Below are 54634 nucleotides of genomic sequence, written 5' to 3'. Positions count from 1 at the left end.
CCAGTACCGAGCAGAACCGCATCGAATTGCCGCAGATGACCGAAGCGGTGAAGAACATCTTCATAGACCCGCGTCAGCAGTGGTTGTACGTGATCAACGGTCGCGCCACCGCCGATGTCTTCAGCCTGCGCGACAAGAGCCTCAATGGCCGCTACAAACTGACTGAAAGCGCCGACACTGAAGTCACCGCTACCGCCCAGCTGGTTGGCGGCATTTCGCTGATCATCGGTGACTCCAAGGGCGGTCTGGCCCAGTGGTTCATGGCCCGTGACCCGGATGGCGAACAGCGCTTCCAGCAGATCCGCACCTTCCAGCTGGGCAAGGCACCGATCGTCCAGATCGACGCCGAAGAGCGCCGCAAGGGCTTCATCGCCCTGGACACCGACGGCAAGCTCGGCGTGTTCCACAGCACCGCGCACCGCACCCTGCTGGTCGAGCAGGCTGCCGAAGGCGCAGGCATCCTGGCCCTGTCGCCGCGTGCCAACCGCATCATCATCGAAGAAGGCGGCAAGCTGCTGCCGCTGAGCCTGCGCAACCCGCACCCGGAAATCTCCTTCAGCGCGCTGTGGGGCAAGGTCTGGTACGAAAACTATGACGAGCCTAAATACGTCTGGCAGTCGACCGCTTCGAACACTGACTTCGAACCCAAGCTGAGCCTGTCGCCGCTGACCTTCGGTACCCTCAAGGCCGCGTTCTACGCGATGATCCTGGCGGCCCCGCTGGCCATTGCCGCCGCCATCTACACCGCCTACTTCATGGCCCCGGGCATGCGCCGCAAGGTCAAGCCGGTGATCGAACTGATGGAAGCGATGCCGACGGTGATCCTTGGCTTCTTCGCCGGCCTGTTCCTTGCGCCGTACCTGGAAGGCCACTTGCCAGGCGTGTTCAGCCTGTTCCTGATCATGCCGCTGGGCATTCTGCTGACGGGCTTCGCCTGGAGCCGCCTGCCGGAGTCGATCCGCCTGCGCATCCCGGATGGCTGGGAAGCGGCGATCCTGATCCCGGTGATCCTGGCGATCGGCTGGATGGCCCTGGCTGTCAGCCCGTACCTGGAAAGCTGGTTCTTCGGCGGTGACATGCGTTTGTGGATCGAGCACACCCTCGGCCTGCGCTATGACCAGCGCAACGCCATGGTGGTGGGTATCGCCATGGGCTTCGCGGTCATCCCGAACATCTACTCGATCGCCGAAGACGCCGTGTTCAGCGTGCCGCGCAGCCTGACCCTGGGCTCCCTGGCCCTGGGTGCGACGCCGTGGCAGACCCTGACCCGCGTGGTCATCCTCACCGCCAGCCCGGGCATCTTCTCGGCGCTGATGATCGGCATGGGCCGTGCGGTGGGCGAGACCATGATCGTGCTGATGGCCACTGGCAACACCCCGGTGATGGAACTGAACCTGTTCGAAGGCATGCGCACCTTGGCCGCCAACGTGGCGGTGGAAATGCCTGAGTCGGAAGTCGGCGGCAGCCATTATCGCGTGCTGTTCCTCGCCGCTCTCGTGCTGCTGATGTTCACCTTCGTCATGAACACCTTGGCCGAGCTGATTCGCCAGCGTCTGCGCAAGAAATACTCGTCGCTTTGATAGAAAGGTAGCGATCCGTGAAAAAGGATTCCCTCAAAGGCTGGTTCAAGAGCGGCGCCCCAGGCGTCTGGATCAGCGGTGGCGCGGTGGCCATGGCGGTGATCATGACCGTCGGCCTGCTGGCGGTGATCGCCGTGCGCGGCCTGGGCCACTTCTGGCCGGCCGACTTGATCCAGGCCACCTACAAGGTGCCGGGCCAGGCCGACCACATTGTCATCGGCGAAGTGGTACAGAAGGAAGAAGTACCGCGTGCCCGGCTCAAGGGCGCCGGCTTGCCGGTGCCGGACGACGGCCCGGAGTTCATGACCCGCGAGCTGGTCAAGGTGGGTAACCGCGACCTCAACGGCAACGACTTCACCTGGGTGGTCGGCGACTGGCTGGTCGACGAGCAGCGCCCGGCCGACCTGATCGCCCTCGAGCGCCGCGAGTGGGGCAACTTCTACGGCTACCTGGTCAGCGTCAAGGAAGAGGGCCGCGTGGTTGCCCAAGGCCCGGCGGCCTGGGGCGAGCTGCAAGCCCGCCTCAAGCGCGCCAACCAGCTCAACAGCGAACTGCAAACCCTCGAAAAGAAAGACATCGGTGCCATCAACCATGGCCTCGAGCGCCTGCGCCTGCACGGTCGCAAGCTGGAGCTGGACGGCAAGCTGGACGCCGCCGCCCAGGCCGACATGGACGCCGAGCGCGCCGAACTGAATAGCCGCTACAAGGCCATCGAGGACCGCTTGCTGGGCTTGCACCAGGCCTTCGCCCGCGACAGCCTGGTGGCCCGCGACGGCAATGGCCGTGAAGTGGAAATCAACCTGAGCAAGGTGGTGCACGCCATCCAGCCGAACGGCATGTCCGGCTTCAGCAAGATGGGCACCTACTTCGCCAAGGTCTGGGAATTCCTCAGCGACGACCCACGTGAAGCCAACACCGAGGGTGGTATCTTCCCGGCCATCTTCGGCACCGTGATGATGACCCTGATCATGGCCATGATCGTCACGCCATTTGGCGTGCTGGCTGCGGTCTATCTTCGCGAATACGCCAGGCAAGGCCCGGTGACCCGCCTCATTCGCATCGCGGTGAACAACCTGGCCGGCGTACCGGCGATCGTCTACGGCGTATTCGGCCTGGGCTTCTTCGTCTACGTGCTGGGCGGCTCGATCGACCGCCTGTTCTTCCCCGAAGCGCTGCCGGCGCCGACCCTGGGTACGCCGGGCTTGCTGTGGGCGTCGCTGACCTTGGCGCTGCTGGCCGTGCCGGTGGTGATCGTGGCCACCGAGGAGGGCCTGGCGCGGATTCCGCGGACCGTGCGTGAAGGCTCCCTGGCCCTGGGTGCGACCAAGGCCGAAACCCTGTGGAAGATCGTCCTGCCAATGGCCAGCCCGGCCATGATGACCGGCATGATCCTCGCCGTGGCCCGCGCCGCCGGTGAAGTGGCGCCGCTGATGCTGGTGGGTGTGGTGAAGCTGGCGCCATCGCTGCCGCTGGACGGTAACTACCCGTATCTGCACCTGGACCAGAAGATCATGCACCTGGGCTTCCACATTTACGACGTCGGCTTCCAGAGCCCGAACGTCGAAGCGGCGCGACCGCTGGTATACGCCACCGCGCTGCTGCTGGTGCTGGTGATCGCCACCCTCAACCTGTCGGCAGTGTGGATCCGTAACTACCTGCGCGAGAAGTACAAGGCGCTCGACAGCTGAGCCTGAATTGCAAGCGTGCCGCCTGCCAGTCGGGCGGCCCTTTGAAACGAATTGAAAGCGTATGGAGTTGACCATGCAGAACGAATCCCACACCCACGGCATCGACATGTCTGCCCTGGGTCGCGACAAGCAGGGCCTGCGCCTCGCCGAAGAAACCGTGGCCATCGAAGTGCCGGGCCTGAGCCTGTTCTACGGCGACAAGCAAGCCCTGTTCGACGTGCAGATGAACATCCCCAAGCAGCGTGTGACCGCCTTCATCGGCCCGTCTGGCTGCGGCAAGTCGACCCTGCTGCGCACCTTCAACCGCATGAACGACCTGGTCGACGGCTGCCGCGTGGAAGGCGCCATCAACCTGTACGGCAACAACATCTACCGCAAGGGCGAAGACGTGGCCGAGCTGCGTCGCCGGGTGGGCATGGTGTTCCAGAAGCCCAACCCGTTCCCCAAGACCATTTACGAGAACGTGGTCTACGGCCTGCGTATCCAGGGCATCAACAAGAAGCGTGTGCTCGATGAAGCCGTGGAGTGGGCACTGAAGGGCGCCGCCCTGTGGGATGAGGTCAAGGACCGCTTGCACGAGTCCGCCCTGGGTCTGTCCGGCGGCCAGCAGCAGCGTCTGGTGATCGCCCGTACCATCGCCGTCGAGCCGGAAGTACTGCTCCTCGACGAGCCGTGCTCGGCGCTGGACCCGATCTCGACGTTGAAGGTCGAAGAGCTGATCTACGAACTGAAATCCAAGTACACCATCGTCATCGTGACCCACAACATGCAACAGGCGGCCCGTGTTTCGGACTACACCGCATTCATGTACATGGGCAAACTGGTCGAATTCGGTGATACCGACACCCTGTTCACCAACCCGGCGAAGAAGCAGACCGAAGACTACATTACCGGTCGTTACGGCTAAGGCCGCTTTGCCCTGGGAACGATACGAACTACTTGAAGCTTGCAGCTGCTTCGCGGAGCGAACACATGATCAACAAAGAAAGCCTGACGCACCATATTTCCCAGCAGTTCAACGCCGAACTTGAAGAGGTGCGCAGCCACTTGCTGGCCATGGGTGGCCTGGTCGAGAAGCAGGTGAACGATGCCGTTACCGCGCTGATCGAGGCCGACTCGGGTCTGGCCCAGCAGGTGCGTGAAGTCGACGAGCAGATCAACCAGATGGAGCGCAACATCGACGAGGAATGCCTGCGCATCCTCGCCCGCCGCCAACCGGCGGCCTCAGACCTGCGCCTGATCATCAGCATCTCCAAGTCGGTGATCGACCTTGAGCGTATCGGTGACGAGTCGACCAAGATCGCCCGCCGCGCCATCCAGCTGTGCGAGGAAGGCGAGTCGCCGCGCGGCTATGTCGAGGTGCGCCACATCGGCGACCAGGTGCGCAACATGGTGCGCGACGCCCTTGATGCCTTTGCCCGCTTCGATGCCGACCTTGCGCTGGCGGTGGCTCAGTACGACAAGACCATCGACCGTGAGTACAAGACCGCCCTGCGCGAACTGGTCACCTACATGATGGAAGATCCGCGCTCGATCTCGCGGGTGCTCAGCGTGATCTGGGTGCTGCGTTCGCTGGAGCGCATCGGCGACCACGCGCGCAACATCTCGGAGCTGGTGATCTACCTGGTGCGCGGTACCGACGTACGTCACATGGGCCTCAAGCGCATGAAGGCAGAAGTCGAAGGCACTGCGGGTGACGCCGAAATCGCTAATGTTCCGGGCAAACCTGACGATAAATAAGATTGCTCCCGAGCATCGACGCCCGGCCTGTGCCGGGCGTTTTCGTGTGTGGCAGAGCAATCAGCAGGCACCCGCGAACGATGCGAAGAAGTCCCGGCGTGACCCTAGAGTTGGCAAGTGGCCACCATTGCGCGGTAGGCTAGTCGGGTTCAAGAGGAGTATCGATGAGTAAAGTCAATGTGCTGGTCGTGGATGACGCGCCGTTCATTCGTGACCTGGTGAGGAAGTGCCTGCGCAATGCCTTCCCGGGCATGGTCATCGAAGACGCGGTCAACGGTCGCAAGGCCATGGCCATGCTGGGCAAGGAAGCGTTCGACCTGGTGCTGTGCGACTGGGAGATGCCGGAGATGTCTGGCCTGGAACTGCTCACCTGGTGCCGTCAGCAGCCCGAGATGAAGGACCTGCAGTTCATCATGGTGACCAGCCGTGGTGACAAGGAGAACGTGATCCAGGCCATTCAGGCCGGCGTCTCCGACTTCGTCGGCAAGCCGTTCACCAACGAACAGCTGTTGACCAAGGTGAAGAAAGCCCTGAGCAAGATCGGCAAGCTGGAGAGCCTGATCTCCGGTGCGCCTGCGCGAGTGAATTCGGCGTTCGCCAATGACTCCCTGACTGCACTGACCGGTGGTAAGCCTGAAGCGACCAAGGCGACGACGCCTGTTACCGCGCCGACCAAGCCTTTGCTCAACGCGCCAAAGCCGCAGACTGCCGCAGCTGCGGCCCAGGCCGGGCGGGGGCAGGGCCAGTTGCGCCTGTCCAGCGGCACCCAGCCCTGCGTGATCAAGGCGCTGAGCCTCAAGGAAGCGCTGCTGGTGGTACGTCGCAGTGCAGCGCTGCCACAGGTGCTGGAGGGCGCAGTGCTCGACCTGGAGCAGGGTGAGAACGCCGAAGTGGCGCGCCTGAACGGCTATCTGCACGCCATCGCGGCGCTGGAGCCCAAGCCCGAAAGTGACTGGCTGCAGCTGACCTTCAAGTTTGTCGACCAGGATGCGCAGAAGCTCGACTACCTTTCGCGCCTGATTGCCCGTGGTACCCAGCAGAAGCACTTCACCCCCGGCGCTTGACGCTGCGATCGCTTTCTGTGGGAGCGGCCTTGTGTCGCGAAAGGGCCGCAGAGCGGCCCCGGAAATTACAGCATCAAAGCAAAAATTGAGGGGCTGCTGCGCAGCCCTTTCGCGACGCAAGGCCGCTCCCACATTGATCGAGTCAGCCACCCGACCAACTGCAATACCGCCCGCCAATCCCGCTGCTAGTCTTCGACAGACCATACCTGTCAAAAAGCCACCATCATGCCAGCCACCGCCCGCTTGCTGCTTTTCTGTGCCTTGCTTTCAGCCTCGGCGTCGAGCATCGGCATGACGATCTACAAGACCGTCGACAACTCTGGCGTGGTCTCGTACTCCGATCGCTACAGCCCGGGGGCGAAAACCTTCGAGCTCAGCGAGCCGATACTCGACCGCATCGACGGCAAGGTACGCCTGCAGGCCGAAACCTTCCCAGGCGGTGTGCGCTTCATGGTGCGCAACGATCTGTACGTGCCGATGCAGGTCGAGCTGCAGATCAACAAGCTGACCAACGCCTTCGGTGGCAACCAGCCGCGCAACATACGCGCCGTGGTAGGGCCACGTTCGAGCAAGGTGCTGAGTTCGGTGCTGGCTGCGCCCGGCGGCCAGCTGCAATACGCCACCCGCTTCCAGTACGCCATGGGCGACCCTGGCCAGCGTTCCTTGGCTTACCGCTACCCGTTTCCCTGGAAGGGCGGGCCATTTCGCCTGACCCAGGGGCCCAACGGCCGCTTCAGCCACTTCGGCCCCAGGAGCCGCTATGCGATGGACATCGCCATGCCGGAGGGCACGGCGATCATTGCGGCGCGAGGCGGGATGGTGGTGAAGGTCGAGAATGGCCAGAGTGGCCGGGGCACCAACCCAGGAGGCAATTTCGTGCGGATCCTGCACCCCGACGGCACCATGGGCGTGTACCTGCACCTGATGCGGGGTTCGGTGGTGGTGCGCGAAGGGCAGCAGGTGGTGGTCGGGCAGGCCCTGGCCAAATCGGGCAATACCGGTAACAGCACCGGGCCGCACCTGCATTTCGTGGTGCAGCGCAATGTGGGCTTGGCGCTGGAATCAATACCGTTCCAGTTCGACCGGCCGCTTGGCGGGTTGCCGGACTTTACCGCCGGCAACCCCTAGGGTCAGTCGAGCTTGAGCACCTTGGCCAGGACGATCTTCGGCCCTTTCATCTTCTTGATGATGATGCGCAGCCCTTCGACCTCCAGCACCTCCTCTTCCTCAGGCACGCGCTTGAGGGTCTCGTAGACCAGGCCGGCGAGGGTTTCTGCCTCGATGTGGTCGAGGTCGACACCGAGCAGGCGCTCGACCTTGAACAGCGGCGTGTCGCCCCGCACCAGCAGTTTGCCTGGCTGGTAGGCGAGGATGCCGCGTTCGGTCTTGCGGTGCTCGTCCTGGATGTCACCCACCAGCACTTCCAGCACGTCTTCCATGGTCAGGTAGCCGATCACCTTGCCGTCGGCTTCCTCCACCAGCACGAAGTGCGCGCCGCCTTTGCGGAACTGCTCCAGCAGCTGCGACAGTGGCATGTGCCGCGATACTCGCTCCAGCGGGCGGGCCAGGTCGTCCAGGTCGATGGTTGCGGGCAGGTGCTCAAGTTCGGCCAGCTCCAGCAGCAAGTCCTTGATGTGCAGCAGGCCAGTGAACTCCTCGCGCTCGGCGTCGTACACAGGGTAGCGGCTGAACTTGTGCCGGCGAACCAGGGCAAGGATTTCCTTGAGGGGCGCATGGGCGTCGATGCTGACCATGTCCTCACGCGAGTTGGCCCAGTCCACCACTTCCAGCTCGCCCATTTCCACGGCCGAGGCGAGCACGCGCATGCCTTGGTCGCTCGGGTCCTGGCCACGGCTGGAGTGCAGGATCAGCTTGAGCTCTTCGCGGCTGTAGTGGTGCTCATGGTGCGGGCCGGGCTCACCCTGGCCGGCGATGCGCAGGATGGTGTTGGCACTGGCGTTGAGCAGGTAGATGGCCGGGTACATGGCCCAGTAGAACAGGTACAGCGGTACGGCGGTCCACAGCGACAGCAGCTCGGGCTTGCGGATTGCCCACGACTTGGGTGCCAGCTCACCGACCACGATGTGCAGGTACGAGATGACGAAGAAGGCGACGAAGAACGACACTCCCTTGACCACTTCGGCGCTGTCCACGCCCAGGTAGGCCAGCAGCGGTTCGAGCAGGTGGGCAAAGGCCGGCTCACCGACCCAGCCCAGGCCCAGCGAGGCGAGGGTGATGCCCAGCTGGCAGGCCGACAGGTAGGCGTCGAGCTGGTTGTGCACCTTGCGCAGGATGTTGCCGCGCCAGCCATGCTGTTCGGCGATGGACTCGACGCGGGTGGCGCGCAGCTTGACCATGGCGAACTCGGCGGCAACGAAGAAGCCGTTGAGCAGCACCAGCAGGAAGGCGAAGATGATCATGCCGAAATCGGCGAATAACGAGGCGAGGCTGATACCAGGGGAAGGGTCCATGATGGAGTTTTTACGGGGTCCGTCTTTGAGGTAGATAGAAAAAAAGTGCCAGCTCTTGCTGGCACAGGGGATCCAATGTAGCGGCTGGGGCTGCAAAAGCAAAGGGCTGCAAAGCAGCCCCCGGTACCTCAGGCCTTGCCGTTGGCCAATTGTGTCGGCGCAAAGTGACAGGTGAAGGTACTGCCATGCCCCGGTACGCTGCTGATTTCCAGCTTGCCGCGGTGGCGCATCAGAACGTGCTTGACGATCGCCAGGCCCAGGCCGGTACCGCCGGTATTCGACGCACGGCTGGAGTCGACCCGGTAGAAGCGCTCAGTCAGCCGCGGCAGGTGCTTGGCGTCAATTCCGACCCCGGAATCCTGCACCGACAGGTGCGCGCCGTGCTCGTCGCCCCACCAGCGGATGCGGATACTGCCTTCATCCTGGGTGTATTTCACAGCGTTGAACACCAGGTTGGAGAAGGCGCTGCGCAGTTCCGACTCGCTGCCCTTCAGGCGCAGGCCCGGCGCGGCTTCCAGGGTGATTTTCTGGTTGCGCGGCCCGGACAGTGCCTGGGCATCCTGCTTGATCGCGGTGAGCAGGGCATCGACCGCCACTGGCTGGTTGTCCGACGGGTAGTCGGTGGCTTCCAGCTTGGCCAGCAGCAACAGGTCGTTCAGCAGGGTCTGCATGCGCGAGCCTTGCTGGGTCATTTGCTGCAGCGCCCGGGCCCAGCGCGGGTTCACGTCATCGACGTTGTCCAGCAGGGTTTCCAGGTAGCCGGTGATCACGGTCAGCGGCGTGCGCAGCTCGTGGGAGACGTTGGCGACGAAGTCCTTGCGCATCTGCTCGAGCTGATGGATGCGGGTGACATCGCGCACCAACATCAGGTGTTCGTTGTTGCCGTAGCGAGTGATGTGCAGCTGCACGCGCAGGCGGTCGTTGATCGGGGAGGGGATTTCCAGCGGCTCGACGTAGTTCTCCGCCTCGAAGTACTCCTTGAAGCGCGGGTGGCGCACGAGGTTGGTCACCGGCTGGCCACCGTCCTGCGGGGTCTTGAAGCCCAGCAGCGTCTCTGCGGCGCGGTTCCACCACTCCAGGTTGCCGTCGCTGTCGAGCATGATCACCGCATCGCGCAGCGCCGCAGTGGACTCCTGCACCCGGTCGATCACTGCCTGCAGGCGCCCGCGCACGCGCTGGTCGCGGCGCTGCAGGTGGTAGATGCTGTCGAACACCTCGCCCCACAGGCCGTAGCCATCGGGTGGTGCTTCATCGGGTTGGTGGTTGCGCAGCCAGTCGTGCAGCCGCAGCAGCTGCTTGAGGGTCCAGCCCAGGTACAGCGCCAGGCCGATGGCCAGGCTCCAGCCGTAATAGCCGCTGACCAGGCCGCCGATCAGGCAGACGGTGATCAGCAGCAACAGGTGGCGAATCAGGGTCGCGTGCCAGTTCTGGTTCAATTGACGGTCCTTGTACAACGACTTGCAGCTTGGCGCTTGTAAGCTCGATCAGCTCTTGGTCGAGAAGCGGTAGCCAGTGCCCCGGACGGTTTGTACCAGATTTTCGTAGGCCTCACCCAGTGCCTTGCGCAGGCGACGGATGTGCACGTCGACGGTGCGCTCTTCGACATACACGTTGCCGCCCCACACTTGGTCGAGCAGCTGGCCGCGGGTGTAGGCGCGTTCCTGGTGAGTCATGAAGAACTGCAGCAGGCGGTACTCGGTAGGGCCCATCTCGGCCGGCTTGCCGTCGATGGTCACGCGGTGGCTGATCGGGTCGAGCAGCAGGCCGCCGACTTCGATTGGCGCTTCACTGTCGCTCGGGCCGGTGCGACGCAGCACTGCCTTCAGGCGGGCTACCAGTTCACGAGGCGAGAACGGCTTGGTGATGTAATCGTCGGCGCCGACTTCCAGGCCCTGGATCTTGTTGTCCTCTTCGCCTTTGGCAGTGAGCATGATGATCGGGATGTCGCCGGTCAGCTCGTCGCGCTTCAGGCGGCGTGCCAGCTCGATGCCGGAAGTGCCGGGCAGCATCCAGTCGAGCAGGATCAGGTCTGGCTTGCGGTCGACAATGATCGCGTGGGCCTGTTGCGAGTTCTCCGCTTCCAGGCAGTCATAGCCGGCCATTTCCAATGCAACGGCGATCATCTCGCGAATAGGCGCTTCGTCGTCGACGATCAGAATGTTCCTGCCAACCATGCTCAAAACCTCTCCCAGTAATCGTGTCTTGGCCCGCATTAGATAACGGAATTATTGCAGCTGTGTGACAGGGTGTTGGCCGTTCTGGCGACATTCCATGACTGGGCTAGGCTTCACAGGGCCGCTGTGACGGCAAACAGAATGCAATCCACCCCCGAATTCATGGTGATTCCAATGACACGACATACGCTGAGCTGGATGGCCCTTATTGCTGCACTGGCGCTGCCGGGGGTGGCGTCCGCCCACCATGCCATGGAGAAAGACGGTATGTGGGTCGACCACAACGGCATGACGTTGTACACCTTCGACAAGGACTCCGGCGGCAAGTCGATGTGCAATGGTGATTGTGCGACCAACTGGCCGCCGCTGATGGTTGAAAAAGGCGAGAAAGCCGAAGGAAAGTGGACACAGATCAAGCGTGACGACGGCAAAATGCAGTGGGCCTACGACGGCAAGCCGCTGTACACCTTCGTCAAGGACAAGAAGGCCGGGGATATGACCGGTGACGGAATGAAAGACGTCTGGCACGTCGCCAAGCCTTGACATAGCTGGGGGCCGCTTCGCGGCCCTTTCGCGACACAAGGCCGCTCCTACAGGAGTGCGCAATCCCCTGTAGGAGCGGCCTTGCGTCGCGATAGGGCTGCAAAGCAGCCCAGAATTTTCAGCGCAAAGCGTAATCCAGCACCACCCCGATGAACACCAGCAACCCCGCCCAGTGATTGTGCAGAAACGCCTTGAAGCACGACTCGCGGTCCAGCTTGCGCGTCGACCAGTATTCCCAGGCGAAGCACACCGCCGCACCCAGCAACCCCAGGTGGAACCAGCCGCCCAACTCGAAACGGCTGCCCGCCAGCAGCAGGCAGCCCAGCGACAGCAACTGCAAGGTCAGGATGATCGTCCGGTCCGCCTCACCGAACAGGATCGCGGTCGATTTCACCCCGATCTTGAGGTCGTCATCACGGTCGACCATGGCGTAGTAGGTGTCGTAACCCACCGTCCACAGCAGGTTGGCGATGTACAGCAACCAGGCACTGGCAGGCAACTCGCCCCCGGCCGCGGTAAAGGCCATGGGAATGCCCCAGGAATACGCAGCACCCAGTACCACCTGCGGGTAATAGGTGTAGCGCTTCATGAACGGGTAGCAGAACGCCAGCGCCACAGCGCCGAACGATAGCCACACAGTCCGGCTGTTGGTGCACAGCACCAGCAGGAAGCTCACACCGACCAGGATGGCGAACAAAGCCAGCGCCTCGCGCGATTTGACCCGGCCACTGGCCAGTGGGCGATCGGCGGTACGTTTGACGTGGCCATCGACCTTGCGGTCGGCGAAGTCGTTGATGCAGCAGCCGGCGGCGCGCATCAGCACCACGCCCAGGCCGAAGATCAGCACGTTGGCCAGGGTTGGCGAGCCTTGCCCTGCGATCCATACCGCTGACAGGGTCGGCCAGAGCAGCAGATAGATGCCGATCGGCCGGTCCATGCGGCTGAGCTGGACGAAGTCCCACGCCCGTGGGTGCAGGCGGTTGAGCGACTTGAGCAGTTGCAGGTACATCAGCGGTTCTCCTCCTTGGCCGCTTGCCACAGTGTAGGCAGGAAAACCTCGGCCACCAGCAGGTCGAGGCCATCACGGGCGAAGCGCGAGCGGCGCCCCCACAGGCCCTCTTGCATGGCATTGGCCGGCAGCCAGGCCTGCGGATAACGGCACACTTCAATCGGGTGGCGGATGAACGCCTGGTCGCAGAACAGCAGTTCGCCCAGCGAACGGCTGCCCAGGGTTTCCAGGTCCAGGCCGCCTCGTTCCAAGGCGCTGCGGCTGGCCACGCTGCGGGCGAATACCCAAGGTTCGCCATGCCCGCGCAGGAACACTTCGCGCACCCAACCTTCGGCGCCTGGAGCGATATTCAGCGCCAGGCATTCGTCGTCGCGCAGCGATTGCCAGCCTTCGAACAGGGGGGTAACACTGAAATGGTCCTGGGACAGCTGTGTGAGGCGGCGAGTCAGGGAGCCTTCGTCGAACAGCCAGTCCAGGGTTGGCTGGTCGATTTCAGTGGCCAGCTGTGAATACGGCAGCCACGCGACAGCGGCTGCTTGCGGGGATTCGTACGACACGTCGGTATGCTTGATTACAGCCAGAGAGGCGGCGAGCTTAGCATGATTGCCCTGACTGCTTGCATAATGCCGGGCTACAACAAAGCCTGAGCAACACCGAGGAAAATGACCTGATGAAAAAGTGGCAGTGTATTGTCTGTGGCCTGATCTATGACGAAGCCGAAGGGTGGCCGGACGACGGCATCCCGCCCGGTACCCGCTGGGAAGACGTACCGGCAGACTGGCTGTGCCCTGACTGCGGCGTGGGCAAGAGCGACTTTGAAATGATCTCCATCGGCTGATAGAGGAAAGCACGGCATGACGTCACCCGTAGTCATCATCGGTACCGGCCTGGCCGGCTACAACCTGGCCCGTGAATTTCGCAAGCTCGATGGCGATACGCCGCTGCTGCTGATTACTGCCGACGATGGCCGTTCCTACTCCAAGCCCATGCTGTCCACCGGCTTTGCCAAGCACAAGGACGCCGATGGCCTGTGTATGGCCGAACCTGGGGTGATGGCCGAGCAGCTCAAGGCCGAGATCCGCACCCATACCCGCATCAGCGGTATCGATCCGGGCCACAAGCGCCTGTGGATCGGTGAAGAGGCGATCGAGTATCGCGACCTGGTACTGGCCTGGGGGGCGCAGACCGTGCAGGTGCCTATCGAAGGTGATGGTGCCGGGCGGGTATTCCCGATCAATGATCTTGAAGACTATGCGCGCTTCCGTGCCGTTGCTGCGGGCAAGCAGCGCGTGCTGATTCTCGGTGCCGGCCTGATCGGCTGCGAATTCGCCAACGACATGCGCCTGGGCAGCTTCGAGGTCGATGTGGTGGCGCCATGCGAGCAGGTCATGCCGACCTTGTTGCACCCGGCGGCGGCCGCTGCCGTGCAAGCCGGCCTGGAAGGGCTGGGCGTACGATTCCACTTCGGCCCGGTGCTGACGCGTTTGCAACAGGCGGGTGGAGGGCTCGAGGCGCACCTGTCCGATGGGCAAGTGATCGCCTGCGATCTGGTGGTATCGGCCATTGGCCTGCGCCCGCGTACCGACCTCGCCGCTGCCGCCGGGCTGCAAACCAACCGCGGCGTGGTCGTGGACCGTCAGCTACGTACGTCGCACAGCAACATCTTCGCCCTTGGCGACTGCGCCGAAGTTGACGGTATCAACCTGCTCTATGTGATGCCGTTGATGGCCTGCGCCCGTGCCCTGGCGCAGACCCTGGCCGGCAACCCGACCCCGGTCAGATATGGGCCGATGCCGATCACCGTGAAGACCCCGGCGTGCCCGCTGGTGGTATCTCCGCCGCCAGTGGGCCGTGAAGGCAACTGGCAAGTCGAAGGGCAGGGTAGCGACCTGAAAGTGCTCTGCCATGCTGCCGACGGCCAGTTGCTCGGCTATGCCCTGACCGGCAGCGCCGTCATGGAAAAACTGGCGCTGAATCGGCAGTTACCCGCCCTGATGGCGTGAATAGCGGGCGTTCTGTCGGATTTATCCTGTTGTTGCCAACACAATGGCCGCCCAGATACTGGCGCGGCCTCGGTGGGCGTGCCATTCTCAGTTCCGTCTGCCGCAGATTAGAGCCTGCGGTGCCTTGAACGCTGCTTCAATGGCAGCACGGCATAACAACAAGAAATCCCGTCAAAGAGGCTTCACTATGCGTAAACCAGAACTCGCCGCTGTCATCGCCGAAAAGGCTGACATGACCAAGGAAAAAGCCAACCAGGTGCTGAACGCCATCCTCGACAGCATCACCGGTGCCCTGGACAAGGACACGGTTACCTTGGTCGGTTTCGGTACCTTCGAAAAACGTCATCGTGGTGCCCGCACTGGCAAGAACCCGCAAACCGGTGAGCCGGTGAAGATCAAGGCCAGCAACACCGTTGCCTTCAAACCTGGCAAGAACCTGCGCGACAGTGTCAACGTACCTGCCAAGCCAGCCAAGAAAAAGTGATCGACTGCTGATCCTCGGTGTCATCCAGGCGGGCGCCCCAGGGCGCCCGTTGTGCATTCTGGTGGCTAATTGTTGCGAACTTGCGTAATTGGTTCAGGAAAAGGATAAACTGCGCGCGTCAGTCATTTTTTATTCGAGGCGCGTTGATGAAGTTTCGCTTTCTTCTCTGGGCCATGGGGCTGCTGATGGCCAGGGCCAGCCGCAACAACCCGGCATTCCAGCAGCAACTGAAGGACAAGGACCTGGTATTCCAGATGCAGACGCTGGACGGCAAAGTGGCGCGGCACTTCATCGTCAGCGGCGAGCGCATCAGCAGCAAAGGCGGCAGCCATCCGCAACCGGCCTTCGCTATCGCCTTCAAGGACGCGGCCTACGGCTTTGCGACGATGCAGGCGGGCAACAAGCAGCTGGCGTTCATGCAGGGCATTCAGGACAAGAACATCCAGATCAAGGGCAACCCGGCGCTGGTGATGTGGTTCCAGGGGCTGATGAAATACCTGAAACCCAAAAAGAAAGGCTGAAATTGCGGGGGCTGCGTTGCAGCCCCAATGGTCTCAATGCGGGGCGTTGAGCTGCGACGCCAGGTCCCGCAACAGGGCCTCGGCCTCGAGCACCTTGTTCACCACTTCTTCCGCCTTGTCCCGGGTGATCCCCAGACGCTCCAGCAGTTCATCGGGAATCTGCTCCTGTGGCCCCGAGCCAATGCCCCGCGAGCGCAGCAGACGGGTCGCCAGGCACACCAGGTTGGGGTAGGCCGAGTATTCGCCGTCATACGCCGGGTCATGCTGGAAGCGCAGCGCGGTCGACAACTCTTCGGGCATGTCCCACAGCTTCATCAGCCAGGCGCCGATCTGTTCGCGGCTGATGCCCAGCAGGTGTTGTTCCACGTAGGTGTGGCACAGGTGCGGGTTGACCTCCAGATGGCGGCAGATCAGTGAGAAGTGCGGCGGGAATACATGCGCCAGCAGCAGGTAGCCGAAGTTGTGCAGCAGCCCTGCCAGGTAGGTAAGGCCGGCTTCCGGGCGTTCGGCGCGCGGCATGGCGCGGGTCAGGCCTTCGATGATGGCGGCGGTGTAGATCGACTGCTGCCAGTACGGCGTGGCCTGCTGCGGGTGGTCCTTGGGCAGGCTCAGGGTCTTGCCCAGCGCCAGGCCGAGGGCCAGGTTGATCACCAGGTCGAAGCCCAGAACACGGACGATGGCATCTTCCACCGAGCGGATCTTGCCGGGTGAGGCGTAGTAGGGCGAAGCGGCCCAACTGACCACCTGGGCGGCCAGGGCCGGGTCGGTTTCGACCACCCCGGTGATGTCGTCGATGCTGGCGTTGGGGTCGACCCGCAGCTTGATGATCTTCTGGGCGGTGTCGGCCAGAGGCGGGATCTCGATGGTCTCTTCCAGGCGCTTCTGGATGCGCCGGGCGGTGAAGGCCTGGACTGCCAGGGTGATTTCCTTGGGGTCGTCATCCGGGCGATCAAGGTTGGGGCGAATGTCGCGCACAGGCTGGCCGAAACTGCCGGCACTGGCCTTGGCGAGCATGCGCTTGAAATCATCACGGTGTACTTTCAGCAGCAGGCCGGCCTCACCGGACTGGATGAACAGGTGTTCGTCCTCGAGCAGCTTGCCTTCGTACAGGCAGGGCGAGCTGGTCAGGGCCGGAATGGCCGGCAAGGCCTTGAGCTGGTGCTTGTCGAGCATCTGCTTGAGGCGTGGCAACGGCACGGCCTTGAGCTTGCGACCGGTCAGCTCTTCGAGACGGTTGAGGTCCAGCAGCTTGCTCTGCGGGAACAGCACCAGCAGGGCGCCGATCTCGTCATCGAGCAGGATCGCCTGCACCCGGGACGCGGCTGGCAGCTCCGGATGTTCCGCCACCTCTTCAAAGGCAACGTGCAATTTTTCGAGCAACAGCCGGATGACAGACGGAGCGTGTGGGGTTGCGGTGTCCAGGGCAACTTCAGTCATGGTCTGTATCCACAAATTCTTTTAAACGCAAAGTATAACCAGCCTGTAGGCAAAGCTGGATCCATTCTGGGACAGGCGTCACACCTGGCCATATTGTTGACCGTGGCGTAGCCAGCGGTCGAGCAGCGGGCTGACGTGGTCGGGCCAGCGCGCCAGCAGCGCCTGGGCCGCATCACGCACGGCCGGCAGAAGGTCAGCGTCACGCATCAGGTCGGCGACCTTGAACTGCAGCAGGCCGGTCTGGCGTGTGCCGAGCATTTCGCCGGGCCCGCGCAGTTCGAGGTCTTTCTCGGCGATGATGAAACCATCGTTGGTTTCCCGCATGATCCCCAGGCGTTCGCGGCCGATCTGCGACAGCGGCGGGTGATACAGCAGCACACAGTGGCTGACCGCGCTGCCTCGGCCAACCCGGCCGCGCAGCTGGTGCAGCTGGGCAAGGCCCAGGCGCTCGGGGTTCTCGATGATCATCAGGCTGGCGTTGGGTACGTCCACGCCGACCTCGATCACCGTGGTGGCGACCAGCAGTTGCAGGTTGCCTTGCTTGAACTCGGCCATGACTTCGGCCTTTTCTGCCGGCTTCATGCGGCCGTGGATCAGGCCCACGCGCAGTTCGCCGAGTGCGCTGCCAAGCTCTTCGTAAGTGCTCTCGGCCGCTTGACAGGTCAGTTCTTCGGATTCTTCGATCAGCGTGCACACCCAGTAGGCCTGGCGCCCTTCGGCACAGGCGGCGCGAACCCGCTCGACCACTTCGAAACGGCGGCTGTCGGCGACCAGCACGGTATTCACCGGCGTACGCCCTGGCGGCAGTTCGTCGAGCACCGAGGTGTCGAGGTCGGCATAGGCGCTCATGGCGAGGGTGCGCGGGATCGGCGTGGCAGTCATGATCAGCTGGTGCGGGCACAGCTCGCCGGCCACGCCTTTCTTGCGCAGGGCCAGTCGTTGCTGCACGCCAAAGCGGTGCTGTTCGTCGATAATTGCCAGGGCCAGGTGCTTGAAGCGAACTTCTTCCTGGAACAGCGCGTGGGTACCGACCACCATCGGCGCACCGCCGGCGATCTGCTCCAGCGCGCTGGCGCGGGCCTTGCCCTTGAGCTTCCCGGCTAACCAGGCGACTTCGATGCCCAGTGGCTCCAGCCAGCGCTTGAAGGTGATGTAGTGCTGTTCGGCGAGGATCTCGGTGGGTGCCATCAGCGCCACCTGGTAGCCGGCTTCCAGGGCCTGCAGTGCGGCGAGGGCGGCCACCACGGTCTTGCCGGCGCCGACGTCGCCCTGCACCAGGCGCATCATGGGCTCGTGCTGGCTGAGGTCATAGGCGATTTCGTTGGCCACCCGCTGCTGCGCCCCGGTCGGCTGGAAACCCAGGTTGGCCAGGTAAAGTGCCTGCAGGCGCTTGGCCTTGGGCAGTACCGGCGCCCGCAGGCTGCGCAGGCTCTCACGCAGGCGTTGCTGCGACAGCTGGTGGGTCAGCAGCTCTTCGAAGGCCAGGCGATGCTGGGCCCAGTGCTGGCCTTCGGCGAGCTCGTCGAGGTCGGCATCGGCCGGCGGGTTGTGCAGGTAGCGGATGGCATCGTCCAGCGGCGCCAGGTGGTAGTCGCGGGCCAGTTCATCGGGCAGCCAGTCGGGCAGACTGCGCGGCCCGAGCATCCCCAGGCTCTGCTGGCAGAGCAGGCGCAGGCGCTGTTGGGTAAGGCCTTCGGTGGACGGGTAGATCGGCGTCAGGGTCTGCTCGACCGGTGGTGGCGGCTCGTCGCCATTCAGCGCGCGGTACTCCGGGTGGTAGATCTCCAGGCCCGAGGCGCCGGGGCGGGCTTCGCCGTAGCAGCGCAGGTGGGTGCCACGCTTGAGGCCTTCCTTCTGCGCGTTGCTGAAATGGTAGAAGCGCAGGCTCAACACGCCGGTGCCGTCACCCAGGCGCACCACCAGGCTACGGCGCTTGCCCATGGTCACGTCGGCACCGCTGACCACGCCCTCGATCACTGCATCCTGGCCGGGGCGCAGCTGCCCGATGGGGACTACGCGGGTACGGTCCTGATAGCGCAGGGGCAGGTGGAACAGCACGTCCTGCAGGTTCTCCAAGCCGACCTTGGCGAGCTTTTCCGCCATGGCATCGCCTACGCCCTTGAGCGCCGTGACCGAGACCTTCGACAGCTCAGTCATGGCTCAGGCCGGTTGTTCCACAGGCGGCTTGGCCACCGAGCAGAGGCGGATCGAGTCGGCAAGGATCTCGATCGCCTTCGGCCGCGGGAAGCTGGCACGCCAGGCGATGGCCACGGTACGGAACGGTGCAGGCGGGGTAAGTGGACGCACTTCGATGACGCCAGGCGCATAGTGATGGCTGTGCACGGCGGACAGCGGCAGGATCGACACCCCCAGGCCGGACGCTACCATGTGGCGGATGGTTTCCAGCGAGCTGGACTCGACCGTGGTGTGCTTGGAGCCTTCGCCACTTTTGTTCAGCGTCGGGCAGGCTTCCAGCACTTGGTCGCGGAAGCAGTGGCCCTCGCCGAGCAGCAGCAGGCTCTTGTCGTTGAGCATGGCAGTGTCGATGGTCTTCTTCGCCGTCCACGGGTGGTCGGCCGGCATCAACGCACAGAAGGGCTCGTCGTACAGCGGCAGGGTCAGCACATCGGCTTCGTTGAACGGCAGGGCGATGATCACTGCGTCCAGCTCGCCGTTGCGCAGCTTCTCGCGCAGCACGTGGGTGAAGTTTTCTTCGATGTACAGCGGCATCTGCGGCGCCACCCGGTGCAGCTGTGGAATCAGGTGCGGGAACAGGTACGGGCCGACGGTATAGATGGCGCCGACCTTGAGCGGGGCAGTCAGCTGGTTCTTGCCAGCCTGGGCCAGCTCGCGAATGCCCTGGGCTTGCTCCAGTACCTTCTGCGCCTGAGCCACGATGCTTTCGCCGACCGGGGTCAGGCGCACCGCGCTCTTGCTGCGCTCGAAGATCAGCACGCCAAGCTCGTCCTCAAGCTTCTTCACGCCGACCGACAGGGTCGGCTGGCTGACGTGGCAGCGCTCGGCAGCATGGCCGAAGTGCTGCTCCTGGGCGAGCGTGACGATGTAGCGTAATTCTGTGAGGGTCATAACGTGCGTCCATGAAGTTGCGGGCCCAGCATAGCGGCTGCAATCGATAGACGCACGTTATCAGACTTGCCGATTTGTGACAGAAACAAAAGTATCAGCGACGGTCCAGCGAGTAGACAAACGGTGCCACGACTTCGATCGTGCCATTGGTCAGCAACTCGGCTGGTGGCTTGGGTACCGTGCCAGCGCGGCGGATCATTTCCATGGTCGCCCGATCCAGGGCCGCGCTGCCGGAGCCGCCTGCCATGGAGTAGGACACCACCTTGCCCTCGGCGTCGACCACGAAGCGCAGGCGGTTGATGCCTTGCAGGCCACGACGGCGAGCGTCCTCCGGATAGCGCTTGTACTTCGCCAGGTGGCGCAGCAGGTCGCTCTGCCAGGTGGGCAGTGCCTTGCTGTTGGAGGCGATGCTCGGCGCCGGTGCCGCCGACTTCTGCGGTGGCGTGTTGCTTGGCGGCGTGTCGACCACTTCTTCCTTGGCCGGTGGCTCATCCTTCGGCGGCTCAGGCTTCTTCTCAGGTTTCGGTGGCTGAGGCTTGGGCTTGGGCTTGGGCGGCTTGGCGATGGCGATTTTCGGCTTCGGCGCTTCCGCCACTTTTGGCAGCGGCGGTTCTTCGACGGGAGCCGGAGGCTTGGGTGCGGCTTTCGGTGGCGGCGGTGGCGCAGGCTCTGGCAGCGGTGCCAGTTCGACCATCATGGCTGCCGGGGGCAGCTCGATGGCCTGGGGCACCGACCAGTTGAGCGTCAGCAGCACGGCGACCACGTGCACGCCCAGCACGATCGCCAGGCTGCCACCGTAGCGCGCCATGTTTGAGCGCGTTTTCGTCATTTCTTGGCTGCCGTCTCGAGTCCGACCAAGCCGACTTTCAGGTAGCCGGCCCCGCGCATGTTGTTCATCACTTCCATCAGGTCACCGTAATCCACGCCCTTGTCGGCCTGGAAGAAGATGGTGGTTTCCTTGTCGCCCTTTGTCTTGGCGTCGAGCATCGGGCCAAGCTGTTCTGGGGCAGGTACCTGATCGTCGCCGACATACAGCTTCTGGTCGGCCTTGACGCTGACGAACACCGGTTTCTCGGGCCTCGGTGCCGGCTTGGCAGTCGAGGCGGGCAGGTCAACTTTGATGTCGACCGTGGCCAGCGGGGCTGCGACCATGAAGATGATCAGCAGCACCAGCATCACGTCGATGAACGGCGTAACGTTGATTTCGTGGTTCTCGGCGAGGTCGTCGCCACCTTCGTTGAGATGCAGGCCCATCGTTTACCCCACTTTCACCATGTGCGGGGCGGCGCGGTCGCCACCCTGGTGGTCCAGATCACGGCTGACCAGCAGCAGCACCTGGGCGGAGGCGTCGGACACCTGTGCCTTGTAGCCAGCGATGGAGCGGGCGAAGACGTTGTAGATGACCACGGCCGGGATCGCTGCGACCAGGCCCAGCGCAGTGGCCAGCAAGGCCTCGGCGATACCTGGGGCGACCACGGCCAGGTTGGTGGTCTGGGTCTTGGCGATGCCGATGAAGCTGTTCATGATGCCCCACACGGTACCGAACAGGCCGACGAACGGCGCGGTGGAACCGATCGTGGCGAGCACGCCGGTGCCGTTGCTCATGGCGCGACCGCTAGCAGCTACCAGGCGCTCCAGGCGGAAGCTGACGCGTTCCTTGATGCCTTCTTTCTCGCGGGCATTGGCCGAAAGGCGCATCTCTTCGAGGGCGTCGTGGACCAGGGTGTGGGCCAGGGTGCCTTCTTTATTGGAGACGGAGCTGGCTTCTTTCAGGCTCACCGACTTCTTCAGGGCGGCAATCTCGCCACGCAGGCGGCGCTTGGCGCCCATCAGCTCGAAGCCTTTGGCGATCCAGATGGTCCAAGTGATGATCGAGGCGATGGCCAGGCCGATCATCACGATTTTCACGACGATGTCAGCGTTCTTGTACATGCCCCATGGGGACAGGTCGTGGGCCATGCCCAGCGAGGTGTCTTCAACCAGTTCCTGCACGGCCGGGTCGGCGGCGACAGGTGCTTCTACCGGAGTGACGGCCTGGCCTTCGACAGCAGCCGGTGCTGCAGTGGCAGGGGTGGCCGGAGCGGCAGCAGCAGCCGGGGCGGCGGTGTTGGCGGCAGGCTCATCGGCCATGGCCACCGGGGCCAGCACCAGGCTGAACATCAGCGCGGCGATGGCGCGCCAGGCGCGCGACGGGGTTGGCGAAGCGGAAGGTTGAGTACGTGTCATGCTGGCCGGACCTGATGAAGAAAAAAGTGAGCGTTCTCCAAGGCCTCGAGGTAGGCCGAGAACAGATAGGGGTGCCATTATTGCAAGTAATTCTTGTTAACAAAAGTAATCTTGTTGCTTTTTTCACCTGCGGTCTAGCCGCCTATCGTGTAATACGGCTAGCCTGATCCTTTGGTCTAGGGAGTTTTGTGATGTCAGACCTTTCCGCAATTATCGTGGGATGTGGTGATGTGGGCGGCCGTTTGGCCCGCCAGCTGCAGGCCAAAGGTTGGCAAGTCAGTGGCTTGCGCCGCTCAGTCGGGCAACTGCCCGAGGGCATCGCGCCCATCGCTGCCGACCTGTCCGACCCTGCCATTCCGCAGGCATGGCCACAGCGTCCGCCGGACTACCTGGTGTACTGCGTCGCTGCCAGCCAGCATGACGAGGCGGGCTATCAAGCCGCTTACGTCGACGGTTTGCGCCATGTGCTGGCGTGGCTGGCCGAGCGTAGTCAGCGCCCACGGCGCTTGCTGTTCGTCTCCAGCAGCAGCGTGTTTGCGCAAAAGGAAGGCGAATGGATCGATGAAACTGCGGCCACCGAGCCTGAAGGTTATTCCGGGAAGGTGATGCTGGAGGCCGAAAGGTTGGCGTTGGCCAGCGGCATTCCTGCCAGCGTAGTTCGCCTGACCGGCATCTACGGCCCGGGTCGCGAGTGGTTGCTGAGCCAGGTGCGGCAAGGCTATCGGGTGGCCGAGGAGCCGCCGCTGTATGGCAACCGGATTCATGCCGAGGATGCGGCGAGCCTGATGGCGTTCCTGCTGCAGGCCGATGCCGAAGGTGTGGCGCTGGAGGATTGCTACATCGGGGTCGACGACGACCCGGCGCCGCTGGCCGATGTCGTGGCCTGGCTGCGCGGGTACATGGGGGTTACCGAGTGGTCTGATGAGCAGCGGGTGCGCCGTACTGGCAGCAAGCGTTGCAGCAATGCCCGCGTGCGGGCATTGGGTTGGGCGCCGGAGTATCCGAGCTACAAGGAAGGCTATGCGGCCATTCTGGCGGGCAAACGCTGAAGTTACAGGCTTGGCGCGGCCCTTGTAGGAGCGGCCTTGTGTCGCGAAAGGGCTGCAGAGCAGCCCCTCGATTCCAGCTTCGCTGCAAATAATGCTGGGGCCGCTATGCGGCCCTTTCGCGACACAAGGCCGCTCCTACAGGGGTAGCGTGTCAGTCCCGCTCCAGCACCCACTGCTGGGCGCCGGCTGCAAGCTGCGGAATCTCGTCTGCCTGGGCGGTGTTCACCGCCTGGAAGATCGCCAGCTTGTCGCCATCACGCTTGAAGATGAACGGCGCGCCGCGCTGATTGCGCTCCAGCCACAGGCTGTCGTTGTTGCCACCCATGCTGGCGCAGTCGCCGGCCAGGCACAGTGCGAAACGGTCCGGGCCTGGCAGGCCGGTCACGTTGCCGGTATCGCTGAAGCGCACGGTGGCGCCCTTGCCCTGACCTTCGATGATCTTCCAGTCGCCACCGAGGTAGGCCTGGTACAGCGCCTTCTCGAAGCTGCCACCCAGCGGTGTATTGCCGGGTTGCTGGGCGCGCACGAAGGTCTGCTTGGCGCCGCTCTGGTCGGTGGCTTCGAGCTCGTCGCCGTCGAGTGCCAGCAATTCGGTCTGGCCGCCCGGGAAGCTGGCCTGCCATTGCTTGTCGTTGGCGCTCAGCTGGCCGTCGGCCGCCTCGAAGCCATTGCTGTAGCTGGCTCGCTGGCTACTCACATCGAGCTTCCACTCGAAGACCGGGCCGTGTTCGTTCAGGGCCTGGCGCAGGCTGTCGCCCTTGATGGCGGCCTTGATGGCGTCCTGGTTGATCCAGGTGCCGTTGAAATCTTCGGGTTTGTGGCTGGCGCAGCCGCCCAGAAGCAGGGCTGCCAGCGCGAGGGGCAGTGCTTGACGCATGACGGGATAACCTTGCAGAGGAGGGTGACGGGCAGGGTGCCCGTCACCAGGGGCATCATTCGATGACCAGGATGGCGTCCATTTCGACCTGGGCGCCTTTCGGCAGTGCAGCAACGCCGATGGCGGCACGGGCTGGGTATGGCTGCTCGAAGTAGCGGCCCATCACCTCGTTGACCTTGGCGAAGTGGCTCAGGTCGGTGAGGAAGATGTTCAGCTTTACGATGTCCTTGAACGTACCGCCAGCCGCTTCAGCCACGGACTTGAGGTTCTCGAAAACCTGCACGGTCTGGGCTTCGAAGCCTTCGACCAGCTCCATGGTTTTCGGGTCCAGCGGAATCTGGCCCGACATGTAGACGGTGTTGCCGGCCTTGATCGCCTGGGAGTAGGTGCCGATAGCGGCAGGGGCCTTGTCGCTGTTGATTACGGTCTTGCTCATGATGACTCCTTGCGGTTGGCGGACTACGTACGCATGCGGGTGATGCGGACCACGCCGGTCAAGGTACGCAGCTTCTTGATCACACGCGCCAGGTGCACACGGTCGTGCACGCTGACCACCAGTTGGACCACGCTGATACGGCCGTCGCGTTCGTCCATGCTGATCTTCTCGATGTTGCCGTCGGCAGCGTTGACGCTGCTGGCCAGCAGGGCGATCAGGCCGCGCTGGTGCTCAAGCTCGACACGCAGCTCGACGTTGAATTCGCCAGCGATGTCCTTGGCCCACGAGAGCTGTACGCACTTCTCCGGGTTGTGACGGATTTCGCTGATGTTGCGGCAGTTTTCCAGGTGCACGACCATGCCCTTGCCTGCTGACAGGTGGCCGACGATCGGGTCGCCCGGGATCGGCGTGCAGCACTTGGCGTAGCTCAGCACCAGGCCTTCGGTCCCACGGATCGCCAGCGGGCCTTCTGGTGCCGGCAGCTGTTCGCCTTCGGCCGACAGCAGGCGGCGGGCGACAACGTAGGCCATGCGGTTGCCCAGGCCGATGTCTTCGAGCAGGTCTTCGATCAGCTCCAGGCGGTACTCGGCGAGAATCGCCTGGATACGCTCTTGGGGGATTTTCTCCAGGCTGCTGTCGAAACCGGTCAGCACCTTGTTCAGCAGGCGCTCGCCGAGGCTGATCGATTCGGAGCGGCGCTGCTGCTTGAGGGCATGGCGAATATGCGTGCGTGCCTTGCCGGTGACCACGAAGTTGAGCCAGGCCGGATTCGGCCGTGCGCCCGGGGCGCTGACGATTTCCACCGTCGAGCCGCTTTGCAGCGGTTCGGACAGCGGCGCCAGGCGGCGGTTGATACGGCAGGCGATGCAGCTGTTGCCGACGTCGGTATGAACCGCGTAGGCGAAGTCGACGGCGGTGGAGCCTTTGGGCAGCTCCATGATCCGGCCTTTGGGCGTGAACACGTAGACCTCGTCCGGGAACAGGTCGATCTTCACGCTTTCGATGAACTCCAGCGAGTTGCCGGCACGTTGCTGCAGCTCAAGAATGCCCTTGACCCACTGACGTGCCCGGGCATGGCTGCCCTTGGGTTGCTCGTCCTCGTTGGACTTGTACAGCCAGTGCGCGGCGATGCCGTTGTTGGCCATCTCTTCCATCTCGCGGGTGCGGATCTGGATCTCGATGGGCACGCCGTGCATGCCGAACAGCGTGGTGTGCAACGACTGGTAGCCGTTGGCCTTGGGGATCGCGATGTAATCCTTGAAGCGCCCGGGCAGCGGCTTGTACAGGTTGTGCACGGCGCCGAGCACGCGGTAGCAGGTGTCGACCTTGTCGACGATGATGCGGAAGGCGTACACGTCCATGATCTCGTTGAAGGCGCGGCGCTTGCCACGCATCTTCTTGTAGATGCCATAGAGGTGTTTCTGCCGGCCGCTGACCTCGCCCTCGATGCCGTCTGCGGCCAGGCAGTTGGCCAGCGAGTGCTCGATCTTGGCGACGATCTCTTTACGGTTGCCGCGTGCGCTCTTCACCGCCCGGTGGATCAGCGACGAGCGCATCGGGTGCATGGCCTTGAAGCCGAGGTCCTCGAACTCCACGCGCACAGTGTGCATGCCCAGGCGGTTGGCGATGGGGGCGTAGATCTCGAGGGTTTCCTTGGCGATGCGCCGGCGTTTTTCGCCAGACAGCACTTCAAGGGTGCGCATGTTGTGCAGGCGGTCGGCCAGCTTGACCAGGATCACGCGAATATCGCGGGCCATGGCCATGGCCATCTTCTGGAAGTTTTCGGCCTGCGCCTCGGCCTTCGTCTCGAAGTTCATCTGGGTCAGCTTGCTGACCCCGTCGACCAGTTCGGCCACGGTCTCGCCAAACTGCTGGCAGAGGGCTTCCTTGGCGATGCCGGTGTCTTCGATCACGTCGTGCAGCATGGCGGCCATCAGGCTCTGATGGTCCATGTGCATGTCGGCGAGGATGCTGGCCACGGCCAGCGGATGAGTCACGTAGGGCTCGCCGCTGCGGCGGCGCTGCCCGTCGTGTGCCTGTTCGGCGTAGAAATAGGCGCGGCGAACCAGGTTGACCTGTTCGGGGCCCAGGTAGGTCGACAGCCGTTCGGCTAAGGCTTCTATGCCCGGCATGGTTTCACCTCTTGCCGAGGAAGAGGGCCTTGTGCCGCGCGACGTCGACAGGGCATCGATCAGACAGCCTCGTTGGACTCGTCCTCGAACGCGGCGAAGACCGGATCCTCGGTGACGATCTCTTCGGCGGCGATGAACTCAGGGGTAACGATACCTTCGGCGATTTCGCGCAGGGCGACCACGGTCGGCTTGTCGTTTTCCCACGCTACGCGTGGCTCTTTGCCGCCGGTAGCCAGCTGACGGGCGCGCTTGGTCGAGAGCATGACCAGCTCAAAACGGTTATCCACGTGTTCCAGGCAGTCTTCAACAGTTACGCGGGCCATGGTCTTCCTCAGTAGCAAATGCGGTAGGCGTGCAGCCCAATATGGGCAGGCGGACTCGATAGTTTAAAAAATCACCAGCCAATAGGGAAGCGCTGTTTTGTCGGCTACCCTGTCAGGCCTGCGTATCACCATACCCTGTGGCAGCGGCTTCAGCCACGAAAGGGCCGGAACAGACACCCTGGATGCATGCTCCTGACGATAACCTCAGAGCATTGCATCCCGCAACCGCGGCGTCAGTTCCTCGAACAGCGTCTGCACCGAGCGCAACGCCCGGCAATCCGGCCGGGTCAGCAGCCACAACTGGGTATCGCAGCCCGGCAGCGGCCCGCTCAACGCATCGACCCCCGGCAGCGCATCCACCATATAGTCGGGCAATGCCGCCACGCCAAGCCCGGTGCTCACCAGCTGGGCGATGGTCGACATGCCACTGCACTGGTAGCGCGGGTTCAGCCCTGGAAATTGCTGGTTGCGCCAGACCACGGTTGGGTGGTCCTGCATGGAATCGTCCGGGGCGATCCACGGCACGCTGCTGGCCGACTCGTTCAGGCGCTCGCGCCACTGCGGCTGACCGCAGATCACATATGATGTGGAACCCAGGCAACGGCCCACCAGATGCTCCGGCGGCGTATTGGTCAGGCGCAGGGCGATATCGGCATCACGCCGGCTGAGGTTGGCGAAGGTGTTGGAGGTGCCCATCTCCAGCGATAACGCCGGGTAGTTCGGCATGAACGCCGCCAGCGCCGGCAGCAGCAGGCTGTGCATCACCGCCTCGGTGCAGGTCAGGCGCACGGTGCCGCTGACTACTTGCTCGCCGCTGGTCATGGCGATGCGTGCGGCATCCAGCGCCTGCTCGGCGCGCTCGGCCTGCTCGGCCAGGGCCTGGGCCGTGTCGGTCGGCAGGTAGCCTTTGCGGCTTTTCACGAACAGCGCGGTGCCCAGCGCCGACTCCAGCCGGCGAATCGAGCGAAACACGGTCGAAACGTCGACCTTGAGCAGTTCGGCGGCCTTGGCCAGTGAGCGCCCGCGTTCCAGTGCCAGGACCAGGGAGAGGTCGGCGTGGGTAATCTGATATTGCATTGGTGCACGCTCTGCTTGCCGAATTGCCAATGTCTGTTGCGTGAGGGCCATTTTATAGTGAAACGGCCCCCCGGAATCAATGCGCCCGGTCGGGTAACCAATCCCCACGATGGGAAAGTGAAAAAAACAACAGCTGCAACCATCGTCGCCCGTGAGGCGCCAGCCGTATCCCCACATCGCCGCAGCAAATCATAGGATGTAAGCCATGACGTCGGTCACCCCGTGCGCCAGTACTTCCAGCGAGATGAATGACTTCCTTCAGGCCCATCCGGATACGCAGTACGTCGATCTGCTGATTTCCGACATGAACGGCGTGGTTCGCGGCAAGCGCATCGAGCGCGCCAGCCTGCACAAGGTGTACGAGAAAGGTATCAATCTGCCGGCCTCGTTGTTCGCCCTCGACATCAATGGCTCGACCGTGGAAAGCACCGGCCTGGGCCTGGACATCGGCGACGCCGACCGCATCTGCTACCCGATTGCCGGCACGCTTTCCGACGAGCCGTGGCAGAAGCGCCCGACCGCGCAGCTACTGATGACCATGCATGAACTCGACGGTGAACCATTCTTCGCCGACCCGCGCGAAGTGCTGCGCCAGGTGGTGAGCAAGTTCGACGCCATGGGCCTGGATATCTGCGCCGCGTTCGAGCTGGAGTTCTATCTGATCGACCAGGACAACCTCAACGGTCGCCCGCAGCCGCCACGCTCGCCAATCTCGGGCAAGCGCCCGCAGTCGACCCAGGTGTACCTGATCGACGACCTCGACGAATACGCCGACTGCCTGCAGGACATGCTCGAAGCGGCCAAGGAGCAAGGCCTGCCAGCCGATGCCATCGTCAAGGAAAGTGCCCCGGCGCAGTTCGAAGTCAACCTGCACCACGTCGCCGACCCGATGAAGGCCTGCGACTATGCGATCCTGCTCAAGCGCCTGATCAAGAACGTCGCCTACGACCATGAAATGGACACCACGTTCATGGCCAAGCCCTACCCAGGCCAGGCGGGCAACGGCCTGCACGTGCACATCTCGCTGCTGGACAAGAAAACCGGCAAGAACATCTTCGCCAGTGACGACCCGCTGGAAAGCGAAGCCCTGCGCCACGCCATCGGCGGTGTGCTGGAGACCATGCCGGCGTCGATGGCCTTCCTGTGCCCGAACATCAACTCCTACCGCCGCTTCGGTGCGCAGTTCTACGTACCGAATGCGCCGAGCTGGGGCCTGGACAACCGTACCGTGGCCGTGCGCGTACCGACCGACAGCAGCGAAAACGTGCGCATCGAGCACCGCGTGGCCGGCGCCGATGCCAACCCGTACCTGATGCTGGCGGCCATCCTGGCCGGCATCCACCACGGCTTGACCAGCAAGATCGAGCCAGGTGCGCCGATCGAGGGCAACTCCTACGAACAGCTGGAGCAGAGCCTGCCGAACAACCTGCGCGACGCCTTGCGTGCGCTGGATGACAGCGAAGTCCTCAACCAATACATCAGCCCGGACTACATCGATATCTTTGTGGCCTGCAAGGAAAGTGAGCTGGCCGAGTTTGAAGTTTCGATTTCCGACCTCGAGTACAACTGGTACCTGCACACGGTGTAAGCCCATGAGCGCAATTGCGGTCCCCTTGATTGGTATCAGCGCCTGCCGCCAGCAGGTGGGGAAGAACTCGTCGCACACGGTGGGCGACAAGTACGTGGAGGCCGCCGGCTTCGCCGGACTGCCGCTGATTCTGCCGGCCCGCGACGGCGGCAGTGACACTCTGTCGCTGCTGGCCCAGCTCGACGGCATTGTTTTTACCGGCTCGCCTTCAAATATCGAGCCGCATCATTACAATGGCGCCGCCAGCGCCGAAGGCACCCGGCACGACCTTGCCCGTGACCGGCTGACGCTGCCGTTGCTGCAGGCGGCTATTGCCGCCGGCGTGCCGGTGTTCTGCATTTGTCGTGGCTTCCAGGAGTTGAACGTGGCCCTGGGTGGCAGCTTGCACCAGCGTGTTCAGGAACTGCCCGGCTACATGGACCATCGTGAACCTGAGGATGCACCGCTGGAGGTGCAATACGGCCCTCGTCATCCCGTCAGCGTTGCGCCTGGCGGGTTGTTCGAGCACCTGGGCCTGGCTGCGCAGTTCGAGGTCAACTCGCTGCATAGCCAGGGCATCGACCGCCTGGCCCCAGGCCTGCGGGTCGAGGCACGGGCCCCGGATGGCCTGATCGAAGCAGTGTCGATGCCTGACGCGCCGGGCTTTGTACTTGGCGTGCAGTGGCACCCTGAATGGCGTTTCGCCGAAAACCCGGTCTCAAGGCGCCTTTTCCAGGCGTTCCGCGAGGCCTGTATTGCCCATGCTGCACGGTAGGTCTGACAGCAGGTCAGCCAAAAGTCCGGGATGACTCACCCCCCGGCAGCGCGCTTTCAATGAGTGGAAGCAGGCCTTGGAACAGGGCCTGTGAAAACAATTCCAATAGTTACGGCAAAAACTCATGAGCAATTACACAGAAGCCGGCCGCCCACCCGACGTGGCCGACTCGGGCAGCACTCAGCGCAGCAAAGGCCTGGCCAAGGGCCGTCTTGGCCTGCTGGCCAGCGTGGTGCTGGGCATTTCCACCATCGCCCCGGTCTACACCCTGACCGGCGCCCTTGGCCCGACCGTACGTGAGGTCGGTGCTCATCTTCCCGCCGTGTTCATTGTCGGCTTCCTGCCGATGCTGCTGGTTGCCCTGGGCTACCGCGAACTGAATTCGGCCGAGCCGGACAGCGGCACTTCGTTTACCTGGTCGGCCAGAGCCTTTGGCCCGATGATCGGCTGGATTGGTGGCTGGGGGCTGGTCGTTGCCACCACCATCGTGTTGTCGAACCTGGCGGGCGTTGCCGTCGACTTCTTCTATCTCTTCCTCAGCCAGATCACCGGCCACCATGAGCTGGCGGCGCTGGCCGACAACCTGTTGATCAATATCACCACCTGTTGCGTGTTCATTGCCATGGCGGTGTGGATCTGCTGCCGCGGCATGGCCACCACCATGACCGTGCAATACGGCCTGGTGGCGTTGCAGCTGATGGTATTGCTCGGCTTTGCCTTCGCGGCCTTCGGCGGCACCACAGCGCCGCCACCGCTGGAGTTCGATTTCGCCTGGTTCAACCCGTTCGGTGTCGAGTCGTTCTCGGCCTTTGCTGCGGGGCTGTCGCTGTCGATCTTCATTTTCTGGGGCTGGGACGTGTGCCTGACCGTCAGCGAAGAGTCAGTCGGCAGTGACGAGGTGCCGGGCAAGGCGGCCACCTGGACCGTACTGCTGATCCTTGGTCTGTACCTGGTTACCGCTATCGCCACCCTGCAGTTCGCCGGCATCAGCGAGCAAGGCCTGGGCCTGAACAACCCGCGCATCCAGGAAAACGTGTTCGCTCACTTGGCTGGCCCGGTGATGGGGCCGTTGGCGATCCTGATGTCGATCGCCGTGCTGGCGAGCACAGCAGCGTCGCTGCAGTCGACCTTCGTGTCCCCGGCGCGCACGCTGCTGGCCATGGGTTACTACGGCGCGGTGCCGCAGAAATTCGCCAGTGTCTGCCCGCGCTCGCAGACCCCGCGTTACGCGACTATCTGCGCCGGTGTGGCGGCAGGCCTGTTCTACGTGACCATGCGCACCCTGAGCGAGAACGTGCTGGCAGACACCATCACGGCGCTGGGCATGATGATCTGCTTCTACTATTCACTGACGGCGTTCGCCTGCGTCTGGTACTTCCGCGACAGCCTGTTCGGCAGCCTGCGCCACTTCTTCATGCGCGGCCTGTGCCCGTTGGTGGGAGGGGTGATCCTGTCGGTGATCTTCGTGCGCACGGCCATCGACAGCGCCTCGCCGGACTTCGGCAGCGGCTCGCATGTGGCCGGGTTGGGGTTGGTGTTCGTGATTGCGGCGATCATTTCGGCACTGGGGATCGTGCTGATGATGATTTCGCGGATGCGTGCGCCGGCTTACTTCCTCGGGGCGACCCTGCGTCAGCAGGCTACCTTGCCACTTCAAGACTAAGTCATTGGGGCCGCTGTGCGGCCCTTCGCGCGCCCGCCCGCTCCCACAGGTACAGCACAAGCCTCAAGGGCAGTGATGATCCTGTGGGAGCGGGCGTGCCCTCGAAGGGCTGCAAAGCAGCCCCAATGGATCTTCAGGCGAGCAGTTCTTTCAGCAGCCCGCCATAACGCTGCTGCTGTTTGCTCAGCAGCAACCGGTTGGCCACGAACACCGCTTTCAATTCCTCCAGCGCCACGCCGAAATCGTCATTGATGATGACGTACTCATACTCGTCGTAGTGCTCCATCTCGCTGACCGCTTCCTTCATGCGCCCGGCAATGATCTCTTCGCTGTCCTGGCCGCGGCCATCCAGGCGCTCGCGCAGGGCCTGCTGGCTCGGCGGCAGGATGAACACCGAGCGTGCCTCGGGCATCAGCTTGCGTACCTGCTGGGCGCCTTGCCAGTCGATCTCCAGGATCAGGTCGTTGCCCCGGTCCAGCACCTCTTGCAGCGCACTGCGCGAAGTCCCATAGAAATTGCCGAACACTTCGGCGTGCTCGAGGAAGTCACCCTTGGCGATCAGCCCCTTGAAATCGTCATGGCTGACGAAGTGGTAGTTCACGCCGTGTTCTTCGCCCGGGCGCATGGCGCGGGTGGTGTGCGAGACCGAGACGCTGACGCGCGGGTCGGCCTTGATCAGGGCGGTGACCAGACTGGTCTTGCCGGCGCCGGACGGTGCCGAAACGATATAGAGGGTGCCGCTGCTTTGGTTCATGGTCGGGGTGGCCTTACTCGATGTTCTGTACTTGTTCACGCATCTGTTCGATCAACACCTTCAGGTTGACCGCCGCTTGCGTGCTGCGTGGGTCGAAGGCCTTGGAGCCCAGGGTGTTGGCTTCTCGGTTGAGTTCCTGCATCAGGAAATCCAGGCGTCGACCGGCGGCACCGCCGGATTTGAGCACTCGGCGCACTTCGTTGACATGGGTGCTGAGGCGGTCGAGCTCCTCGGCGACGTCGCTCTTCTGTGCCAGCAGCACCATCTCCTGCTCCAGGCGCTGCGGGTCGAGCTCGGCCTTGAGGTCGCCGAAACGGTCGATGATCTTCTGGCGCTGGGCGGCGAGCATCTGCGGCACCAGGGCGCGCAGGGTGGTGACCTCGGTGGTCATGTTGTCCAGGCGCTCGTTGATCAGCCGGGCCAGCTCCTGGCCTTCGCGCAGGCGCCCGGCCTTGAGTTCGGCCAGGGCTTCGTCGAACAGCGCCACGGCTTCGGCGTTCAGGGCCTGGGGGTCAGTGGCGTCGGCCACCAGCACGCCCGGCCAGGACAGCACTTCCAGCGGGTTGAGTGCGGCCGGCTGCTTGATCAGGCCGGCTACCTCCTCGGCGGCGGCGACCAGCTGCGCGGCGCGCTCACGGTCGACCTTGAGCGGCTTGCCGTTGCTGTCTTCGTGCAGGCGCAGGGTGCATTCGACCTTGCCGCGCGACAGGCCTTGGCGCAGGCCTTCACGTACCGCGCCTTCGAGGTCGCGCAGGGCGTCCGGCAGGCGCAGGTGAGGCTCAAGGTAACGGTGGTTGACCGAGCGCAGTTCCCAGACCAGGGTGCCTTGGCTGCCTGCGCGCTCGACACGAGCAAAAGCGGTCATGCTGTGCACCATGGGAAGTACCTCGCGTAAATGAATTGAAGGCGCGCGATTGTAGCGCAGTGCGCACGTGGCGCCCAATCCGCCCATGTTACAGAGCGCGTGCCAGTGAGTGGGAAAAGGCGACAGGCTGCCGGGGGCGCGACAATAGGCATGTCCTCTGGGGGCGACGGGCTCTATAATGGCGGGCAGATTCAAGTCCCAGTACAGGTATCCCAGATGAAACGTCCAAGTGGTCGCGCCGCCGATCAGCTCCGCTCGATCCGCATCACCCGCAACTACACCAAGCACGCCGAAGGGTCGGTACTGGTCGAGTTCGGTGACACCAAGGTCATCTGCACGGTCAGCGTCGAAAACGGCGTACCGCGCTTCCTCAAAGGCCAGGGCCAAGGCTGGCTGACCGCCGAGTACGGCATGCTGCCGCGTTCCACTGGCGAGCGTAACCAGCGCGAAGCCAGCCGTGGCAAGCAAGGTGGCCGCACCCTGGAAATCCAGCGCTTGATCGGCCGTTCGCTGCGCGCCGCGCTGGACATGAGCAAGCTTGGTGACATCACCCTGTACATCGACTGCGACGTGATCCAGGCCGATGGCGGCACCCGCACTGCTTCGATCACTGGCGCCATGGTCGCCCTGTGCGACGCCCTGGCCGTGATCAAGAAGCGCGGTGGCCTGAAGGCCGGCAACCCGCTCAAGCACATGATCGCTGCCGTGTCGGTGGGCATGTACCAGGGTGAAGCGGTACTCGACCTGGACTACCTGGAAGACTCCGCTGCGGAAACTGACCTCAACGTGGTCATGACCAGCGCCGGTGGTTTCATCGAAGTACAGGGCACTGCCGAAGGTGCGCCGTTCCAGCCTGAAGACTTCAACGCCATGCTGGCGCTGGCGCAAAAGGGCATGAGCGAAATTTTCGAACTGCAGAACGCCGCACTGGCCGACTGACCGTTCCAGTAGACGCAAAAAAGCCGACATCGCTGTCGGCTTTTTTGTGTCTGAGTGGGCACCGCAGGCGGTGCATCGCGAGCTGTGCTCGCTCCTACCAGGCCTGCGTAGATCCCGTAGGGGCGAGCAGAGCTCGCGATTGGCCGCGAAGCGGCCCCGATGCGTCAGATGGTCAACGTCCAGTCGTAGTCGACAATCAGCGGCGCATGCTGGGAGAAGCGCGGCTGACGCGGTAGGCGGGCATTGCGCACGAAGCGGCGCAGGCCCGGGGTGAGGATCTGGTAGTCGAACCGGTAGCCCAAGTTGAGCATCTCGGCCTGTTCGTTGTCCGGCCACCAGCTGTACTGGTCGCCTTCACGGCTGACTTCGCGCAAGGCATCGACATAGCCCATATCGCCGGTGATCGCGTCCATCCAGGCACGCTCAGGCGGCAGGAAGCCCGGCGACTGCTGGCTGTCACGCCAGTTCTTGATGTCGAGCTTCTGCTGCGCCACGTAGAACGAGCCGCAATAGATGTATTCGCGACGCTTGCGACGCTGTTTGTCCAGGTACTTGGCGAAGTCGTCCATCAACTTGAACTTCTGGTTCAAGTCTTCGTCGCCGTTCATACCCGAAGGCAGCAGCAGGCTGGCAATACTGACTTTGTCGAAATCTGCTTGCAGATAACGCCCGTAGCGGTCGGCTGTCTCGAAACCCAGGCCGGTGATGACTGCCTTGGGCTGCATGCGCGAGTACAGTGCCACGCCACCTTGGGCGGGTACCTCCGCGTCGCAGGCATAAAGGAAATAGCCATCGAGCTGGAAAGCTGGGTCGTCGAGTTCAAAGGCCGAGGCGCGGGTATCCTGAAGGCAGATGACGTCGGCATTCTGGGCTTGCAGCCAGCTGAGCAATCCACGCTCGGCCGCAGCCTGAATGCCATTCACGTTCACACTGATGATCCGCATAAATGGCCCCAAAAATCTCGTGCGTGTATGATACCCGAGCTCAACCCATTTAGCTAAATCCGTGGTGTCCGGGACCTTACATGCAGCCGTATCAGCGCGACTTCATCCGTTTTGCCATCGATCGCGGCGTGCTGCGCTTCGGTGAATTCACCCTGAAATCGGGGCGTACCAGCCCGTATTTCTTCAATGCCGGCCTGTTCAACACCGGTTCCGCCCTTGCACAACTGGGCCGTTGCTATGCGGCAGCCATCGTCGACAGCAAGATCCCGTTCGACGTGCTGTTTGGCCCAGCCTACAAGGGTATCCCCCTGGCGGCTGCCACCGCCGTGGCCCTGGCCGAGCAGCATCAGCTCGACGTACCGTGGTGCTTCAACCGCAAGGAAGCCAAGGATCACGGCGAAGGCGGCAGCCTGGTAGGCGCGCCGCTGGCCGGTGACGTACTGATCATCGATGACGTGATCACTGCCGGTACCGCGATTCGCGAAGTGATGCAGATCATCAACGCCCAGCAGGCCAAGGCCGCTGGCGTGCTGATCGCGCTGAACCGTGAAGAGCGCGGCAATGGCGAGCTGTCGGCGATCCAGGAAGTGGAGCGTGACTTCGGTATTCCTGTGGTCAGCATCGTTTCGTTGACCCAGGTGCTGGAGTTCCTGGCCGACGACCCGCAGCTCAAGCAGCATCTGCCAGCTGTCGAGGCTTACCGGGCGCAGTACGGGATCTGATCCTGGCCCGGTAACGAAAAAAGGCGACCTCGTGAGAAGGTCGCCTTTTTTGTTTCCGCCAGTGCAGGTTATGCGTGACGCTTGCGGTTGGTGATCAGGGTGCCGACGCCGCTGTCGGTGAAGATCTCCAGCAGCACCGCGTTCGGCACGCGGCCGTCGACGATGTGCGAGCTGTTGACGCCGCCCTGGACTGCTTCCAGCGCGCACTTGATCTTCGGCAGCATGCCGCCGTAGATGGTGCCGTCGGCGATCAGTTCGTTGACCTGCTCGGTGGTCAGGCCGGTCAGGACCTGGCCCTGCTTGTCCATCAGGCCGGCGATGTTGGTCAGCAGCATCAGCTTTTCAGCCTTAAGTGCTTCGGCCACCTTGCCCGCCACCAGGTCGGCGTTGATGTTGTACGACTCACCGTTGGCGCCCACGCCGATCGGCGCGATTACCGGGATGAAGTCGCCTTTCACCAGCATGTTCAGCAGGTCGGTATTGACGCTGACCACTTCTCCGACGTGACCGATGTCGATGATTTCTGGCTGGGTCATCTCCGGGGTCTGGCGGGTGACGGTGAGCTTCTTCGCACGAATCAGCTCGGCGTCCTTGCCGGTCAGGCCGATGGCGCTGCCGCCGTGGCGGTTGATCAGGTTGACGATGTCCTTGTTGACCTGGCCGCCGAGGACCATCTCCACCACGTCCATGGTCGCGGCGTCGGTGACGCGCATGCCATCGATGAAGTGGCTTTCGATCGACAGGCGCTTGAGCAGGTCACCGATCTGCGGGCCGCCACCGTGCACGACCACCGGGTTGATGCCCACGGCCTTCATCAGCACGATGTCCCGGGCAAAGCCGGTCTTGAGCTCTTCGCTCTCCATCGCGTTGCCGCCGTACTTGATCACCAGGGTCTTGCCGACAAAGCGGCGGATGTAAGGCAGTGCTTCGGACAAAACCTCGGCTACATGGGAAGCGGCATCGCGATCGAGGGTCATGCAGGGCTCCTGTAAGGAACAGATAGTCGGTCAGAACGGCAGTTGCAGCTCAGGGGCAACCCGCAGCAACTGGGCACGGAAAACATCCTTGATACGTTGCAACTCGGCGTCGCTTTCGGCCTCGAAACGCAGCACCAGCACCGGTGTGGTGTTGGAAGCGCGGACCAGGCCCCAGCCTTTCGGGTAGTCGACCCGCACACCGTCGATGGTGGTCAGGTTGGCATCGCCCCACTGGGCGTCGCGTTGCAGTGCATCAATGATGCTGAATTTACCCTCGTCGGTCACATCAATATTGATTTCCGGCGTGGAAATATCGTTCGGGAAGGCGGCGAACAGGTCTTCGGCGTTCTGCGAGGCCTTGCTGAGGATCTCCAGCAGGCGCGCAGCGCTGTAGATGCCGTCGTCGAAACCGTACCAGCGCTCCTTGATGAAGATGTGACCGCTCATCTCGCCAGCCAGCAGCGAGCCGGTCTGCTTCATCTTCTTCTTGATCAGCGAGTGGCCGGTCTTCCACATCAGGGCGCGGCCACCGTGCTTCTCGATCAGTGGGGTGAGGCGGCGGGTGCATTTGACGTCGAAGATGATCTCGGCGCCCGGGTTGCGTTCCAGCACGTCTAGGGCGAACAGCATCAACAGGCGGTCGGGGTAGACGATGCTGCCGGTGTTGGTCACCACGCCCACGCGGTCACCGTCGCCATCGAAGGCCAGGCCGATGTCGGCGCCGGTTTCCTTGACCTTGGCGATCAGGTCTTCGAGGTTTTCCGGCTTGCCCGGGTCCGGGTGGTGGTTGGGGAAATTGCCATCCACCTCGCAGAACAGCGGGATGACGTCGCAGCCCAGGGCTTCGATCAGCTGCGGCGCTATCACGCCAGCGGCGCCGTTGCCGCAATCGACCACGACCTTGAGCTTCTTCGCCAGCTTCACGTCACCGACGATTTGCTGGAAGTAGCGATCGAGAATCTCGACCTGCTGCACGCTGCCTTCGCCGCGTGGCACGTTGTTGGTCTGCAGGCGGGTCAGCAGGGCCTGGATCTGCTCGTTGGCCAGGGTGTCGCCGGCAATGACGATCTTGAAGCCATTGTAGTCCGACGGGTTGTGGCTGCCGGTGAGCATCACGCCGGACTTGCCGGCCAGTACGTTGGCGGCGAAGTAGAGGGCGGGGGTCGGCACCAGGCCGACGTCGCTGACCTGGCAGCCGGCATCGACCAAGCCCTGGATCAGCTGTTCGACCAGCATCGGGCCGGACAGGCGGCCATCGCGGCCAACGGAAATCTGCGGTTCGCCCTGGGCAATGGTCTGCGCACCGATGGCGCGGCCGATCCAGTAGGCGGTTTCGCCATGCAGGGTCTTGCCGACCACGCCGCGGATGTCATAGGCGCGGAAGATGCTTTCCGGCAGTGCCGGGACCAGGTGGGCCATGTCGTTCATCTCGGGAGACTCCATTAGTCAAAGGCTTTTCTGGGCAGGCGCAAACTGAACGCTTGGACGGTGGAATCGCCAGAGAGTTCGCCATCCTTGGCCTGAACGCTTGTTGGTCGGCTCAGTGGCTGCCGGAATGGCCGAAGCCGCCTGCGCCACGCTGGCTCTCGTCGAAGCTCTCGACGATGTCGAAATGCGCTTGTACCACAGGTACCAGGACAAGCTGTGCAATACGCTCGCCGACGGCGATGGTGAACGGCGTGTTGCCACGGTTCCAGCACGACACCATCAGTTCGCCCTGATAGTCCGAGTCGATCAGGCCGACCAGGTTGCCGAGCACGATGCCGTGTTTGTGGCCCAGGCCCGAGCGCGGCAGGATCATGGCCGCCAGACCCGGGTCGCCAATGTAGATCGACAGGCCGGTCGGGATCAGCAAGGTCTGGCCCGGCTCGAGGACGGTGTCCTCTTTCAGCAGGGCGCGCAGGTCGAGGCCGGCGGAACCCGGGGTAGCGTATTGCGGCAGCGGGAATTCGCTGCCCAGGCGTGGGTCGAGGATCTTGGCTTGAAGAGCGTGCATGTAACTTATTGAACCTGATTGAGCCGTTCGGCGATGAAGGCGACCAGTTGCCGGGCGATCTTGCCCTTGCTGGTCTGCGCGAAGAGGGTCTGGTGCTGCTGGCGGTCGATCACGGTCAGGGCATTTTCCTCGCTGTTGAAGCCGATGCTGGGGTTGGCCACATCATTGGCGACGATCAGGTCGAGGTTCTTGTCCTTGAGCTTGCGCGTGGCGTAATCGAGCAAGTGTTCGGTCTCGGCGGCAAAGCCGACACTGAACGGGCGGTCGGCACGGCCAGCGATGGTGGCAAGGATATCGGGATTGCGCACCATCTGCAGCAGCATGCCGTCGCCGGTCGTAGGATCTTTCTTGAGCTTTTGCGGGGCGACCACCTCCGGGCGGTAGTCTGCGACCGCCGCGGACGCGATGAACAGGTCGCACGGCATGGCAGCTTCACAGGCTGCGAGCATGTCTCGCGCGCTGACCACGTCGATACGCTGCACGCGATCTGGAGTTTGCAGGTGCACAGGGCCGGTGACGAGGGTCACCCGAGCACCGGCTTCGGCGGCCGCTTCGGCCAGGGCGAAGCCCATCTTGCCGGAGCTATGATTGGTGATGTAGCGCACCGGGTCGATGTTTTCCTGGGTCGGACCGGCGGTGATCAGCACGTGCTTGCCGGTCAGCGCCTGGCGCTTGAAGCTTTCTGCGGCGCACCAGGCCAGGTCGGTGGCTTCGAGCATGCGGCCCAGGCCCACGTCGCCACAGGCCTGGCTGCCCGAGGCCGGGCCGAACACCTGGATGCCACGGCTCTTGAGCAGGTCGAGGTTGGCCTGGGTGGCAGGGTCCCGCCACATCGCCTGGTTCATCGCCGGGGCCACGGCCACGGTGGCGTCGGTGGCCAGCACCAGGGTGGTCAGCAGGTCGTCGGCCATGCCTTGGGCCAGGCGCGCCATGAGGTCGGCGGTGGCCGGGGCGATCAGTACCAGGTCCGCCCACTTGGCCAGTTCGATGTGGCCCATGGCCGCTTCGGCGGCAGGGTCGAGCAGATCCATGTGCACCGGGTGGCCGGACAGCGCCTGCAGGGTCAGCGGGGTGATGAATTCGGCACCACCACGGGTCATGACGACGCGCACCTGCGCGCCGTGCTCCAGGAGTCGGCGAATCAGCTCGGCACTTTTGTAGGCGGCAATGCCACCTCCGACGCCGAGAACGATGCGCTTGCGATACAGCCGCTGCATAGGCTTGCCTTTTTCCAGTGAGAGCGGGCGGCGACGTTTGACAATGCCTGCGGCAGAACGTCGCATGTACGAGGCGAAATAGATTAACACAGGGCCGAAACGGGCCGCAGCAAGGGCAGGGAGCAGGGATGAATATCCGGGAGTGGCCGGCTGAAGAGCGGCCGAGGGAGAAGTTGTTGCAGAGAGGGGCTGGCAGCCTGACCGATGCGGAACTGCTGGCGGTTTTTCTAGGCTCTGGTGTGCGCGGGCGCAATGTCGTGGAGCTGGCGCGAGGCCTGCTGGTGAAGTTCGGCGGCTTGCGTCAGTTGCTGGAAGCCGACCGTGAAGCCTTCGTCGGTGAGCTTGGGCTGGGCCCTGTGAGGTACAGCCAGTTGCAGGCATTGCTGGAGATCGGGCGCAGACACCTGGCTACTGCTATCGAACGCGAGTCGGTCATGGACAGCCCGGCTGCGGTGCGACGCTATCTGAAGTCCATGCTGCGCCATGAAGTGAGCGAGGTGTTCGGCTGTCTGTTTCTGGATACCAAGCACCGTCCGCTGGCGTTCGAGATCCTGTTCAGGGGCACGATAGATCGGGCGAGTGTCTACCCGCGCGAAGTGGTTCGTCGGGCCCTGCAGCACAACGCGGCGGCGCTGATCCTGTGTCACAACCATCCTTCGGGCAGCAGCGAGCCGAGCCAGGATGATGTGCACCTGACGCTGTCGCTGAAGCGGGGGTTGGGGCTGATCGATGTGCGGGTGCTGGATCACATCATCATCGGCGAGGGCGAACCGCTGTCGATGGTCGAGCATGGGTGGATTGTGGCTTAGGCGGGCCTGTCTTGAGATTTTAGGCGTCGCTGATATCGAGCGCCGCCCGCGCGGCGCTCGATATCACAGGCGCCAGAGCCCTCAAGGCAAGCACTACCCCAACCTCATCGGGTCGCCGACACCTTGCTGAAGTCCAGTCGCCCGAACGGGCTCACCTGGTAGCCCTCGACCCCTTGGCGCAACAGCGTCGCTGCCGTCGGATGCGCCAGTGGCACCCAAAGTGCCTGCTGCTGGATCAAGGTCTGCGCCTGCTGGTACAGCCGGCTGCGCACGCTCTGGTCGTTGGTGGTGCGCCCGGCACTGATCAGCTGGTCCAGGCGGTCATCGCAGAACCGTGCGAAGTTGGTCCCCGACTTTACCGCCGCGCAGGAAAACTGCGGGCTGAGGAAGTTGTCCGGGTCGCCGTTGTCGCCGGCCCAGCCCATGAACAGCAGGTCATGTTCGCCGGCTTTGGCCCGGCGGATCAACTCGCCCCACTCGATCACGCGGATCTCGGCCTTGATGCCGATCTTCGCCAGGTCGGCCTGGAGCATCTGCGCGCCCAGGCTCGGGTTGGGGTTGAGCAGGCTGCCCGACGGCCGGGTCCAGATGGTCGTGCTGAAGCCATCAGCCAGGCCGGCCTTGGTCAGCAGTGCCTTGGCCTTGGCCTGGTTCAGCGGGTAGCCGGGCAGGTCCTTGGCGTAGCTCCAGGTGTTGGGCGGGTAGGGGCCGTTGGCGGCGGTGGCGGTGTCTTCGAACACGGCCTTGAGGTAGGCCTGCTTGTCGAAGGCCAGGTTGATCGCCTGGCGCACTTCAGGCTTGTCCAGCGGCGGGTGTTCGCTGTTGATGGCGACGAAGGCGGTCATGAACGCCGGGGTGGTGGCGACCTTGAGGTTGCCGTCCTTGCCGGCTTCGGCGATGTCCACCGGCTTGGGCGACAGGGCCACCTGGCATTCGCCCCGCTTGAGCTTCTGCAGGCGCACGTTGGCGTCGGGGGTGATGGCGAAGATCAGCGGGTCGACAGCCGGCTTGCCGTCGAAATAATCCGGGTTGGCGCGGTAGCGCACCACGGCATCCTTCTGGAAACGCTGGAATACGAACGGGCCGGTGCCGATCGGCTGGCTGTTGAGCTTTTCCGGGTTGCCTTCCTTGAGCAGCTTGTCGGCGTACTCGGCCGAGTAGATCGAGGCGAAGCCCATGCTCAGGGTGGCCAGGAAGGTGGCGTCGGCGTGGGTCAGGGTGAAACGCACGGTGTTTGGTTCCGGGGCCTCGATCGCCTTGATCAGGCTGCCCAATTGCAGTGACTGGGCGTGTGGGTAGCCACCCGGCGCGGTCTTGTGCCAGGCGTGGGCGGGGTAGAGCATGCGCTGGAAGCTGAACAGCACGTCGTCGGCGTTCAGTTCGCGGGTGGGCTTGAAGTAAGGCGTGGTGTGGAACTTCACCCCGTCGCGCAGCTTGAAGTCGTAGGTCAGGCCATCGGCCGACACCGTCCAGCTCTGCGCCAGGCTCGGCACCACCTTGCCCTGGCCCGCGTCGAACTCGACCAGGCGGTTCATCAGCACGTCGGCCGACGCGTTGGTGGTGGTCAGCGAGTTGTACTGGACCACATCGAAGCCTTCGGGGCTGGCCTCGGTGCAGACGCTCAATGGGGCGGCCTGGGCAACGCCTGCGGCGAACAGAGAGGTGAACAATAAGGAAAGGGCGGCAGCACGCATGGTGGCTCCTTGGCTGGTCGATGGCCCATCTGCCGGCGCAGTCTGGAAACGTCCTACCCTAGTGCGCGAAAAAGGAAATGACCACCTTCTTTTTCAGTCGCTTGGCGACGAGCGGTCGACAGCGCGGCGGGCGAGTCGCTATGCTGCTCGCGCGCTATTTGCAGCACACGAATGCTCATCTTCTGTTGTTGCGGCGTAGTCTTTCTGGTATAAAGCAGCGCTCTTTTCTAGGGGCTCGGCCTGTCGCATCAGCGGATCCGGTCGATAAGACCTCCAGAATCACGGCGCCTGGCGCCAAAGACTGAGAGATTAAGCGGCCAACCCATGCCGGGTTGGGCATGTGGTTTTAGAGGGCTGAGTCATGTCGAGAGTCTGTCAAGTTACTGGTAAGGGTCCAGTAACCGGGAACAACATTTCCCACGCAAACAACAAAACCCGTCGTCGTTTCCTGCCGAACCTGCAGCACCACCGTTTCTGGGTTGAATCCGAGAAGCGTTTCGTGCGTCTGCGCGTATCCGCCAAAGGCATGCGTATCATCGACAAGCGCGGCATCGACGCCGTTCTGGTTGATATCCGTAAAGCTGGCGCCAAGGTTTAAGGGAGAACATCATGCGTGAATTGATCCGTCTGGTTTCGAGTGCCGGTACCGGCCACTTCTACACCACCGACAAGAACAAGCGCACCACCCCGGACAAAATCGAGATCAAGAAATACGATCCGGTTGTTCGCAAGCACGTGGTGTACAAGGAAGCCAAGATCAAGTAATTGATCGGCGACCTGAAAAAAACCCGCATCCGAAAGGACGCGGGTTTTTTTATGCCTGCGGCGGGGTTAGTTGAAGCTGAAACCTTGGATCAGCTGATTGGCATCGGTGCGGATGTGAATCCGGTTGATGTCGTATTCCTTCGTGCTCATTTCGTTGGGCCCTACGACGCGGGGGCGGCCAGTGATTTCGGTGATGGTGCTTTTCACCGAGGGCTCGTAAGGCGTGCCGATCAGGTGGGCGAGGGCTTGCAGCACTTCATCGTTGTTCATGGTCAGCTTCCTTTTTTGCGTAAGAATGGCCCGATATGGGCGGGGTCATCCTCAAGCAGTCCTTAAGGTCGCCGGCACTACATAGTTACTTCTGCTCGAACATTACATAGATCTTGCGGCATGGCTCCAGCACTTCCCAGGTGCCCTTGAAGCCTGCCGGGATGACAAATCGATCACCGGCACGCAAGGTCTTCGCCCCGCCATCCTGGTCGCGCAGTACCGAAACGCCCTGCACGATCTCGCAATATTCATGCTCGGTGTAGTTCACCGTCCACTGACCGACCTCTCCTTCCCAGACGCCTGCAGCGAACTGCCCGCATGGGCTGGAATAGTGGTTGTAGACAGCCTGGTCCGGCTCGCCCTTGAGGATTTTTTCCGCGGCTGGGCGGTAGCGTTCGGCCTCGGTGAGAACCTGGGCGAAGTCGATGATGCTGTCGATGCTCATGGTGCGGCTCCTGTTGTTGTTTAATAAAATGCACATCAGTAGGCGTTTAGGCCATTCGTGTCAAATATATTGATACTTTACCCAGCCTGGTTTAGGGTATCGCTTGCCAGTGTGCGCTCGTCGCCCGGCCAGAATTCTGACAACGCCAGTGAGTCCTCAGTGCGGCGTTGCACCTAAACAAGAGGAGGAGTTTCGTATGACCACCCTGACTCGTGCGGACTGGGAACAACGTGCCCAGCAACTGAAGATCGAAGGCCGCGCCTTCATCAACGGCGAATACACCGACGCCGCATCCGGTGAAACATTCGACTGCCTGAGCCCGGTCGACGGACGCTTCCTGGCCAAGGTTGCCAGCTGCGACCTGGCCGACGCTAATCGCGCCGTGGAAAATGCGCGCGCCACCTTCAATTCCGGCGTCTGGTCGCAACTGGCCCCGGCCAAGCGCAAGGCCAAGCTGATCCGCTTCGCCGACCTGCTGCGCAAGAACGTCGAAGAGCTGGCACTGCTGGAAACCCTGGACATGGGCAAGCCGATTGGCGACTCCTCCAGCATCGACGTGCCGGGCGCGGCGCAAGCCATTCACTGGACCGCCGAAGCCATCGACAAAGTCTACGACGAAGTCGCGCCGACTCCACATGACCAGCTCGGCCTGGTTACCCGTGAGCCGGTGGGTGTGGTCGGTGCCATCGTACCGTGGAACTTCCCGCTGCTGATGGCCTGCTGGAAAATCGCCCCGGCCCTGGCTACCGGCAACTCGCTGGTGCTCAAGCCGTCCGAGAAATCCCCGCTGACCGCCATCCGCATCGCCCAGTTGGCGATCGAAGCCGGCATCCCGGCTGGCGTGCTGAACGTGCTGCCAGGCTACGGCCACACCGTGGGCAAGGCCCTGGCCCTGCACATGGACGTCGACACCCTGGTGTTCACCGGTTCGACCAAGATCGCCAAGCAGCTGATGGTCTACGCTGGTGAGTCGAACATGAAGCGCATCTGGCTGGAAGCCGGTGGCAAGAGCCCGAACATCGTCTTCGCCGACGCCCCGGACCTGCAAGCCGCCGCTGAAGCTGCCGCCAGTGCCATCGCCTTCAACCAGGGCGAAGTCTGCACCGCCGGTTCCCGCCTGCTGGTCGAGCGTTCGATCAAGGACAAGTTCCTGCCAATGGTGGTCGAGGCCCTCAAAGGCTGGAAGCCAGGCAACCCGCTGGACCCGCAGACCACTGTCGGTGCACTGGTCGACACACAGCAGATGAACACCGTACTGTCGTACATCGACGCTGGCCACAAGGACGGCGCCAAGCTGCTGGCCGGCGGCAAGCGCACCCTGGAAGAAACCGGTGGCACCTACGTCGAACCGACCATCTTTGACGGCGTGACCAACGCCATGAAGATCGCCCAGGAAGAAATCTTCGGCCCAGTGCTGTCGGTGATCGCCTTCGACACCGCCGAAGAAGCCATCGCCATCGCCAACGACACCCCGTATGGCCTGGCCGCTGGTATCTGGACCTCGGACATCTCCAAGGCCCACAAGACCGCCCGTGCCGTGCGCGCTGGCAGCGTCTGGGTCAACCAGTACGACGGCGGCGACATGACCGCGCCGTTCGGTGGCTTCAAGCAGTCGGGCAACGGCCGTGACAAGTCGCTGCATGCGCTGGAGAAGTACACCGAGCTGAAGGCGACCTGGATCAAGCTGTAATTCCAGTGGGGGCCGCCTAGCGGCCCCAACAATGGCCGGGGCGGCTCATACCGCCCCGGCTTCGTCGTTTCTGCCATTCAAGAATTCTGCCTGGGAGGCTGCAATGCGTTGGGGAACCTATTTTGCCGTGCTGGCGTCGGTGCTCAGTGTCGGGCTTGCGCTCGGTGTGAGCATGCCGCTGGTGTCCCTGCGCCTTGAGGCCTGGGGCTACGGTGGGTTCGCCATCGGCGTGATGGCGGCAATGCCTGCACTGGGCGTGCTGCTCGGCGCCAGCCTGGCCAGCCGCCTGGCAGGTTGGGTTGGCGTGCCCTCGGCGATGCGCCTGTGCCTGTGGGGTGGGGCGCTGTCCATCGGCCTGGTGGCGCTGCTGCCAAGCTACCCGCTGTGGCTGGCCCTGCGCCTGCTCATAGGCATGTCGCTGACCGTGGTGTTCATCCTCGGCGAGAGCTGGATCAATCAGCTGGTGGTCGAGCAATGGCGCGGTCGCTTGGTGGCGCTGTATGGCAGCAGCTATGCCCTGAGCCAGTTGGCCGGGCCGTTGGTGCTGGGTTTCCTCGGTTCCGACGATGACTTTGGCTTCTGGGCAGCGACCGGACTGTTGCTGCTGGCACCCTTGCTGCTGCTCGGGCGTGGTGGCGCACCCAGCACCGAAGCCTGTAGCGTGACCTTCGGCGACCTGTTCGCCTTTTGCCGCCGCTTGCCGGTGATTGCCTGGGCTGTCGCCCTGTTTGCCGCCTTCGAGGCGATGATTCTTACCTTGTTGCCGGTGTATTGCCTGCAGCAGGGCTTCAGTACCGAGATCGCCCTGTTCATGGTCAGTACCGTAGTGGTGGGCGATGCGGTGCTGCAATTGCCGATCGGCGCCTTGGCCGACCACATGTCGCGGCAGGCGCTGTTCACCGGCTGCGCGGTTACCTTGATGGTTTCCAGCCTGGCGATTCCGTTGCTGCTGGACACACCCGCGATCTGGCCCCTGTGGGTGCTGTTCGGTGCCAGTGCCGGTGGCTTGTTCACCTTGTCGCTGATTTTGATCGGCGAGCGCTACCGTGATGACGCCTTGGTGCGGGCCAATGCTCATGTGGCGCAGCTATGGGGTATCGGTTGCCTGCTCGGCCCGTTGCTGGCCGGCGCGGGGAGCCAATGGATCAGCGGGCATGCGCTGCTGTGGCTGATGGCAGCGGGGGCAGCCGGCCTGGTGGTGCTGACCCGCAGGCGCGGAGCATTCGAGCCTGCCTCGGCCTGAGCCTAGAGCATTTTCTCCAGGCCAACGGCCTTGCTGATCCAGGCATTGAAGCGTCGCCAGAGGCCGCCTGGTTCTGATGTCAGCATGTGCCGTTGGCCATTGTCCTCAGTGGCCCAGACCAGCTTGTCACTCACCAGCTTGACCTGGTAACTCAACGCTGGCGCCATACCCTGCTGGGCCAGCTCGCGGGTGTATTCGGCCAGCTCCGGGCTGTCCACCAGCACGCCAACCTCGGTGTTCCACAGTACCGAGCGGGGGTCGAAGTTGAACGAGCCGACAAAGGTCTTGCGCCGGTCGAACACGATGGCCTTGGTATGCAGGCTCGAGTCGGAGCTGCCACGGAAACTCAGGTGCCCGGCACTGGGGTCACCCGGCTGGCGACGCAATTCAAACAGCTGCACACCATGCTCGAGCAGCGCGCGGCGATAAGGGGCATAGCCGCCATGCACCGCTGGCACGTCAGTGGCTTCCAGCGAGTTGGTCAGCAACTTCACCGAAGTGCCAGCATCGGCCCGGCCGGTCAGGTACAGCAGCCCCGGCTCTCCGGGCACGAAATAGGCCGACATCAGGATCAACTCGCGGTGCACGTTGGCAAGGTCAGGTGCCAGTTGTTGGCTCATCAGCAATTGCGGGTCCGGCTCATCGTCGGCCAGTACTTTGCTCGGTGCATCCCACAATGCTTGCGCGTGGGCCCAGATAAGCTCGTTGCGCCACACGTCCAGGCGCGGTTGCGACTGATAGGACATGAGCCGGTCATACAGGGCCTTGCGCTGTACCCGCGCCTCGGCCAGGGACACTTCCAGGCGCTGGCGGCTGGCGCGCAGGTCGTCGGCGTCGGGGGCGCGCCAGAGGAAGTCGGTGATTGGCCGGCTCAGGGCGCTGTTCCAGTACTGGTCGAAGCTGTGCCCCAGTTGCTCGGCCACCGGCCCGACGCCGAGCAGGTCGATGTCGGTGAAGTTGAGGTTGGGTTCGGCATCGAAGTACTCGTCACCCAGGTTGCGCCCGCCGACGATGGCCATGCTGTTGTCCACCAGGAACAACTTGTTGTGCATGCGCCGGTGCTGGCGCGACAGGTTGAACAGGCGGCCGACTGCACGCGTCACGCCTGTGCTGCGCCCCAGGTGCAACGGATTGAACACGCGGATCTCGATGTTTGGGTGGGCATCGAGGGTGCCCATGATGGTGTCCAGGCCATCGCTGGTGGTGTCGTCGAGCAGGATGCGCACGCGTACGCCGCGGTCGGCGGCACGCAGCAGTTCGTGCACCAGGGCGCGGGTGCTCAAGCCATCGTGGACAATGTAGTACTGCAGGTCGATGCTCGCCTGGGCATTACGGATGAGCTCGGCGCGGGCACGGAAGGCCTCGTTGCTGTTGGGCAGCAGGCGAAAGCCCGAACGCCCTTCATAGGGCGCGGCCTGGCGCAATACCGAGCGGCCGAAGGCCGACTCGCTGGCAGGCAGCGCCTGGCTGGTTTCGCGGGGCGTGCCGACGCTGGCACAGCCATTGAGGCCGAGTAGCAGCACCAGCAGCAGAGACAAGGCTCGCTGAAGTCTCAAGGGTGGATCGTCCTGTACGGCAAAGCGCTAAGGGGTTGGACTACGAAAGGCGGCGCAAAGTTACGCCTCGGCGTGGTCTTCATCCAGTAGACGAAGGGCGGTTTCACCTACCTTGCGCACGGCCGCTTCGATCTTCGGTGTTGGCCGCGCGGCGAAATTCATGCGCAGGCAATGGCGGAACTTGCCCGAGGCCGAGAAGATGCTGCCCACGGCGATCTGCACACCCTGCTCCAGTAAAGCGCGGTTCAGGCGTAGCGTGTCGAAATCTTCGGGCAACTCCACCCACAGCATGAAGCCGCCTTGCGGCCGGCTGACCCGAGAACCGGGCGGGAAATAACGGGTTACCCAGTCGCTCATCAGGTCGCGGCCACGCTGGTACTGGCTGCGCATGCGTCGCACATGGGGCTGGTAGTGGCCAGCGGCGATGAACTCGGCGATCGCCAGTTGCGGCTGGCTGGAAGTGCTGCCGGTGCTGATGTACTTCATGTGCAGCACCCGCTCCAGGTAGCGGCCGGGGGCGACCCAGCCGATGCGCAGGCCAGGGGCGAGGGTCTTGGAAAACGAACTGCACAGCAGCACGCGGCCATCTTCGTCGAACGACTTGAGGGTGCGCGGGCGTGGGTAGGTGTAGGCCAGGTCGCCATACACGTCGTCTTCAAGGATCGCTACATCGTAGCGCTGGGCCAGGCTCAGCAGGGCCTTCTTGCGCGCCTCGGGCATGATGTAGCCAAGCGGGTTGTTGCAGCTCGGGGTGATCTGGATGAGCTTGATCGGCCATTGCTCGAGCGCCAGTTCCAGGGCTTCGAGGCTGATGCCGGTGACCGGGTCGGTAGGAATTTCCAGGGCCTTCATGCCCAGGCCCTTGAGGGTCTGCATGGCGCCGTGGAAGCTTGGCGAGTCGACCGCGACGATATCGCCCGGCTCGCACACTGCGCGGATGCTGCACGACAGCGCCTCGTGGCAGCCGGTGGTCACCACCAGGTCGGCCGGGCCCAGGCGGCAGCCGGAGTCGAGCATCAGCCGGGCGATCTGCTCGCGCAGGGCCAGGTTGCCGTGGATGTTGTCGTAGTACAGGCCAGGCATGTCCTGGCGCCGGCTCAGTTGGGCGAGGCTGCGCAGCAGCGGCTTGAGGGTCGGGCTGTCGATGTCGGGCATGCCGCGGCCGAGCTGGATCACGTCCGGGTGCGGGGTGCTGCGCACCAGTTCGAGTACCTGCTCCCATTGCGAGATATCCACCGGGCGTTGGGCCGGGCGGCTGACCGCGGGCAGGGCAGGGAGGTAGCGATGGTCGCTGACGAAGTAGCCAGACTTGGGCCGTGGCGAGACCATGCCGCTGTCTTCGAGCATGCGGTAGGCCTGCTGCACGGTACTCAAGCTGACACCGTGCTCCACGCTGAGGGCGCGCACCGATGGCAGACGTTGGCCAGGGTGGTAAAGGCCCTGTTCGATGCGTGCGCCGAGCAGCTCGGCGAGATTCAGGTAGAGAGTCACGGCATACTCCTACGCTTCTTGTAGGAAGCGACCAGTACAGTTGCGTTGAAAATATAACATTCAGGCGTCAGACGACCAATTCTGTATGGGAATAATAAGCCAGTATTGGATCTGTATTGCCACACCTGTCGTCGCGCATGCTTTCTCCACGGTTACGAACTGAAATGGGAGAGAGCAGCGATGGGTGGCATGAGCGATGTGCGCTTGCAACTGTTGGCCAAGGAGCTGGACGCCGGGCAGCAGACCAAGGTTTTCAACGCACCGGCAGGGCTTGGGCGTTGGGGGCTGATGCTGCATCGCTGGCACACCCGCCGGGCCCTGCTGCAGCTGGATGATGACCAGCTGCGGGATATCGGACTGAGCTGGGAACAGGCGCGTACCGAAGGGCGCAAGCCCTTCTGGAAGGACTGACGCGGTCAGTGTGGGAGCGGCCTTGTGTCGCGAAAGGGCTGCAAAGCAGCCCCAAGACATCAGCTTCGCAGCCAAAAACGCTGGGGCCGCTATGCGGCCCTTTCGCGACACAAGGCCGCTCCCACATGGACGAAGTCGTCTGTCAGAGCAGCTCTTTCAGGCGATGCCAGAGCATCCCCAGGGCCAGTACTGGCGAGCGCAGGTGCCTGCCGCCGGGGAAGGTGACGTGCGGTACCTTGGCGAACAGGTCGAAGCGCCCGCTTTCCTGGCCGCTGATCGCTTCACCCAGCAGGCGCGCGGCCAGGTGGGTGGCGTTGAGGCCGTGGCCCGCATAGGCCTGGGCGTAGTAGACGTTAGGCTGGCTGGCCAGGCGGCCGACCTGTGGCAGGCGGTTGGCGCCGATGCCGATCATGCCGCCCCACTGATAATCGATGCGCACATCCGCCAGTTGCGGGAACACCTGGAGCATCTTTGGCCGCATGTAGGCAGCGATGTCCTTCGGGTCGCGACCAGAATAATGGCAGGCACCGCCGAACAGCAGGCGGCGGTCAGCCGACAGGCGATAGTAGTCCAGCGCCACGCGCTGGTCGCACACGGCCATGTTCTGCGGCAGCAACTGATGGGCGCGTTCTTCGTCCAGCGGCTCGGTGGCAATGATGTAGCTACCGGCGGGCAGTACCTTGCCGCCCAGCTCGCGGTTGAGGTCGTTGTGGTAGGCGTTGCAGCACAGCACCAGGGTCTTGGCGCGCACCCGGCCCTGGGTGGTGTGCACCTGGACTTCAGGGCCGTAGTCGATGCGGGTGACCTCGGACTGTTCGAACAGCTTCACCCCCAGGCGACTGGCCACGGCCGCTTCACCCAGGGCCAGGTTGAGCGGGTGCAGGTGGCCCGACCCCATGTCGATCAGGCCGCCGACGTAGCGGTCGGAGCCCACCACGCTGTGCATGTCGTCCTTGCCCACCAGGCGCAGTTCGTGGCGGTAGCCCAGGCTGCGCAGTTCATCGGCATCCTCGGCAAAACCCTTCAGCTCGCCGGGCTTGTTTGCCAGGTCACAGTAGCCCCAGGTCAGGTCGCAGGCGATGGCGTGGCGCTCGACACGCTCCCGGACGATCTGCACGGCTTCCAGGCCCATCAGCCTCAGGCTGCGTACGCCTTCTTCGCCGATCACCGGGAGAAACTGCTCCAGGCCGTGGCCGACGCCGCGAATCAGCTGGCCGCCATTGCGCCCGCTGGCGCCCCAGCCGAGCTTGCGTGCTTCCAGGAGGATCACCGAGAAGCCGCGCTCGGCCAGCTCGATGGCGGTGTTCAGGCCCGAGTAACCACCACCGACGATACACACGTCGGCACTGTGTTCGCCTTGCAGGAAGGAATGGTCCGGGTGGGGCGCGCTGCTGGCGGCGTAGTAGGAGGCGGCATGCTGCGCGCTGTGGATCATGAGCGAGGTCCTGTGGCGATTTTGGTTGTAGGAGGATAAGCCGTGGCTTGGTAATTGGCCCTATAATTCAAGCCGGATTTCATTTTCAATCTTGTACCCAGCCATGTCCTGCAACCGCCACAAGATCCACTTCCTGCGCGAGCTCATTCCTTCATTCGAATGCGAGCCCGGCTGTCATGACTGCTGCGGCCCGGTGACCACTTCGTCCGAGGAGATGGCCCGCCTGCCGCGCAAGACCCAGGCCGAGCAGGATGCCGCGCTGGAGCACCTGAACTGTGTGCACCTGGGCCCCAACGGCTGCACCGTTTATGAAGAACGGCCGATGATCTGCCGCCTGTTCGGCACCACGCCGCGTATGGCCTGCCCGCGTGGCCGTGGCCCGGACCCGATGATCGAGCCCGAAGCCGAGCAACTGGTCCACCAGTTCATCGCCAGCACGCGCCAGGTGCTGGTCTAGCCTCAGTCGGGGATGGGCAGGCAGAGGCTCTCTTTCACCTCTTCCATCACGATGTAGCTCTTCGACTCGCGCACGTGTGGCAGCTTCAGCAGGATGTCGCCGAGCAGCTTGCGGTACGAGGCCATTTCGGAAATGCGCGCTTTCACCAGGTAGTCGAAGTCGCCGGATACCAGGTGGCACTCCAGCACGTGGGGCAGCTTGAGCACCGCACGGCGGAACTCCTCGAAGGTGTCGCCGGACTTGTAGTCCAGGCTGATTTCCACGAACACCAGCAGGCTGCCCTTGAGGTGCTGCGGATTCAGCCGGGCGTTGTAGCCCATGATGATGCCCTCGCGCTCCAGGCGGCGTACGCGCTCGGTGCAGGGGGTGGTGGAAAGCCCAACTTTCTCGCCCAGTTCGGTGAAGGAAATACGCCCGTCATTCTGCAGGATGCGCAGGATGTTACGGTCGATCTTGTCCAGTTCACGCTTGCTCTGGTGCTGGGTTCTCATAGGGGATGCCCCTCCGTGAAAGGCGATTTTGCCGAGAATTCTCGCCAATAATAGGCTTTTATATAGTGAATTGCACTGGGCTCAGATTCTTATACTGCGCGCATCCATGCCATATCAACAAAATGCGGTGCGCCGCGTGCGAGGGATGAACGATGCGAGTATTGGTACTTGGTAGCGGTGTGATTGGTACCGCCAGTGCCTATTATCTGGCCCGGCAAGGCTTCGAGGTGACTGTGGTCGACCGCCAGCCGGCAGTGGCCCTGGAAACCAGCTTTGCCAACGCAGGCCAGATCTCGCCCGGCTATGCCTCGCCCTGGGCCGCCCCCGGCGTGCCGCTGAAAGCCATCAAATGGCTGCTGGAGCGCCACGCGCCCCTGGCCATCAAGTTGACCGGTGATGTCGACCAGTACCTGTGGATGGCGCAGATGCTGCGCAACTGCACCGCCAGCCGCTACGCAGTGAACAAGGAGCGCATGGTTCGCCTGTCCGAGTACAGCCGTGACTGCCTCGACGAACTGCGCGCCGAAACCGGCATTGCCTACGAGAACCGTAGCCTGGGTACTACCCAGCTGTTCCGCACCCAGGCCCAGGTTGACGCCGCAGCCAAGGACATTGCCGTGCTCGAACAGTCCGGCGTGCCTTACGAGCTGCTTGACCGCGATGGCATCGCCCGTGTCGAGCCGGCCCTGGCCGGGGTGAAAGACATCCTCGCCGGCGCCCTGCGCCTGCCCAACGACCAGACCGGTGACTGTCAGCTGTTCACCACCAAGCTCGCCGAAATGGCGGTGAATCTGGGGGTTGAGTTCCGCTTCGGTCAGGACATCCAGCGCCTGGACTTCGCCGGTGATCGCATCAACGGTGTGTGGATCGACGGCAAGCTGGAAACCGCCGACCGCTACGTGCTGGCTCTGGGCAGCTACTCGCCGCAGATGCTCAAGCCCCTGGGCATCAAGGCCCCGGTGTATCCGCTCAAGGGTTACTCGCTGACCGTGCCGATCACCAATGCCGACATGGCACCGACCTCGACCATTCTCGACGAGACCTACAAGGTCGCGATCACCCGTTTCGACAACCGCATCCGCGTTGGCGGCATGGCTGAAATCGCCGGTTTTGACCTGTCGCTGAACCCGCGTCGACGCGAAACGCTGGAGATGATCGTCAACGACCTTTATCCTCGCGGCGGCGACCTGAGCGAGGCCAGTTTCTGGACCGGCCTGCGCCCGGCGACCCCGGACGGTACGCCGATCGTGGGGGCCACCGCGTTCCGCAACCTGTTCCTCAACACCGGCCACGGTACGCTGGGCTGGACCATGGCGTGCGGTTCCGGCCGTCTGCTGGCCGACCTGATTGCGCGCAAGAAGCCGCAGATCAGTGCCGAAGGCCTGGACATCTCCCGGTATGGCAACAGCCCGGAAGTCGCCAAGCACGGGCAGGCTGCGCCGGCCCACCAGCAGTAAGGTCGCCTATTCCGGGTTCTTCGCGGCTTCAGCCGCGAAGAAACCAAAACCATTTTCCACCCCTTAATCCCCCCCAGGCA

At 63.3% G+C, this 54634-nt stretch carries 54 protein-coding genes and 1 pseudogene (1 of these 55 cut by a window edge); 25 read left to right on the top strand and 30 right to left on the bottom strand.

Features of this window, described 5'->3' with window-relative positions:
• The 6 genes from ACLEJU_RS08270 to ACLEJU_RS08245 form a co-directional block, all read left to right on the top strand.
• Positions 1–1580: the 3' portion of an ABC transporter permease subunit gene (locus tag ACLEJU_RS08270; protein WP_435421799.1), read on the top strand. The gene continues 709 nt to the left of window position 1, outside the view; the window shows 1580 of its 2289 coding nt (coding positions 710–2289); its start codon lies off the left edge, out of view; it ends in the stop codon at positions 1578–1580.
• Between the two features lie 17 nt (positions 1581–1597).
• Positions 1598–3268: a phosphate ABC transporter permease PstA gene (gene pstA / locus ACLEJU_RS08265; RefSeq protein ID WP_435421798.1), complete on the top strand. Its 1671-nt coding sequence runs from the start codon at positions 1598–1600 to the stop codon at positions 3266–3268.
• Between the two features lie 73 nt (positions 3269–3341).
• Entirely contained in the window at positions 3342–4175 is an 834-nt protein-coding gene (gene pstB / locus ACLEJU_RS08260; RefSeq protein ID WP_110638940.1) for a phosphate ABC transporter ATP-binding protein PstB, read from the top strand.
• 65 nt (positions 4176–4240) lie between these two features.
• Positions 4241–5008, top strand: a complete 768-nt coding sequence (phoU, locus tag ACLEJU_RS08255) for a phosphate signaling complex protein PhoU (RefSeq protein WP_159412738.1) — start codon at positions 4241–4243, stop codon at positions 5006–5008.
• A gap of 164 nt (positions 5009–5172) precedes the next feature.
• Positions 5173–6072 carry a response regulator gene (locus ACLEJU_RS08250; RefSeq protein ID WP_435421797.1) on the top strand — a complete coding sequence of 300 codons (900 nt, stop codon included), beginning with the start codon at positions 5173–5175 and terminating at the stop codon, positions 6070–6072.
• A gap of 225 nt (positions 6073–6297) precedes the next feature.
• Positions 6298–7200, top strand: coding sequence for a peptidoglycan DD-metalloendopeptidase family protein (locus tag ACLEJU_RS08245; protein ID WP_435421796.1), 903 nt, complete (start codon positions 6298–6300; stop codon positions 7198–7200).
• 2 nt (positions 7201–7202) lie between these two features.
• On the opposite strand, the gene ACLEJU_RS08240 is transcribed toward ACLEJU_RS08245, so the two are convergent.
• The 3 genes from ACLEJU_RS08240 to phoB all read right to left on the bottom strand — a co-directional run bounded on the left by ACLEJU_RS08240 (position 7203) and on the right by phoB (position 10717).
• Positions 7203–8543 carry a hemolysin family protein gene (locus ACLEJU_RS08240; RefSeq protein ID WP_435421795.1) on the bottom strand — a complete coding sequence of 447 codons (1341 nt, stop codon included), beginning with the start codon at positions 8541–8543 and terminating at the stop codon, positions 7203–7205.
• A gap of 128 nt (positions 8544–8671) precedes the next feature.
• The gene (gene phoR, locus ACLEJU_RS08235) at positions 8672–9979 is read right to left on the bottom strand and encodes a phosphate regulon sensor histidine kinase PhoR (protein ID WP_435421794.1); all 1308 of its coding nucleotides are present in this window, start codon (positions 9977–9979) and stop codon (positions 8672–8674) included.
• 48 nt (positions 9980–10027) lie between these two features.
• Complete coding sequence (gene phoB / locus ACLEJU_RS08230) at positions 10028–10717, bottom strand: phosphate regulon transcriptional regulator PhoB (protein WP_003253341.1); 690 nt, start codon at positions 10715–10717, stop codon at positions 10028–10030.
• A 174-nt stretch (positions 10718–10891) separates the two neighbouring features.
• Here phoB and ACLEJU_RS08225 point away from each other — a divergent pair, with 174 nt between their 5' ends.
• Entirely contained in the window at positions 10892–11260 is a 369-nt protein-coding gene (locus tag ACLEJU_RS08225) for a COG4315 family predicted lipoprotein (protein ID WP_435421793.1), read from the top strand.
• A 118-nt stretch (positions 11261–11378) separates the two neighbouring features.
• On the opposite strand, the gene ubiA is transcribed toward ACLEJU_RS08225, so the two are convergent.
• Both ubiA and ACLEJU_RS08215 read right to left on the bottom strand, forming a co-directional pair.
• Complete coding sequence (gene ubiA / locus ACLEJU_RS08220) at positions 11379–12269, bottom strand: 4-hydroxybenzoate octaprenyltransferase (RefSeq protein ID WP_435421792.1); 891 nt, start codon at positions 12267–12269, stop codon at positions 11379–11381.
• Entirely contained in the window at positions 12269–12826 is a 558-nt protein-coding gene (locus ACLEJU_RS08215) for a chorismate--pyruvate lyase family protein (RefSeq protein WP_435421791.1), read from the bottom strand. The genes ubiA and ACLEJU_RS08215 overlap by 1 nt, the downstream gene beginning before the upstream one ends.
• Positions 12827–12939: 113 nt before the next feature.
• Between ACLEJU_RS08215 and ACLEJU_RS08210 the strand changes: the two genes are divergently transcribed.
• The 4 genes from ACLEJU_RS08210 (at position 12940) to ACLEJU_RS08195 (ending at position 15277) form a co-directional block, all read left to right on the top strand.
• A complete protein-coding gene (locus tag ACLEJU_RS08210) occupies positions 12940–13107 on the top strand; it encodes a rubredoxin (protein ID WP_027917042.1) in 168 nt (55 codons plus the stop codon).
• 16 nt (positions 13108–13123) lie between these two features.
• Positions 13124–14272, top strand: coding sequence for an NAD(P)/FAD-dependent oxidoreductase (locus tag ACLEJU_RS08205; protein ID WP_435421790.1), 1149 nt, complete (start codon positions 13124–13126; stop codon positions 14270–14272).
• A 187-nt stretch (positions 14273–14459) separates the two neighbouring features.
• Entirely contained in the window at positions 14460–14756 is a 297-nt protein-coding gene (locus ACLEJU_RS08200) for an HU family DNA-binding protein (protein ID WP_435421789.1), read from the top strand.
• 146 nt (positions 14757–14902) lie between these two features.
• Entirely contained in the window at positions 14903–15277 is a 375-nt protein-coding gene (locus tag ACLEJU_RS08195; RefSeq protein ID WP_027917039.1) for a helicase, read from the top strand.
• A 33-nt stretch (positions 15278–15310) separates the two neighbouring features.
• Here ACLEJU_RS08195 and ACLEJU_RS08190 read toward each other — a convergent pair whose 3' ends face one another.
• The 6 genes from ACLEJU_RS08190 to exbB form a co-directional block, all read right to left on the bottom strand.
• Complete coding sequence (locus ACLEJU_RS08190) at positions 15311–16714, bottom strand: HDOD domain-containing protein (RefSeq protein ID WP_435421788.1); 1404 nt, start codon at positions 16712–16714, stop codon at positions 15311–15313.
• A gap of 78 nt (positions 16715–16792) precedes the next feature.
• Positions 16793–18871: an ATP-dependent DNA helicase RecG gene (recG, locus tag ACLEJU_RS08185; RefSeq protein WP_435421787.1), complete on the bottom strand. Its 2079-nt coding sequence runs from the start codon at positions 18869–18871 to the stop codon at positions 16793–16795.
• Positions 18872–18874: 3 nt separating this feature from the next.
• Positions 18875–19801, bottom strand: coding sequence for a LysR substrate-binding domain-containing protein (locus ACLEJU_RS08180; protein ID WP_435421786.1), 927 nt, complete (start codon positions 19799–19801; stop codon positions 18875–18877).
• 94 nt (positions 19802–19895) lie between these two features.
• Positions 19896–20630 carry an energy transducer TonB gene (locus tag ACLEJU_RS08175; protein WP_435421785.1) on the bottom strand — a complete coding sequence of 245 codons (735 nt, stop codon included), beginning with the start codon at positions 20628–20630 and terminating at the stop codon, positions 19896–19898.
• Positions 20627–21055, bottom strand: coding sequence for a TonB system transport protein ExbD (exbD, locus tag ACLEJU_RS08170; protein WP_435421784.1), 429 nt, complete (start codon positions 21053–21055; stop codon positions 20627–20629). Before exbD ends, ACLEJU_RS08175 begins: the two co-directional genes overlap by 4 nt.
• 3 nt (positions 21056–21058) lie before the next feature.
• The gene (gene exbB, locus ACLEJU_RS08165; protein ID WP_435421783.1) at positions 21059–22027 is read right to left on the bottom strand and encodes a tonB-system energizer ExbB; all 969 of its coding nucleotides are present in this window, start codon (positions 22025–22027) and stop codon (positions 21059–21061) included.
• A gap of 191 nt (positions 22028–22218) precedes the next feature.
• Between exbB and ACLEJU_RS08160 the strand changes: the two genes are divergently transcribed.
• Entirely contained in the window at positions 22219–23076 is an 858-nt protein-coding gene (locus ACLEJU_RS08160; protein WP_435421782.1) for an SDR family oxidoreductase, read from the top strand.
• A 151-nt stretch (positions 23077–23227) separates the two neighbouring features.
• Here the strand turns inward: ACLEJU_RS08160 and ACLEJU_RS08155 are convergent, their stop codons facing one another.
• The 5 genes from ACLEJU_RS08155 to ACLEJU_RS08135 all read right to left on the bottom strand — a co-directional run bounded on the left by ACLEJU_RS08155 (position 23228) and on the right by ACLEJU_RS08135 (position 27921).
• Positions 23228–23953: a hypothetical protein gene (locus ACLEJU_RS08155; RefSeq protein WP_435421781.1), complete on the bottom strand. Its 726-nt coding sequence runs from the start codon at positions 23951–23953 to the stop codon at positions 23228–23230.
• Positions 23954–24008: 55 nt separating this feature from the next.
• Positions 24009–24389 carry a RidA family protein gene (locus ACLEJU_RS08150; RefSeq protein ID WP_435421780.1) on the bottom strand — a complete coding sequence of 127 codons (381 nt, stop codon included), beginning with the start codon at positions 24387–24389 and terminating at the stop codon, positions 24009–24011.
• Between the two features lie 23 nt (positions 24390–24412).
• Positions 24413–26521 (bottom strand): bifunctional GTP diphosphokinase/guanosine-3',5'-bis pyrophosphate 3'-pyrophosphohydrolase, encoded by a 2109-nt coding sequence (gene spoT, locus ACLEJU_RS08145; RefSeq protein ID WP_103448468.1) that lies wholly within the window; start codon positions 26519–26521, stop codon positions 24413–24415.
• A gap of 59 nt (positions 26522–26580) precedes the next feature.
• Positions 26581–26844 carry a DNA-directed RNA polymerase subunit omega gene (gene rpoZ / locus ACLEJU_RS08140; protein WP_016394025.1) on the bottom strand — a complete coding sequence of 88 codons (264 nt, stop codon included), beginning with the start codon at positions 26842–26844 and terminating at the stop codon, positions 26581–26583.
• Between the two features lie 204 nt (positions 26845–27048).
• The gene (locus ACLEJU_RS08135; protein WP_422763576.1) at positions 27049–27921 is read right to left on the bottom strand and encodes a LysR family transcriptional regulator; all 873 of its coding nucleotides are present in this window, start codon (positions 27919–27921) and stop codon (positions 27049–27051) included.
• 205 nt (positions 27922–28126) lie between these two features.
• On the opposite strand from ACLEJU_RS08135, the gene ACLEJU_RS08130 reads away from it, so the two are divergent.
• The 3 genes from ACLEJU_RS08130 to ACLEJU_RS08120 all read left to right on the top strand — a co-directional run bounded on the left by ACLEJU_RS08130 (position 28127) and on the right by ACLEJU_RS08120 (position 31926).
• On the top strand, positions 28127–29509 hold the full coding sequence (locus ACLEJU_RS08130) for a glutamine synthetase family protein (RefSeq protein WP_435421779.1): 1383 nt from the start codon (positions 28127–28129) through the stop codon (positions 29507–29509).
• Between the two features lie 4 nt (positions 29510–29513).
• Complete coding sequence (locus ACLEJU_RS08125) at positions 29514–30263, top strand: gamma-glutamyl-gamma-aminobutyrate hydrolase family protein (protein ID WP_435421778.1); 750 nt, start codon at positions 29514–29516, stop codon at positions 30261–30263.
• A gap of 124 nt (positions 30264–30387) precedes the next feature.
• Positions 30388–31926, top strand: a complete 1539-nt coding sequence (locus ACLEJU_RS08120) for an APC family permease (protein WP_159412756.1) — start codon at positions 30388–30390, stop codon at positions 31924–31926.
• Positions 31927–32059: 133 nt separating this feature from the next.
• Here ACLEJU_RS08120 and gmk read toward each other — a convergent pair whose 3' ends face one another.
• Complete coding sequence (gene gmk, locus ACLEJU_RS08115; protein WP_435421777.1) at positions 32060–32680, bottom strand: guanylate kinase; 621 nt, start codon at positions 32678–32680, stop codon at positions 32060–32062.
• Between the two features lie 13 nt (positions 32681–32693).
• Positions 32694–33557 carry a YicC/YloC family endoribonuclease gene (locus tag ACLEJU_RS08110; protein ID WP_085676482.1) on the bottom strand — a complete coding sequence of 288 codons (864 nt, stop codon included), beginning with the start codon at positions 33555–33557 and terminating at the stop codon, positions 32694–32696.
• Between the two features lie 204 nt (positions 33558–33761).
• On the opposite strand from ACLEJU_RS08110, the gene rph reads away from it, so the two are divergent.
• Entirely contained in the window at positions 33762–34484 is a 723-nt protein-coding gene (gene rph, locus ACLEJU_RS08105) for a ribonuclease PH (protein WP_103448475.1), read from the top strand.
• A gap of 164 nt (positions 34485–34648) precedes the next feature.
• On the opposite strand, the gene ACLEJU_RS08100 is transcribed toward rph, so the two are convergent.
• Entirely contained in the window at positions 34649–35428 is a 780-nt protein-coding gene (locus ACLEJU_RS08100) for an exodeoxyribonuclease III (protein WP_008091582.1), read from the bottom strand.
• Between the two features lie 80 nt (positions 35429–35508).
• Between ACLEJU_RS08100 and pyrE the strand changes: the two genes are divergently transcribed.
• Positions 35509–36150: an orotate phosphoribosyltransferase gene (gene pyrE / locus ACLEJU_RS08095; protein ID WP_011536401.1), complete on the top strand. Its 642-nt coding sequence runs from the start codon at positions 35509–35511 to the stop codon at positions 36148–36150.
• 68 nt (positions 36151–36218) lie between these two features.
• Here pyrE and argB read toward each other — a convergent pair whose 3' ends face one another.
• The 4 genes and pseudogenes from argB to coaBC form a co-directional block, all read right to left on the bottom strand.
• Positions 36219–37127: an acetylglutamate kinase gene (argB, locus tag ACLEJU_RS08090; RefSeq protein WP_110639898.1), complete on the bottom strand. Its 909-nt coding sequence runs from the start codon at positions 37125–37127 to the stop codon at positions 36219–36221.
• A gap of 30 nt (positions 37128–37157) precedes the next feature.
• Positions 37158–38531 (bottom strand): annotated as a pseudogene (locus ACLEJU_RS08085) (phosphomannomutase/phosphoglucomutase); the annotation flags it as partial.
• A gap of 136 nt (positions 38532–38667) precedes the next feature.
• Positions 38668–39123 carry a dUTP diphosphatase gene (gene dut / locus ACLEJU_RS08080; protein ID WP_435421776.1) on the bottom strand — a complete coding sequence of 152 codons (456 nt, stop codon included), beginning with the start codon at positions 39121–39123 and terminating at the stop codon, positions 38668–38670.
• A gap of 5 nt (positions 39124–39128) precedes the next feature.
• On the bottom strand, positions 39129–40340 hold the full coding sequence (gene coaBC / locus ACLEJU_RS08075) for a bifunctional phosphopantothenoylcysteine decarboxylase/phosphopantothenate--cysteine ligase CoaBC (protein ID WP_435421775.1): 1212 nt from the start codon (positions 40338–40340) through the stop codon (positions 39129–39131).
• Positions 40341–40468: 128 nt separating this feature from the next.
• Between coaBC and radC the strand changes: the two genes are divergently transcribed.
• Positions 40469–41149 (top strand): RadC family protein, encoded by a 681-nt coding sequence (gene radC, locus ACLEJU_RS08070; protein ID WP_400723306.1) that lies wholly within the window; start codon positions 40469–40471, stop codon positions 41147–41149.
• A 104-nt stretch (positions 41150–41253) separates the two neighbouring features.
• On the opposite strand, the gene ACLEJU_RS08065 is transcribed toward radC, so the two are convergent.
• Positions 41254–42843 carry an ABC transporter substrate-binding protein gene (locus ACLEJU_RS08065; protein WP_435421774.1) on the bottom strand — a complete coding sequence of 530 codons (1590 nt, stop codon included), beginning with the start codon at positions 42841–42843 and terminating at the stop codon, positions 41254–41256.
• A gap of 361 nt (positions 42844–43204) precedes the next feature.
• Between ACLEJU_RS08065 and rpmB the strand changes: the two genes are divergently transcribed.
• Together rpmB and rpmG are read left to right on the top strand one after the other, a co-directional pair.
• Positions 43205–43441: a 50S ribosomal protein L28 gene (rpmB, locus tag ACLEJU_RS08060; protein ID WP_003253504.1), complete on the top strand. Its 237-nt coding sequence runs from the start codon at positions 43205–43207 to the stop codon at positions 43439–43441.
• 11 nt (positions 43442–43452) lie between these two features.
• Positions 43453–43608 (top strand): 50S ribosomal protein L33, encoded by a 156-nt coding sequence (rpmG, locus tag ACLEJU_RS08055; RefSeq protein ID WP_003253507.1) that lies wholly within the window; start codon positions 43453–43455, stop codon positions 43606–43608.
• A gap of 66 nt (positions 43609–43674) precedes the next feature.
• On the opposite strand, the gene ACLEJU_RS08050 is transcribed toward rpmG, so the two are convergent.
• Both ACLEJU_RS08050 and ACLEJU_RS08045 read right to left on the bottom strand, forming a co-directional pair.
• Positions 43675–43878 carry a hypothetical protein gene (locus ACLEJU_RS08050; RefSeq protein WP_435421773.1) on the bottom strand — a complete coding sequence of 68 codons (204 nt, stop codon included), beginning with the start codon at positions 43876–43878 and terminating at the stop codon, positions 43675–43677.
• Positions 43879–43963: 85 nt separating this feature from the next.
• Complete coding sequence (locus ACLEJU_RS08045; protein WP_003253509.1) at positions 43964–44323, bottom strand: cupin domain-containing protein; 360 nt, start codon at positions 44321–44323, stop codon at positions 43964–43966.
• A gap of 196 nt (positions 44324–44519) precedes the next feature.
• Between ACLEJU_RS08045 and ACLEJU_RS08040 the strand changes: the two genes are divergently transcribed.
• Positions 44520–46013 (top strand): aldehyde dehydrogenase, encoded by a 1494-nt coding sequence (locus ACLEJU_RS08040; protein ID WP_103448485.1) that lies wholly within the window; start codon positions 44520–44522, stop codon positions 46011–46013.
• A 103-nt stretch (positions 46014–46116) separates the two neighbouring features.
• A complete protein-coding gene (locus tag ACLEJU_RS08035) occupies positions 46117–47256 on the top strand; it encodes an MFS transporter (protein WP_159412764.1) in 1140 nt (379 codons plus the stop codon).
• 2 nt (positions 47257–47258) lie between these two features.
• Here the strand turns inward: ACLEJU_RS08035 and ACLEJU_RS08030 are convergent, their stop codons facing one another.
• Together ACLEJU_RS08030 and ACLEJU_RS08025 are read right to left on the bottom strand one after the other, a co-directional pair.
• The gene (locus ACLEJU_RS08030) at positions 47259–48812 is read right to left on the bottom strand and encodes a phospholipase D family protein (RefSeq protein ID WP_435421772.1); all 1554 of its coding nucleotides are present in this window, start codon (positions 48810–48812) and stop codon (positions 47259–47261) included.
• A gap of 60 nt (positions 48813–48872) precedes the next feature.
• Positions 48873–50303, bottom strand: a complete 1431-nt coding sequence (locus ACLEJU_RS08025) for a PLP-dependent aminotransferase family protein (RefSeq protein WP_435421771.1) — start codon at positions 50301–50303, stop codon at positions 48873–48875.
• 180 nt (positions 50304–50483) lie between these two features.
• Here ACLEJU_RS08025 and ACLEJU_RS08020 point away from each other — a divergent pair, with 180 nt between their 5' ends.
• Complete coding sequence (locus tag ACLEJU_RS08020; protein WP_060507671.1) at positions 50484–50714, top strand: DUF1127 domain-containing protein; 231 nt, start codon at positions 50484–50486, stop codon at positions 50712–50714.
• A 142-nt stretch (positions 50715–50856) separates the two neighbouring features.
• Here ACLEJU_RS08020 and ACLEJU_RS08015 read toward each other — a convergent pair whose 3' ends face one another.
• Positions 50857–52149, bottom strand: coding sequence for an NAD(P)/FAD-dependent oxidoreductase (locus ACLEJU_RS08015; RefSeq protein WP_435425659.1), 1293 nt, complete (start codon positions 52147–52149; stop codon positions 50857–50859).
• A 103-nt stretch (positions 52150–52252) separates the two neighbouring features.
• Here ACLEJU_RS08015 and ACLEJU_RS08010 point away from each other — a divergent pair, with 103 nt between their 5' ends.
• Positions 52253–52606 carry a YkgJ family cysteine cluster protein gene (locus ACLEJU_RS08010; RefSeq protein ID WP_110639854.1) on the top strand — a complete coding sequence of 118 codons (354 nt, stop codon included), beginning with the start codon at positions 52253–52255 and terminating at the stop codon, positions 52604–52606.
• A gap of 2 nt (positions 52607–52608) precedes the next feature.
• Here ACLEJU_RS08010 and dadR read toward each other — a convergent pair whose 3' ends face one another.
• The gene (gene dadR, locus ACLEJU_RS08005) at positions 52609–53097 is read right to left on the bottom strand and encodes a transcriptional regulator DadR (RefSeq protein ID WP_003258963.1); all 489 of its coding nucleotides are present in this window, start codon (positions 53095–53097) and stop codon (positions 52609–52611) included.
• Positions 53098–53249: 152 nt separating this feature from the next.
• On the opposite strand from dadR, the gene dadA reads away from it, so the two are divergent.
• Entirely contained in the window at positions 53250–54554 is a 1305-nt protein-coding gene (gene dadA, locus ACLEJU_RS08000; protein ID WP_435425658.1) for a D-amino acid dehydrogenase, read from the top strand.
• The last annotated feature ends 80 nt before the right edge of the window (positions 54555–54634 follow it).

It is taken from the genome of Pseudomonas sp. SMN11, from assembly GCF_052041945.1.
In the GTDB taxonomy this organism is placed as follows: domain Bacteria; phylum Pseudomonadota; class Gammaproteobacteria; order Pseudomonadales; family Pseudomonadaceae; genus Aquipseudomonas.
Note: the sequence above shows the minus strand (reverse complement) of the source record. Positions and strands in the feature narration are given on the sequence as shown.

What these genes read in the sequence shown, in the direction of transcription:
- pstB (WP_110638940.1), top strand. Translation starts at nt 3,342, where the DNA reads ATGCAGAACGAATCCCACACCCACGGCATCGACATGTCTGCCCTGGGT.
- phoU (WP_159412738.1), top strand. Translation starts at nt 4,241, where the DNA reads ATGATCAACAAAGAAAGCCTGACGCACCATATTTCCCAGCAGTTCAAC.
- ACLEJU_RS08250 (WP_435421797.1), top strand. Translation starts at nt 5,173, where the DNA reads ATGAGTAAAGTCAATGTGCTGGTCGTGGATGACGCGCCGTTCATTCGT.
- ACLEJU_RS08245 (WP_435421796.1), top strand. Translation starts at nt 6,298, where the DNA reads ATGCCAGCCACCGCCCGCTTGCTGCTTTTCTGTGCCTTGCTTTCAGCC.
- ACLEJU_RS08240 (WP_435421795.1), bottom strand. Translation starts at nt 8,543, where the DNA reads ATGGACCCTTCCCCTGGTATCAGCCTCGCCTCGTTATTCGCCGATTTC.
- phoB (WP_003253341.1), bottom strand. Translation starts at nt 10,717, where the DNA reads ATGGTTGGCAGGAACATTCTGATCGTCGACGACGAAGCGCCTATTCGC.
- ACLEJU_RS08225 (WP_435421793.1), top strand. Translation starts at nt 10,892, where the DNA reads ATGACACGACATACGCTGAGCTGGATGGCCCTTATTGCTGCACTGGCG.
- ubiA (WP_435421792.1), bottom strand. Translation starts at nt 12,269, where the DNA reads ATGTACCTGCAACTGCTCAAGTCGCTCAACCGCCTGCACCCACGGGCG.
- ACLEJU_RS08210 (WP_027917042.1), top strand. Translation starts at nt 12,940, where the DNA reads ATGAAAAAGTGGCAGTGTATTGTCTGTGGCCTGATCTATGACGAAGCC.
- ACLEJU_RS08205 (WP_435421790.1), top strand. Translation starts at nt 13,124, where the DNA reads ATGACGTCACCCGTAGTCATCATCGGTACCGGCCTGGCCGGCTACAAC.
- ACLEJU_RS08200 (WP_435421789.1), top strand. Translation starts at nt 14,460, where the DNA reads ATGCGTAAACCAGAACTCGCCGCTGTCATCGCCGAAAAGGCTGACATG.
- ACLEJU_RS08195 (WP_027917039.1), top strand. Translation starts at nt 14,903, where the DNA reads ATGAAGTTTCGCTTTCTTCTCTGGGCCATGGGGCTGCTGATGGCCAGG.
- ACLEJU_RS08190 (WP_435421788.1), bottom strand. Translation starts at nt 16,714, where the DNA reads ATGACTGAAGTTGCCCTGGACACCGCAACCCCACACGCTCCGTCTGTC.
- recG (WP_435421787.1), bottom strand. Translation starts at nt 18,871, where the DNA reads ATGACTGAGCTGTCGAAGGTCTCGGTCACGGCGCTCAAGGGCGTAGGC.
- ACLEJU_RS08180 (WP_435421786.1), bottom strand. Translation starts at nt 19,801, where the DNA reads ATGACCCTCACAGAATTACGCTACATCGTCACGCTCGCCCAGGAGCAG.
- ACLEJU_RS08175 (WP_435421785.1), bottom strand. Translation starts at nt 20,630, where the DNA reads ATGACGAAAACGCGCTCAAACATGGCGCGCTACGGTGGCAGCCTGGCG.
- exbD (WP_435421784.1), bottom strand. Translation starts at nt 21,055, where the DNA reads ATGGGCCTGCATCTCAACGAAGGTGGCGACGACCTCGCCGAGAACCAC.
- exbB (WP_435421783.1), bottom strand. Translation starts at nt 22,027, where the DNA reads ATGACACGTACTCAACCTTCCGCTTCGCCAACCCCGTCGCGCGCCTGG.
- ACLEJU_RS08160 (WP_435421782.1), top strand. Translation starts at nt 22,219, where the DNA reads ATGTCAGACCTTTCCGCAATTATCGTGGGATGTGGTGATGTGGGCGGC.
- ACLEJU_RS08155 (WP_435421781.1), bottom strand. Translation starts at nt 23,953, where the DNA reads ATGCGTCAAGCACTGCCCCTCGCGCTGGCAGCCCTGCTTCTGGGCGGC.
- ACLEJU_RS08150 (WP_435421780.1), bottom strand. Translation starts at nt 24,389, where the DNA reads ATGAGCAAGACCGTAATCAACAGCGACAAGGCCCCTGCCGCTATCGGC.
- spoT (WP_103448468.1), bottom strand. Translation starts at nt 26,521, where the DNA reads ATGCCGGGCATAGAAGCCTTAGCCGAACGGCTGTCGACCTACCTGGGC.
- rpoZ (WP_016394025.1), bottom strand. Translation starts at nt 26,844, where the DNA reads ATGGCCCGCGTAACTGTTGAAGACTGCCTGGAACACGTGGATAACCGT.
- ACLEJU_RS08135 (WP_422763576.1), bottom strand. Translation starts at nt 27,921, where the DNA reads ATGCAATATCAGATTACCCACGCCGACCTCTCCCTGGTCCTGGCACTG.
- ACLEJU_RS08130 (WP_435421779.1), top strand. Translation starts at nt 28,127, where the DNA reads ATGACGTCGGTCACCCCGTGCGCCAGTACTTCCAGCGAGATGAATGAC.
- ACLEJU_RS08125 (WP_435421778.1), top strand. Translation starts at nt 29,514, where the DNA reads ATGAGCGCAATTGCGGTCCCCTTGATTGGTATCAGCGCCTGCCGCCAG.
- ACLEJU_RS08120 (WP_159412756.1), top strand. Translation starts at nt 30,388, where the DNA reads ATGAGCAATTACACAGAAGCCGGCCGCCCACCCGACGTGGCCGACTCG.
- gmk (WP_435421777.1), bottom strand. Translation starts at nt 32,680, where the DNA reads ATGAACCAAAGCAGCGGCACCCTCTATATCGTTTCGGCACCGTCCGGC.
- ACLEJU_RS08110 (WP_085676482.1), bottom strand. Translation starts at nt 33,557, where the DNA reads ATGGTGCACAGCATGACCGCTTTTGCTCGTGTCGAGCGCGCAGGCAGC.
- rph (WP_103448475.1), top strand. Translation starts at nt 33,762, where the DNA reads ATGAAACGTCCAAGTGGTCGCGCCGCCGATCAGCTCCGCTCGATCCGC.
- ACLEJU_RS08100 (WP_008091582.1), bottom strand. Translation starts at nt 35,428, where the DNA reads ATGCGGATCATCAGTGTGAACGTGAATGGCATTCAGGCTGCGGCCGAG.
- pyrE (WP_011536401.1), top strand. Translation starts at nt 35,509, where the DNA reads ATGCAGCCGTATCAGCGCGACTTCATCCGTTTTGCCATCGATCGCGGC.
- argB (WP_110639898.1), bottom strand. Translation starts at nt 37,127, where the DNA reads ATGACCCTCGATCGCGATGCCGCTTCCCATGTAGCCGAGGTTTTGTCC.
- dut (WP_435421776.1), bottom strand. Translation starts at nt 39,123, where the DNA reads ATGCACGCTCTTCAAGCCAAGATCCTCGACCCACGCCTGGGCAGCGAA.
- coaBC (WP_435421775.1), bottom strand. Translation starts at nt 40,340, where the DNA reads ATGCAGCGGCTGTATCGCAAGCGCATCGTTCTCGGCGTCGGAGGTGGC.
- radC (WP_400723306.1), top strand. Translation starts at nt 40,469, where the DNA reads ATGAATATCCGGGAGTGGCCGGCTGAAGAGCGGCCGAGGGAGAAGTTG.
- ACLEJU_RS08065 (WP_435421774.1), bottom strand. Translation starts at nt 42,843, where the DNA reads ATGCGTGCTGCCGCCCTTTCCTTATTGTTCACCTCTCTGTTCGCCGCA.
- rpmB (WP_003253504.1), top strand. Translation starts at nt 43,205, where the DNA reads ATGTCGAGAGTCTGTCAAGTTACTGGTAAGGGTCCAGTAACCGGGAAC.
- rpmG (WP_003253507.1), top strand. Translation starts at nt 43,453, where the DNA reads ATGCGTGAATTGATCCGTCTGGTTTCGAGTGCCGGTACCGGCCACTTC.
- ACLEJU_RS08050 (WP_435421773.1), bottom strand. Translation starts at nt 43,878, where the DNA reads ATGAACAACGATGAAGTGCTGCAAGCCCTCGCCCACCTGATCGGCACG.
- ACLEJU_RS08045 (WP_003253509.1), bottom strand. Translation starts at nt 44,323, where the DNA reads ATGAGCATCGACAGCATCATCGACTTCGCCCAGGTTCTCACCGAGGCC.
- ACLEJU_RS08040 (WP_103448485.1), top strand. Translation starts at nt 44,520, where the DNA reads ATGACCACCCTGACTCGTGCGGACTGGGAACAACGTGCCCAGCAACTG.
- ACLEJU_RS08035 (WP_159412764.1), top strand. Translation starts at nt 46,117, where the DNA reads ATGCGTTGGGGAACCTATTTTGCCGTGCTGGCGTCGGTGCTCAGTGTC.
- ACLEJU_RS08020 (WP_060507671.1), top strand. Translation starts at nt 50,484, where the DNA reads ATGGGTGGCATGAGCGATGTGCGCTTGCAACTGTTGGCCAAGGAGCTG.
- ACLEJU_RS08015 (WP_435425659.1), bottom strand. Translation starts at nt 52,149, where the DNA reads ATGATCCACAGCGCGCAGCATGCCGCCTCCTACTACGCCGCCAGCAGC.
- ACLEJU_RS08010 (WP_110639854.1), top strand. Translation starts at nt 52,253, where the DNA reads ATGTCCTGCAACCGCCACAAGATCCACTTCCTGCGCGAGCTCATTCCT.
- dadR (WP_003258963.1), bottom strand. Translation starts at nt 53,097, where the DNA reads ATGAGAACCCAGCACCAGAGCAAGCGTGAACTGGACAAGATCGACCGT.
- dadA (WP_435425658.1), top strand. Translation starts at nt 53,250, where the DNA reads ATGCGAGTATTGGTACTTGGTAGCGGTGTGATTGGTACCGCCAGTGCC.